Source organism: Acidovorax sp. 62 (assembly GCF_002754495.1).
GTDB lineage: Bacteria > Pseudomonadota > Gammaproteobacteria > Burkholderiales > Burkholderiaceae_C > Acidovorax.
Window position 1 is genome coordinate 734153 of record NZ_PEFJ01000001.1, and the last position, 57345, is coordinate 791497.

General features: G+C 64.2%; 48 protein-coding genes and 3 pseudogenes (2 of these 51 only partly in view). 22 read left to right on the forward strand and 29 right to left on the reverse strand.

What is annotated here, in order from left to right; translation table 11 throughout:
• Positions 1–810, forward strand: partial view of a DUF917 family protein gene (locus tag CLU86_RS03395; RefSeq protein WP_233194767.1) — the 3' portion only. It extends 363 nt beyond the left edge of the window; only the last 810 of its 1173 coding nucleotides appear in the window; its start codon lies off the left edge, out of view; it ends in the stop codon at positions 808–810.
• Positions 811–814: 4 nt separating this feature from the next.
• Positions 815–1951, forward strand: a complete 1137-nt coding sequence (locus tag CLU86_RS03400) for a diguanylate cyclase (RefSeq protein WP_099740625.1) — start codon at positions 815–817, stop codon at positions 1949–1951.
• A gap of 46 nt (positions 1952–1997) precedes the next feature.
• Here the strand turns inward: CLU86_RS03400 and CLU86_RS03405 are convergent, their stop codons facing one another.
• From CLU86_RS03405 to CLU86_RS03425, 5 genes are all read right to left on the reverse strand, one after another.
• Positions 1998–3545, reverse strand: coding sequence for a hypothetical protein (locus tag CLU86_RS03405; protein WP_143226652.1), 1548 nt, complete (start codon positions 3543–3545; stop codon positions 1998–2000).
• Positions 3532–3684: a hypothetical protein gene (locus tag CLU86_RS22785; protein WP_158236300.1), complete on the reverse strand. Its 153-nt coding sequence runs from the start codon at positions 3682–3684 to the stop codon at positions 3532–3534. Before CLU86_RS22785 ends, CLU86_RS03405 begins: the two co-directional genes overlap by 14 nt.
• An 88-nt stretch (positions 3685–3772) precedes the next feature.
• On the reverse strand, positions 3773–5371 hold the full coding sequence (locus CLU86_RS03415; RefSeq protein ID WP_099740628.1) for a hypothetical protein: 1599 nt from the start codon (positions 5369–5371) through the stop codon (positions 3773–3775).
• Positions 5356–5694: a hypothetical protein gene (locus CLU86_RS03420; protein ID WP_099740629.1), complete on the reverse strand. Its 339-nt coding sequence runs from the start codon at positions 5692–5694 to the stop codon at positions 5356–5358. Before CLU86_RS03420 ends, CLU86_RS03415 begins: the two co-directional genes overlap by 16 nt.
• A gap of 24 nt (positions 5695–5718) precedes the next feature.
• The gene (locus CLU86_RS03425) at positions 5719–6633 is read right to left on the reverse strand and encodes a hypothetical protein (protein WP_099740630.1); all 915 of its coding nucleotides are present in this window, start codon (positions 6631–6633) and stop codon (positions 5719–5721) included.
• Between the two features lie 286 nt (positions 6634–6919).
• On the opposite strand from CLU86_RS03425, the gene urtA reads away from it, so the two are divergent.
• The 5 genes from urtA (at position 6920) to urtE (ending at position 12722) form a co-directional block, all read left to right on the forward strand.
• Positions 6920–8182: an urea ABC transporter substrate-binding protein gene (gene urtA / locus CLU86_RS03430; protein ID WP_099654845.1), complete on the forward strand. Its 1263-nt coding sequence runs from the start codon at positions 6920–6922 to the stop codon at positions 8180–8182.
• A 159-nt stretch (positions 8183–8341) separates the two neighbouring features.
• Positions 8342–9922 (forward strand): urea ABC transporter permease subunit UrtB, encoded by a 1581-nt coding sequence (urtB, locus tag CLU86_RS03440; RefSeq protein WP_099740632.1) that lies wholly within the window; start codon positions 8342–8344, stop codon positions 9920–9922.
• 20 nt (positions 9923–9942) lie between these two features.
• The gene (gene urtC / locus CLU86_RS03445) at positions 9943–11079 is read left to right on the forward strand and encodes an urea ABC transporter permease subunit UrtC (RefSeq protein WP_099740633.1); all 1137 of its coding nucleotides are present in this window, start codon (positions 9943–9945) and stop codon (positions 11077–11079) included.
• Complete coding sequence (urtD, locus tag CLU86_RS03450; protein ID WP_099740634.1) at positions 11076–11951, forward strand: urea ABC transporter ATP-binding protein UrtD; 876 nt, start codon at positions 11076–11078, stop codon at positions 11949–11951. The genes urtC and urtD overlap by 4 nt, the downstream gene beginning before the upstream one ends.
• Before the next feature lie 78 nt (positions 11952–12029).
• A complete protein-coding gene (gene urtE / locus CLU86_RS03455; RefSeq protein WP_099654850.1) occupies positions 12030–12722 on the forward strand; it encodes an urea ABC transporter ATP-binding subunit UrtE in 693 nt (230 codons plus the stop codon).
• 91 nt (positions 12723–12813) lie between these two features.
• Here urtE and CLU86_RS03460 read toward each other — a convergent pair whose 3' ends face one another.
• Positions 12814–13644, reverse strand: coding sequence for a phosphatase PAP2 family protein (locus tag CLU86_RS03460; protein WP_099740635.1), 831 nt, complete (start codon positions 13642–13644; stop codon positions 12814–12816).
• 284 nt (positions 13645–13928) lie between these two features.
• Between CLU86_RS03460 and CLU86_RS03465 the strand changes: the two genes are divergently transcribed.
• The 3 genes from CLU86_RS03465 to CLU86_RS03475 all read left to right on the forward strand — a co-directional run bounded on the left by CLU86_RS03465 (position 13929) and on the right by CLU86_RS03475 (position 17179).
• Entirely contained in the window at positions 13929–14981 is a 1053-nt protein-coding gene (locus CLU86_RS03465) for a diacylglycerol kinase family protein (RefSeq protein ID WP_099740636.1), read from the forward strand.
• A gap of 92 nt (positions 14982–15073) precedes the next feature.
• The gene (locus CLU86_RS03470) at positions 15074–15904 is read left to right on the forward strand and encodes a metallophosphoesterase (protein WP_233194772.1); all 831 of its coding nucleotides are present in this window, start codon (positions 15074–15076) and stop codon (positions 15902–15904) included.
• Positions 15905–16063: 159 nt separating this feature from the next.
• Complete coding sequence (locus CLU86_RS03475) at positions 16064–17179, forward strand: adenylate/guanylate cyclase domain-containing protein (RefSeq protein WP_099740637.1); 1116 nt, start codon at positions 16064–16066, stop codon at positions 17177–17179.
• A 63-nt stretch (positions 17180–17242) separates the two neighbouring features.
• Here CLU86_RS03475 and CLU86_RS03480 read toward each other — a convergent pair whose 3' ends face one another.
• Positions 17243–17971 (reverse strand): haloacid dehalogenase type II, encoded by a 729-nt coding sequence (locus CLU86_RS03480; protein ID WP_099740638.1) that lies wholly within the window; start codon positions 17969–17971, stop codon positions 17243–17245.
• 260 nt (positions 17972–18231) lie between these two features.
• Here CLU86_RS03480 and CLU86_RS03485 point away from each other — a divergent pair, with 260 nt between their 5' ends.
• The 4 genes from CLU86_RS03485 to CLU86_RS03500 all read left to right on the forward strand — a co-directional run bounded on the left by CLU86_RS03485 (position 18232) and on the right by CLU86_RS03500 (position 22083).
• On the forward strand, positions 18232–19440 hold the full coding sequence (locus CLU86_RS03485) for an MFS transporter (protein WP_099740639.1): 1209 nt from the start codon (positions 18232–18234) through the stop codon (positions 19438–19440).
• Between the two features lie 62 nt (positions 19441–19502).
• The gene (locus CLU86_RS03490; protein ID WP_099740640.1) at positions 19503–20033 is read left to right on the forward strand and encodes a hypothetical protein; all 531 of its coding nucleotides are present in this window, start codon (positions 19503–19505) and stop codon (positions 20031–20033) included.
• A 186-nt stretch (positions 20034–20219) separates the two neighbouring features.
• Entirely contained in the window at positions 20220–21446 is a 1227-nt protein-coding gene (gene alaC / locus CLU86_RS03495) for an alanine transaminase (RefSeq protein ID WP_099740641.1), read from the forward strand.
• Between the two features lie 118 nt (positions 21447–21564).
• Positions 21565–22083 carry a GAF domain-containing protein gene (locus tag CLU86_RS03500; RefSeq protein ID WP_099740642.1) on the forward strand — a complete coding sequence of 173 codons (519 nt, stop codon included), beginning with the start codon at positions 21565–21567 and terminating at the stop codon, positions 22081–22083.
• A gap of 95 nt (positions 22084–22178) precedes the next feature.
• Here CLU86_RS03500 and CLU86_RS03505 read toward each other — a convergent pair whose 3' ends face one another.
• The 10 genes and pseudogenes from CLU86_RS03505 to CLU86_RS03550 all read right to left on the reverse strand — a co-directional run bounded on the left by CLU86_RS03505 (position 22179) and on the right by CLU86_RS03550 (position 33148).
• Positions 22179–23381: a porin gene (locus CLU86_RS03505; RefSeq protein ID WP_233194773.1), complete on the reverse strand. Its 1203-nt coding sequence runs from the start codon at positions 23379–23381 to the stop codon at positions 22179–22181.
• A 442-nt stretch (positions 23382–23823) separates the two neighbouring features.
• Positions 23824–24654: an urease accessory protein UreD gene (locus CLU86_RS03510; protein ID WP_099740644.1), complete on the reverse strand. Its 831-nt coding sequence runs from the start codon at positions 24652–24654 to the stop codon at positions 23824–23826.
• 118 nt (positions 24655–24772) lie between these two features.
• Positions 24773–25570: a 2-oxo-tetronate isomerase gene (gene otnI / locus CLU86_RS03515; protein ID WP_099740645.1), complete on the reverse strand. Its 798-nt coding sequence runs from the start codon at positions 25568–25570 to the stop codon at positions 24773–24775.
• 90 nt (positions 25571–25660) lie between these two features.
• Positions 25661–26662 (reverse strand): annotated as a pseudogene (locus tag CLU86_RS03520) (alpha/beta fold hydrolase); the annotation flags it as partial.
• Between the two features lie 70 nt (positions 26663–26732).
• Complete coding sequence (locus CLU86_RS03525) at positions 26733–27422, reverse strand: aldolase (protein WP_099743251.1); 690 nt, start codon at positions 27420–27422, stop codon at positions 26733–26735.
• A gap of 17 nt (positions 27423–27439) precedes the next feature.
• Positions 27440–28717, reverse strand: a complete 1278-nt coding sequence (gene otnK, locus CLU86_RS03530) for a 3-oxo-tetronate kinase (RefSeq protein WP_099740647.1) — start codon at positions 28715–28717, stop codon at positions 27440–27442.
• On the reverse strand, positions 28714–29625 hold the full coding sequence (gene ltnD / locus CLU86_RS03535) for an L-threonate dehydrogenase (RefSeq protein WP_099740648.1): 912 nt from the start codon (positions 29623–29625) through the stop codon (positions 28714–28716). Before ltnD ends, otnK begins: the two co-directional genes overlap by 4 nt.
• 31 nt (positions 29626–29656) lie before the next feature.
• Positions 29657–31024 carry a GntP family transporter gene (locus CLU86_RS03540; protein WP_099740649.1) on the reverse strand — a complete coding sequence of 456 codons (1368 nt, stop codon included), beginning with the start codon at positions 31022–31024 and terminating at the stop codon, positions 29657–29659.
• Positions 31025–31218: 194 nt separating this feature from the next.
• A complete protein-coding gene (locus tag CLU86_RS03545; protein ID WP_099740650.1) occupies positions 31219–32001 on the reverse strand; it encodes a FadR/GntR family transcriptional regulator in 783 nt (260 codons plus the stop codon).
• Positions 32002–32104: 103 nt separating this feature from the next.
• Complete coding sequence (locus CLU86_RS03550; protein WP_099740651.1) at positions 32105–33148, reverse strand: patatin-like phospholipase family protein; 1044 nt, start codon at positions 33146–33148, stop codon at positions 32105–32107.
• A gap of 290 nt (positions 33149–33438) precedes the next feature.
• Between CLU86_RS03550 and CLU86_RS03555 the strand changes: the two genes are divergently transcribed.
• On the forward strand, positions 33439–34074 hold the full coding sequence (locus CLU86_RS03555; protein ID WP_099740652.1) for a hypothetical protein: 636 nt from the start codon (positions 33439–33441) through the stop codon (positions 34072–34074).
• A 49-nt stretch (positions 34075–34123) separates the two neighbouring features.
• On the opposite strand, the gene CLU86_RS03560 is transcribed toward CLU86_RS03555, so the two are convergent.
• The 3 genes from CLU86_RS03560 to CLU86_RS03570 form a co-directional block, all read right to left on the reverse strand.
• The gene (locus tag CLU86_RS03560; protein ID WP_099740653.1) at positions 34124–34891 is read right to left on the reverse strand and encodes an ABC transporter permease; all 768 of its coding nucleotides are present in this window, start codon (positions 34889–34891) and stop codon (positions 34124–34126) included.
• A gap of 11 nt (positions 34892–34902) precedes the next feature.
• On the reverse strand, positions 34903–35727 hold the full coding sequence (locus CLU86_RS03565; protein ID WP_099740654.1) for an ABC transporter ATP-binding protein: 825 nt from the start codon (positions 35725–35727) through the stop codon (positions 34903–34905).
• Between the two features lie 79 nt (positions 35728–35806).
• Positions 35807–36835, reverse strand: coding sequence for an ABC transporter substrate-binding protein (locus tag CLU86_RS03570; RefSeq protein ID WP_099740655.1), 1029 nt, complete (start codon positions 36833–36835; stop codon positions 35807–35809).
• Between CLU86_RS03570 and CLU86_RS22530 the strand changes: the two genes are divergently transcribed.
• Both CLU86_RS22530 and CLU86_RS03575 read left to right on the forward strand, forming a co-directional pair.
• Positions 36812–37219: a hypothetical protein gene (locus CLU86_RS22530; protein WP_143226654.1), complete on the forward strand. Its 408-nt coding sequence runs from the start codon at positions 36812–36814 to the stop codon at positions 37217–37219. The two genes, CLU86_RS03570 and CLU86_RS22530, sit on opposite strands and share 24 nt — an antisense overlap.
• 22 nt (positions 37220–37241) lie before the next feature.
• On the forward strand, positions 37242–38060 hold the full coding sequence (locus CLU86_RS03575) for an HDOD domain-containing protein (RefSeq protein ID WP_099740656.1): 819 nt from the start codon (positions 37242–37244) through the stop codon (positions 38058–38060).
• Between the two features lie 86 nt (positions 38061–38146).
• Here the strand turns inward: CLU86_RS03575 and CLU86_RS03580 are convergent, their stop codons facing one another.
• The 6 genes from CLU86_RS03580 to CLU86_RS03605 all read right to left on the reverse strand — a co-directional run bounded on the left by CLU86_RS03580 (position 38147) and on the right by CLU86_RS03605 (position 46664).
• The gene (locus CLU86_RS03580; protein ID WP_099740657.1) at positions 38147–40459 is read right to left on the reverse strand and encodes an NADP-dependent malic enzyme; all 2313 of its coding nucleotides are present in this window, start codon (positions 40457–40459) and stop codon (positions 38147–38149) included.
• Positions 40460–40906: 447 nt separating this feature from the next.
• Positions 40907–42151, reverse strand: coding sequence for an ArgE/DapE family deacylase (locus CLU86_RS03585; RefSeq protein WP_099740658.1), 1245 nt, complete (start codon positions 42149–42151; stop codon positions 40907–40909).
• Positions 42148–43929, reverse strand: a complete 1782-nt coding sequence (gene uraD, locus CLU86_RS03590; RefSeq protein WP_099740659.1) for a 2-oxo-4-hydroxy-4-carboxy-5-ureidoimidazoline decarboxylase — start codon at positions 43927–43929, stop codon at positions 42148–42150. The genes CLU86_RS03585 and uraD overlap by 4 nt, the downstream gene beginning before the upstream one ends.
• 76 nt (positions 43930–44005) lie before the next feature.
• On the reverse strand, positions 44006–44956 hold the full coding sequence (gene puuE, locus CLU86_RS03595) for an allantoinase PuuE (protein WP_099740660.1): 951 nt from the start codon (positions 44954–44956) through the stop codon (positions 44006–44008).
• 50 nt (positions 44957–45006) lie between these two features.
• Positions 45007–45681 (reverse strand): GntR family transcriptional regulator, encoded by a 675-nt coding sequence (locus tag CLU86_RS03600; RefSeq protein WP_099740661.1) that lies wholly within the window; start codon positions 45679–45681, stop codon positions 45007–45009.
• 59 nt (positions 45682–45740) lie between these two features.
• Positions 45741–46664, reverse strand: a complete 924-nt coding sequence (locus CLU86_RS03605) for a LysR family transcriptional regulator (RefSeq protein WP_099654880.1) — start codon at positions 46662–46664, stop codon at positions 45741–45743.
• A 169-nt stretch (positions 46665–46833) separates the two neighbouring features.
• Between CLU86_RS03605 and CLU86_RS03610 the strand changes: the two genes are divergently transcribed.
• The 3 genes from CLU86_RS03610 (at position 46834) to CLU86_RS03620 (ending at position 50505) form a co-directional block, all read left to right on the forward strand.
• A complete protein-coding gene (locus CLU86_RS03610) occupies positions 46834–47916 on the forward strand; it encodes a tartrate dehydrogenase (RefSeq protein ID WP_099740662.1) in 1083 nt (360 codons plus the stop codon).
• Positions 47917–48022: 106 nt separating this feature from the next.
• Positions 48023–49018 (forward strand): tripartite tricarboxylate transporter substrate binding protein, encoded by a 996-nt coding sequence (locus CLU86_RS03615; RefSeq protein WP_099740663.1) that lies wholly within the window; start codon positions 48023–48025, stop codon positions 49016–49018.
• A gap of 170 nt (positions 49019–49188) precedes the next feature.
• A complete protein-coding gene (locus CLU86_RS03620; RefSeq protein WP_099740664.1) occupies positions 49189–50505 on the forward strand; it encodes a glycerate kinase in 1317 nt (438 codons plus the stop codon).
• Positions 50506–50568: 63 nt separating this feature from the next.
• Here CLU86_RS03620 and CLU86_RS03625 read toward each other — a convergent pair whose 3' ends face one another.
• Positions 50569–50802 carry a hypothetical protein gene (locus CLU86_RS03625; protein WP_099654884.1) on the reverse strand — a complete coding sequence of 78 codons (234 nt, stop codon included), beginning with the start codon at positions 50800–50802 and terminating at the stop codon, positions 50569–50571.
• A 392-nt stretch (positions 50803–51194) separates the two neighbouring features.
• On the opposite strand from CLU86_RS03625, the pseudogene CLU86_RS03630 reads away from it, so the two are divergent.
• Positions 51195–51747, forward strand: a pseudogene (locus CLU86_RS03630) (tyrosine-type recombinase/integrase).
• 22 nt (positions 51748–51769) lie between these two features.
• Here CLU86_RS03630 and CLU86_RS23265 read toward each other — a convergent pair.
• Positions 51770–52013 (reverse strand): annotated as a pseudogene (locus CLU86_RS23265) (IS3 family transposase); the annotation flags it as partial.
• A 483-nt stretch (positions 52014–52496) separates the two neighbouring features.
• Here CLU86_RS23265 and CLU86_RS03635 point away from each other — a divergent pair.
• Positions 52497–56576, forward strand: coding sequence for a DUF4347 domain-containing protein (locus CLU86_RS03635; protein WP_158236301.1), 4080 nt, complete (start codon positions 52497–52499; stop codon positions 56574–56576).
• Positions 56577–57033: 457 nt separating this feature from the next.
• Here the strand turns inward: CLU86_RS03635 and ggt are convergent, their stop codons facing one another.
• Positions 57034–57345, reverse strand: the end of a protein-coding gene (gene ggt, locus CLU86_RS03640; RefSeq protein ID WP_099740666.1) for a gamma-glutamyltransferase. It continues 1482 nt past the right edge of the window; 312 of the gene's 1794 nt are visible here — the last part of the coding sequence; the start codon falls outside the window, past its right edge; it ends in the stop codon at positions 57034–57036.

Below are 57345 nucleotides of genomic sequence, written 5' to 3' on the forward strand. Positions count from 1 at the left end.
GTGTGGGTGGTGGACGGCGATGGTGCTGGCCGCGCTGTGCCCCAGCTGCCCCAAACCACTTTTACCGGCAACCCCGCTCTTGCCCCTTGTCCAGCGGCCCTAGCCAGTGATGCTGCCACGCAGGCGGATGTGCAATCTGCCGTGCTCGGGGCTACGACGGCAGCGCAGGTAGAGTCTTTGGCGGGCGGTGTCGTCGGTGGTTTTGGTGGCTATTCGGGCATTGCCATGTGGCCGTCCGTGCAGGGCAACGGGTTTGCCCTGTCTGGCAGCTACATCCCCGGCACCCTGGGCCAGGCCCGTGCCTTGGGTGAATTTTTGCGCAACGCTGCTGTGCCGCCGCCCACCCAGGCGGTGGCCGATGCCATCCAGATGATCACCCAGCGTGCAAGCTGGCCGGTGGTGACCAATTTCTACATCACCAGCGTGACGCAAAGCACAACCGCTGCATCCCTGGATACGGGCATCGTGCGGCTGGACAACCACCCTGATCCCGCCCAGAGCACAGAGACGCACACCATCTACACGCTGAACGAGAGTCTCATCATGTACTCCTCGCTCTCGCAAAAGCCGGATGTGATTGCGCCGGATTCGATCTGCTACTACTCAGAGGGTACAGGGCAGGGCTTCTCCAACGCGAGCAGCGATCTGCAGCCTTACTACGATGCGGTGAAGGGCTGCAGCACCGGTGTGCCGGTGAGTGTGCTTGCCGTGCAGGCCGCGCCCCAGCTGTATGGAACGCCGGGTGTCGTAGCCTCGTTTGCAACGCTGTTGCGCAGCCTGGGCTACGCAGGGGCCATGCCGCAAATGTGACCGCATGGAGTTTGCCAAGCCGCCTGGCGGCCCCCTTCACCCGGACGCTGCCTCTCACCCAGAGGCCGCCTTCTCTGCCGAAAGCGCTGCTCCTGCTGATCCAGGTGCGTCCGCGTCGGCGCTACCCCATAACGATGAGGCTGAGCTCAACAAGGACCGGCTGGAGCTGGCCCTGGAGGCAGCCGGACTGGATTTGTGGGAGAACGATCTGGTAACAGGCGCAGTCACCCGCAAGGCCACCAAGACGTTTACCGAACTGGGCTTCACGCTCGAAGAGATGGTATCGGCGGTGCCCGATATCTACGATCTGTTCCACCCCGACGATGTGGAGGTGGTGCGCCAGGCGGTGCACGACCACCTCAGCGGGGTAACGCCACAGTACCGCTGCGAATTCCGCTTGCGCTCCAAGCAGGGCGAGTGGGTGTGGTTTGCCAACTATGGCCGCATCATGGACACGCACACCAGCACGCCTGGGCGGCGGTTGATTGGTGTGACCTTCAACATCCATGACCGCAAGCAGCGTGAGCAGGAAATTGCCCAGATCAATCAGCAACTGCGCGAGCAGAACGCGCTGCTGCAGCAGCTCAATGAGACACTGGAAGGTCTGGCTTCCAAAGACTCGTTGACGGGCCTTTGCAACCGGCGCACGCTGATGCAACTGGGGCAGGCCGAATGCCAGCGCGCCGAGCGCTTGGGCCACCCCTTGTCTGTTCTGGTGGTGGACATCGACTTCTTCAAATCCGTCAATGACGCCTGGGGGCACCTGGTGGGTGACCGCATGATTTGCGCTGTGGCCGAGGTTTTCCAAAAGCGCAAGCGCGCTGGAGGAGACATCGTGGCCCGGTTTGGCGGCGAAGAGTTCGTGATCGTGCTGCCCCACACGGATGGGCCAAGTGCCTTGCAGGCCGCAGAGTCATTTCGCAGTGAGGTGGCGGCCATGAGCGTGCCAGTCAACGAACAGGGTCATTGTCTGTCGGTCACGGTGAGTGTGGGCGTGGCGACCAGTCTGCCGGGAGAGCCCATGCATTTCGAGACCTTGGTCAATCGCGCTGACCATGCGCTCTACCAAGCCAAGGGCACCGGGCGCAATGCCGTATACAGCGCGGACGGCAACAACCTGTCCTTGTTTGCCGCTGAGTAGGCCGTTGTCAGCAGGGGAGGCCGCGTTCAGCAGTTTGTGCGCTCACCTATTGCGTTGATTCCATTGCTTCTGCGGCCGCCAATTCGGCCAGGCGGGCTTGTACGGTGGAGTGGTTGTGTGGCTGGATAACGCCCGGCTGTAGCAGCTCTTTCAGCAGTGCCACGCTGTTGCATCGCTGGATGGGCTCAAACCCGCCGAACCTCAGGTCAACGATGATTTTTCTGCTGACGGCCTCGCCCAGATGCCGGTTGGCCGATGCGGATGCGAGCAGCTCCCAGCGCGCTGAATGTGTCTCGGGGATGGCTTGCAGGTCTTTGACCAGCATCCGCTGGATCATGGGGTTGTTCGTGTGCTCGGCCACCAACATCGCCTGGGCAAAATTCTGTTTGTCTTGCACGCTGTATTTTTCATCGCTGTAAAAGCGGTGGCTGTGTTGTGCAACATGCGCAGCGATCTGCCGGTACGCCGCATCCACCGCCTCGGTGCTGAGCAAATCTTCGACAACGGCGTGCGGAGCTTCCTTGAAAATGCCCCTCAGCGCGTTGTTCGACGTCTCGGTGTCCGGGTCTTTGGCCAGCACCGTGAGTACGTCCAGATCGCAGTACCCCCGTTTTGCCACGGCCCTGCGCACTGCCTTGCTGCTGTCGGTGGACAGCAGGCGCAGCAGCGCTGCATCGGTGGTGGCGTCGGCCACCCGTTTGCGCTGGCCACTGTCCATTGCCAGAATCTCGTCGTGGCCGGCCTGGGCTGCCTTCCAGGGGTTGAATTCAGGCTTGGGGTTGGCTGGTTTGACGTAAGGCTTGGCGATGTGGGTGGCGATGGCCGCATCAATCGCTGCGTCGGTGGTTTGCAGCGCAGCAAAGCGCTGGGCCAGGTTCTTCTTCGCTGCGCGGCTGACCTCTTCATGCTTGTCGCGCAGCAGGCTCAACAACACGTCGCTGCTGGCATGGCGCGACATGGCGAGGTTCAGGCGCTCGGGCTTGCGCGGGCTATTGAGAAAGAAACGCGTGAGTTCCGCCGATGTGTTGGGGTGCATGGCAATGATCTTGCGCAGCCTTGCGTCGTCCATGGGCAAAACGGCTTCAAGTACGTCCGGCGGGCACCTGGGGTGTTTGGCCAGCAGGCGCACAGAGTCGGGAACCAGTTCCTTGGCGTAATGCGCCTTCCTGTTCAGCCAGACAAAGCGCAGCTGATCAGCGCTCAGTTGCTTGTTCAGCACCAGCGCCTTTTCCCAGGGAAAGAACCACGCACGGTTCAGGCCTGTGACCACTTTTTTCGATTGCAGCAGCGTAAAGATGAAGTCCAGCAGCACCAGGTCCTTGCTTTTTCGGACCGTGGTCTCCAGCTCCAGCAACGCGTTGGCAATGCGCAGCGGGCTGTGCGCCTGGGCTGCTCCCTCTCGGGCCGCTTCGCGGGTGAGCTTGCCTGCCAGCACGGCTTGCAAGAGTTGCAGGTCGCTGTCGATCAGCGCGTTGGCCGTGTGCATGAAGCGGCGGCGTTCACCGCTTTCACTGAAGTAACTGTCCATTCCTTGGAAAAGTGTCTCCAGGGCAGCAAGTTCTTCCAGGCTGGGTGGCGCGTCAGTGTTCGGCACAAAAATACTCCCGTGAAAAAAGCAGTGGCATCCATTGGCCCAGAGTGGCCAAGAAGAGGCTCGGAATGGCAATGCGACTGGGCATCAGGAATATACGTTCTGCAACGCCGGTGGCGGTGGACAAGTTGTCCAGCATCATGGGGCCGCGTTCCTGCTGGAATGGCAAGAGCGCCCAACGCATCCTGGTGCCCATCGGTGGGGTGCAAGTGCGCCGGTGCGGGTGGTGCTCAACGGCTGATACGCCGGCGCCAGCAGTACAGCATCAGCAGCATGGCAACGGCAGCGCAGCCTGACACGAAGGCGAGGGGCGCCTGCGTGGACAGCGTCAAGCCCCGGCGCGTTGTCACGGTGAACAGTCCATGCGTGGGTGCGCTGCTGCGCGGCAGCTGCTCCACGGTGCGACCCCAGGCATCGATGTGCTGGTGGTCGCCATCGGTGTTCACACGCACGATGTCCCGGCCCGTTTCTACCGCGCGCAAGCGCGCAAACTGGGCAAACTGGTAGGCGTAGTGTCCGGCCTGCGCATCTTCATCGTTGGTCTGCCAGATCACCAGTTGCGCACCTTGGCGCACGCGCTGTGCGAGTGTGGCGGGGAACAGAATTTCAAAGCACAGCAGTGGTGCGATGGTCGTGGGTTGTTGCGCATCGCCCCTCCGTCTTACCTGCGGCAGTTGCAGGGGATCTTCACGGCTGGCCGTGAACCAGTGCGCCCGCCCGTGCTGGGCCAGTGGGTGCAAGGCTGCGGCCAGCGAGGGAGCCACTTCGGTGGCAGGCAGTCCCTCCTGAAAGGGCACCAGGTGTTGCTTGGGCACGAACAGGGCAGGGTCCGACGCTGTTTGCGCAGGCGTTAACCAGACGCTGCCGGTGCGTGCCTCGTAGGGCGCCGCAATGGCTTGTGAGAAGGCCGTGTGCGCCAGTTCCGGGCCATAGATGCGGAACTGCGTGCCCACCAGAAGCAGCGGGGTTTGCCATTGCGCCACGCTCTGCTGCAAAGGGTTGCGCATGCTAGGGGTGTTGGGCATGCCGGGCACGTTGACGCCCTCAGGCCACACGAGCAGGTCGGGTGATTGGTGCACTGCGGCCTCGCTGGCGCGGAGCGCCCGTGGGATGCGGTCGGTGCCAGGTTCCGGCAGTCCAGAGCCGACCACGCCCACCCTAAGTATGTCGGATGGAGCTGCAGGCGCCCGCTCTGCCTGCGCCATGCGCCAATGCCCGTAGGCCCAGGGCGCGGCCAACGCCGATGCCGCCAACAGCCAACAAGGGAAGGCGTGGCACGAGCGCTGGGTGCCACGCCAGGCCCCATAAATCAGTGCATTGACCAGCAGCAGCCAACCTGTCAGCCCCCACATGCCCGTCACGTGGATGAACTGAACCTCCGGCACCAGGCGTGCCTGCGATGCGCCCAGCACCCACCAGGGTGCGTTGGTGACCAGCAGGGTGGTTTGTGCCCACTCCAGCACCACTCCCAGCGGCACCCAGGCCGCCAGGGCCCAGCCCAGTGGAAAAGCCCGGCGCAGCAACTCGTAGCTGGCGGGCAGCAGCCATACGCCAATGGCATTGACCAGCAGCACCCCCACCCACGGGCCCAGCAGCACCATGAGGGGCCCCACCTGCGTGGTTTGGTATGTGAGTGCGAATGCTGCGCAGCACCACCAGGGGTGCTGGCGCCGCTCCAGCGCTATCAGCAGTGGTACCAAACCGAACCAGGCCAAGGGCTCCAGGGGGACGTTCTGCCAGCGCGGAAAGGCCAGCGCGCACAGCAGGCCAGCGCCCGCAGCCAGTCCCCAGGCCGGAGGATGCCGCCGCTTGATTAGCGGCCCATGCACTGGTTAAAAAGTGCGCTGTGTTCGCTGCCCGATAGTCCGAACATGGACGCGTAGGTGTTGCAACACAAGCCGTTGTTGCTGCCGCAGGTCGAGCGCATGCAGTTCAGGCTGACGCTGAGTGCATTGGAGTAGCTGGGAAATTTCGATTGGCCAGCAGCCAGCCAGGCATTGATGTTGCGCATGGATTCAGTGGGGCGGCTGGTCTCAAAGCAGCCTTGCAATTGGGATTTGTAGGCGGGCTCAGAGGGGCTGGATGCCAGTGCAGCAGGGGCCCAAAGTGAGGCGCTCAGTGCCAGCAGGATGCACAGAATTCGGTTCAGCATGGTGGGTCTCGCGGTGATTGAAGGTCAGGGGTTGGCCACGGCCGTGGTGTACGTGTTGGCACCGGTATAGGTCAGGCGCAAGGCCGATGCGTCGCCCGCTGTGATGAGCACGCGGCCTGCGGCAACGTCGCTGAAACCGTCGGTGCTGGCAAACAGCAGTGGGCTCTCGGTGGTGAACTGAAATCGGGTCAGCGGTAGCTTGAGATCGCCCATGGTGCCTTCGGCCCGAACGGTGCCGTTCAGCTGCATGCCCGTCTTTAGGTCAATCGTGGCCTTGAAGCCCTCGCCAGCCAGCACATAGTCCCGGTTGTCGCCTTGGTAGCGCACCTGGTAGTTCATGTCTTTGAAGTGGTAGCCCTGCGCGTTGGAGCCAAACCAGAAGGCGCTGGCGATGGTTTCGCGGTTGGTCTCTGCGCCCTCTGTGGTGAGGTAGCGGGTGACGGTGTTTTCCTCCGTCCTGTACGCCAGGTCCATCGAGGCGTCTTCCACAAAGGTGTAACGCACGGTGCCGCTCAAGCTGGTGATAAGGCGCACGCCGGGCATCAATTCTTCACCATCGTCAAAGCGGCAGTCGCTGAATTCGATGATGTCTTGGCCGTCCAGTTCTCGATAGCGGTAGCTGCCACCCGCATCGCAAGCGGTCTCGGTCACGGTTTCCTTGGTGGCAAGGCCGCCTGATTTGAGCTGCTGGTGCTTTTGCACCAGCGCGTACGCCACAGCCTGGGCGCGCTTGCTTTTGGCTATGGGCAACTCGTCCACATTGATGGCGATGTCCAGGGCCATGTAAGGCGTTTGCACGGCGGTTTGTTCGGCCAGTGAGTAATCCTTGGTCGAGATTTGCGGGGCTGAGGAGGCTCCGCCGCCGCAGCCCGCAAGGGCCAGGGCGAGCGCGGTGGGCGTCAGCAGGTACGCAAAGCGGAGGGTGCTGGGCTTTTTCATCGTATGTCGGGTGTGTGGGTCTGATATGCCGCCGATGGAGTCCCTCCCCCGGTAGCGGCGCGCAATTTACGACAGGCTTTTGCGATCGTCCAGAGAAATTTGGCATTGCAGATACGGGAGATTTCGACCGCGTTTCAGGGGCAAGCAGGGGCTCGGTGTACGCCACCCGGCGTATTTCCCGAAAGCCAGGGGCTCTCCAGAATCCACTCCATCGCACCACACGGTCCACCGGCAACCCCGGCGGGCAGGGCGAAGCGGTTTGACCCCCTTACCTACCGGAGATCACATGCAACGTCGTTATTCCCTCAAAGCCCTCGCGGCCGTCGCTACGCTCGCTGGCCTGTCTGCACTCCCAGCCCATGCGGCAGACACCATCAAGGTGGGTGTGCTGCACAGCCTGTCGGGCACCATGGCCATTTCTGAAACGGTGTTGAAAGACACGGTGCTGATGGCGATTGATGAGATCAACGCCAAGGGCGGTGTGCTGGGCAAGAAGCTCGAGCCCGTGATCGTGGACCCGGCCTCCAACTGGCCGCTGTTCGCTGAAAAGACCAAGCAGCTGCTGGGCCAGGACAAGGTGTCGGTCATCTTCGGCTGCTGGACTTCGGTGAGCCGCAAGTCGGTGCTGCCCGTGGTCGAAGAAATGAACGGCCTGCTGTTCTACCCCGTGCAGTACGAGGGTGAAGAACTGTCCAAAAACGTGTTCTACACCGGCGCCGCGCCCAACCAGCAAGCCATCCCTGCGGTGGACTACCTGATGAGCAAGGACGGCGGCAGTGCCAAGCGCTGGGTGCTGCTGGGCACCGACTATGTGTACCCCCGCACCACCAACAAGATCCTGCGCGCCTACCTCAAGTCCAAGGGCGTGAAGGATTCCGACATCGACGAGAAGTACACCCCGTTTGGCCACTCTGATTACCAGACCATCGTGGCCGACATCAAGAAGTTCAGCCAGGGCGGCAAGACGGCAGTGGTGTCCACCATCAACGGTGACTCCAACGTGCCGTTCTACAAAGAGCTGGGCAATGCAGGCCTGAAGGCCAAGGACGTTCCTGTCGTCGCCTTCAGCGTGGGTGAAGAAGAACTGCGCGGCGTGGACACCAAGCCGCTGGTGGGCCACCTGGCCGCCTGGAACTACTTCCAGTCCATCAAGAACCCTGAAAACACCGCCTTCATCAAGAAGTGGAGCGACTACGCCAAGGCCAAGGGCATCGCTGGCCACAAGGACAAGCCGCTCACCAACGACCCGATGGAAGCCACCTACATCGGCGTGAACATGTGGGCCCAGGCCGTGACCAAGGCCAAGAGCACGGACACCGACAAGGTGATCGCAGCGATGGCCGGCCAGACCTTCAAGGCTCCCTCGGGCATCGTCAGCAAGATGGACGAGAAGAACCACCACCTGCACAAGAGCGTGTTCATCGGCGAGATCAAGGCTGACGGCCAGTTCAACGTGGTGTGGAAGACCCCTGGCCCTGTGAAGGCCAAGCCATGGAGCCCGTACATCGAAGGCAATGACAAGAAGGCTGACGAACCTGAGAAGAAGTAATCACCCCCCTGAGGCGCTAGCGCGCCTTCACCCCCTCTCTCACGCTGGCGCGTGGGAGGGGGGACGCCGCCAGCGCGGCGGGGCGGCCCTTGCGCGGCGGCTCTCGCCTTCGCATCGCGCCTGCGCGGCGGCCCACTGCGACTTCATAGAGCCTCCGTCATGCATTCCTCCATTTTTTCTCGTCTGATCGCTTGCGTTCTGCTGTGTGCAACTGCGCAGGCGTACGCACTCACCACCGAGCAGGCCCTGGCGATGGCCGCTGGCGAGACCGACGACCGCGTGGCTGCCGTGCAGCAAGCGGTGGTGGAGCCCAGCGAACGCACCGCCGCTTTCTTGCAGGCGCTGGCCGATGACGCGGTGAAGGTTGCCGCAGGCAAGGCCCTGATCGTGCGTGACGACAAAGGCATTGACCCGGTGAGCGGCGCCGAGGTGCCTGTGCCCGCCGATGCCGAAGACATCATCAACAACAACCGCATGCGCGGTGAGATCGATACGGCCCTGGCGGGCCTGGCGCTGTTTGGCAAGGATGAGGCCAAGCGCATGGCCGCTGCCAAGGCGCTGGCCAAAGAGCCGGATGCAGGTCGCCTGCCATTGCTCGACAAGGCGCTGGCGCAGGAGACCAACGACAAGATCAAGACCCAGCTGGAGCTGGCGCGCGCCGCCACGCTGCTGGGCAGCGACGACGCCGCGCAGCGCATCGCTGCGGCGCAGGCACTGTCGCTCAGCGCCACGCCCGAAACGCGGCTGCTGCTCAACGAGCGCGTCACGGTCGAAGAAGACGCCAAGGTCAAGGCCGCGCTGCAGGCCGCACTGCGCGCCATGGAAGGCCAGCTCGCCTGGGGTGAGCGCCTCGGCGCTGCGTTCTCTGGCATCAGCCTGGGCTCCATCCTGCTGCTCGTCGCCTTGGGCCTGGCCATCACCTACGGCCTGATGGGCGTGATCAACATGGCCCACGGCGAGCTGATGATGATCGGCGCCTATGCCACCTATGTGGTGCAGGGCATCTTCCAAAAGTATTTTCCGGGCGCGTTCGACTGGTACCTGGTCGCTGCGCTGCCGCTGGCGTTTGGCGCCTCGGCCGCCGTGGGTGCGGTGCTGGAGCGCGGCGTGCTGCGTTTTCTGTACGGCCGCCCGCTGGAGACGCTGCTGGCCACCTGGGGCATCAGCCTGGTGCTGATGCAACTGGTGCGCACGATTTTTGGCGCGCAGAACGTGGGGGTGGAAAACCCCTCGTGGATGAGTGGTGGCGTGCAGGTGCTCTCCAACCTCACGCTGCCCTACAACCGGCTTGTCATCATCGGCTTTGCGGTGGCCGTGCTGCTCGGCATGGGCTACCTGATTGCCCGCACACGCCTGGGACTGTTCGTGCGCGGCGTGACGCAGAACCGCCCCATTGCCTCGTGCATGGGCGTCAACACCGCACGCATCGACACCATGGCCTTTGCGCTGGGCTCGGGCATTGCGGGTTTGGCGGGCTGCGCGCTGAGCCAGGTGGGCAATGTGGGGCCGGACCTGGGCCAGAGCTACATCGTCGATGCCTTCATGGTGGTGGTGCTGGGCGGCGTGGGCCAGCTGGCCGGCACGGTGTATGCCGCGCTGGGCCTGGGCATCCTGAACAAGTTCCTCGAAGGCTGGGCGGGCGCGGTGCTGGCCAAGATTGCGGTGCTGGTGTTCATCATCATCTTCATCCAGAAGCGGCCCCAAGGGATCTTCGCGGTCAAAGGGCGTACGGCCGACTGAAGCACCAGAGACGACTGATCATGACTACGCCAACCTCTACCAACATCCAACTGCCCGCACCCGCGCCGCTACTCACACGCGGCGGCTGGTCTGCCTTTATCGTGGCGCTCATCGTGGTGTGCGCCGTGGCCCCCGTGCTCAACCTGTGGGTGCCTGCAGGCAGTCTGTTCCACCTGTCGGACTACGCAGTGGCGCTGCTCGGCAAGATCATGTGCTACGCCATCTGCGCTCTGGCCATGGACCTGATCTGGGGCTACACCGGCATTCTGAGCCTGGGACACGGCCTGTTCTTTGCGCTGGGCGGCTACGTGATGGGCATGTACCTCATGCGCCAGATTGGGCGCGACGGCAACTACAAGAGCGACCTGCCGGACTTCATGGTGTTCCTGGACTGGAAGGAACTGCCCTGGCACTGGGCGCTGTCTGACAGCTTCATCGCCACGCTGATCCTCATCGTGGCCGTGCCGGGCGTGATTGCGTTCGTGTTCGGTTACTTCGCCTTCCGCTCGCGCATCAAGGGTGTGTATTTTTCCATCATCACGCAGGCCATGACGTACGCGGCCATGCTGCTGTTCTTCCGCAACGAAACGGGCTTCGGCGGCAACAACGGGTTCACTGATTTCAAGCGCATTTTGGGCACGCCCATTGCCACGCAGAACATGCGCATGACCTTGTTTGTGCTGACGGGGTTGTCGCTGCTGGGCTTCTTCCTGCTGGCGCGCTGGCTGGTGCGCAGCAAGTTTGGCCGCGTGCTGCAGGCCGTGCGCGATGCCGAGAGCCGCGTCATGTTCTCGGGCTATTCGCCGCTGCCCTACAAGCTCACCATCTGGACCATCAGCGCCATGATGTGCGGCGTGGCGGGGGCGTTGTATGTGCCCCAGGTCGGCATCATCAACCCCGGCGAGATGAGCGCCGCCAACTCCATCGAGATCGCTGTGTGGGCGGCTGTGGGTGGCCGTGCCACGCTGATCGGACCCATCGTGGGCGCCTTCATAGTCAACGGAGCCAAGAGCTGGCTCACGGTGACGGCGCCGGAGTTCTGGCTGTACTTCCTGGGCGCGCTGTTCATTGCCGTCACGCTGTTTCTGCCCAATGGCGTGGTCGGTCTGGTCAAGAAAATCAAAGACAAGACAAGTAAGAAAGGAGTTGCGCAATGACGCCCGATTTGATGGAAGAGGGCGCAAGGCGCATCGAGGCCAGGCTTGCGCCTGCGCCCGTGGGCCAAACCGAGTCCGGCGGCCGTGCCGCAGGCTTTTCGCGCATTGCTACGCCGGGTGAAGTGGATGTGACCCACGGCCGTATCTTGTATCTCGAAGACGTGCATGTGAGCTTTGACGGCTTCAAGGCCATCAACGGCCTGAGCCTGGACATCGCCCCCGGTGAGCTGCGCTGCATCATCGGCCCCAATGGTGCGGGCAAGACCACGATGATGGACATCATCACGGGCAAGACGCGGCCACAAAAGGGCACGGTGTTCTTCGGCTCCACCATCGACCTGCTGCGCCACAACGAGCCCGAGATTGCCAGCTTGGGGATCGGCCGCAAGTTTCAAAAACCCACGGTGTTCGAGCAGCTCACGGTGTTTGAAAACCTGGAGCTGGCTTTGAAGACCCACAAGGGCGTGAAGTCCAGCATGTTCTTCAAGCTCGACTCCGCGCAGTCGGACCGGCTGGCCGACGTGCTGCGCACGATTCACCTGGCCGACAGCGTGACGCGGCAGTCGGGCAACCTGAGCCACGGGCAAAAGCAGTGGCTGGAGATTGGCATGCTGCTCATGCAGGACCCCAAGCTGCTGCTGCTGGACGAGCCGGTGGCGGGCATGACGGATGAAGAAACCGCCCGCACTGCGGAGCTGTTCCTCACGCTCAAGGGAAAACATTCGCTCATGGTGGTGGAGCACGACATGGGCTTCATCCGCACCATCTCAGAGAAGGTGACGGTGCTGTGCGATGGCTCGGTGCTGGCCGAGGGCACGCTCGATCAGGTGCAGGCGGATGAGCGGGTGATCGAGGTGTACCTGGGGCGCTGATTTCTTTTGCTATCAAAAACGTAGTTGATTGCGCTTGATGGATAAGCGCTAGATGCCAAAAACACCCGTAAAACCACCATGCTCACCGTCCAAAACATCAACCAGTACTACGGCGGCTCCCACATCCTGCGCGACGTGAGCCTCACCGCCACCCCCGGCAAAGTCACCGTCCTGCTCGGCCGCAACGGCGTGGGTAAGACGACCCTGCTCAAAAGCCTCATGGGCCTGGTGCCCATCAAAAGCGGCTCCATTGCCTTCGACGGCCAACCCATCGACAAGGCCACCCCCTACGACCGTGCCCGCGCAGGCATCGGCTTCGTCCCCCAGGGCCGCGAAATCTTCGGGCGTCTGACGGTGGAAGAAAACCTGCGCATGGGCCTGGCCTACAAAAGTGGCTCCACCCCCGTGCCCCCGCACCTGTATGAACTCTTCCCCGTGCTCAAGCAGATGCTCAAGCGCCGAGGCGGCGACCTGTCGGGTGGGCAACAGCAGCAACTGGCCATTGCCCGCGCACTGGCTCCCGGCCCGCGTTTGCTCATCTTGGATGAGCCCACCGAAGGCATCCAGCCCAGCATCATCAAAGACATTGGCCGGGTGATCCGCATGCTGGCGGACCAGGGGGAGATGGCGATCTTGCTGTGCGAGCAGTACTACGATTTTGCGCAGGAGCTGGCCGACGACTACCTAGTGATGGAGCGCGGCGAAGTCATTGCACGCGGTCCTGGCAGCGAGATGGAGGCCAAGGGCATCCGCAACCTCGTGGCCATTTGAAGCCGGCCCTCGCTTTTACAGTGGCCAACAAAACTCCCCTGGCTACGCAGCGCCTGGCCAGAACCGCTTCGCTGAGTGTTGTTGGCCGCTCTTATTGGTGGGCCAGCGTGGGCGGCGCGCCGCGCCAGCGGGCCATGCTGTCCATGATGAGCACGGTGCACACCATCCAGGTGCCGCCCAGCAGCCAGCCGGCCAGCACATCGCTGGCGTAGTGCACGTGCAGCACCACGCGGCTGAAACCGGTGGTGAAGACTAGCGCGCCTGCTGTACAGGCCGCAGGCAGGTGCCAGCGCCGGGGCAGCAGCCGCACCGCCAGATACGCCAGCATGGCGTAGGCCACAATCGATGCGCTGCTGTGCCCACTCGGAAAGCTGAAGCCATCGGCCTGGGCTGCGCCGTGCACATGCTCGGGCCGCACGCGGGCAAACACGTCCTTGAGGATCTTGGTCAACAGCCCGTTGCCGGCCATGGCCACGAACCAGCCCACGGCCAGCAGGCGGTGCTTGCTCCACCACAGCGCTGCTGTCACCGCCACGGTCAATGCCGCCAGCACCCAGCTGTCGCCCAGGTGGGTAACGGTGGCGAACCACCGCAGGTCCCCCATGCTGGCCTGGGTGCGCAGCTGGTGGGCAATGGCCTCGTCCACCCGCCCCCAGGTGCCTGTGGCCTGCCCGCTCTCGGCCAGGGCGGCCAGCACCGCGCCGCCTGCCAGCAGCGCGCAGGCGGCAGCAGCCATGGCCATCACCAGCAACGCGGTGGCGCTGGCGGGGTGCAGCCAGCGGCGCAGGGGCGATTGCTGGTGGCGAAGTGCCCGCAGGCCTTGCAGTGCCAGGCCGCCCAGCAGGGCGCACAGGGCCATGCCGCACAGCCACAGCGGTAGGGGGTGTTGGGCGATCCAGGGGGCCAGGGTGTCCAGGGTCATCAGGGGCTTCTTCTTTGGGTTGCGGCAAAGGTGAGTAGGGGCAGCGCTGCAGCGCTGGCAAGGGCCGTGTTTTTACACGAAGTGCCCGGCTGCGGCAGGCTATTCCCCGCCGCTGGCACGGTATGGGCGGGTGGGCGGTGCGCCTTTGTAGGTGCCTGCTGACATGCAGCAGCGCAGCGCGCTGGCTGCCAAGGGGCGAGGGGCTGGGCACCATCCATGGGTATGCGCCCGGCGGCGCTTGTCTCTCACCGAACCCTCCGCAGGCCCCACGCCTGCCCGCTGCCATGACCGATTTTCAAAGCCCCTTGCTGCTCCATGCCCAAAGCCCCGTTCACCTGGTGGTGCCTCTGCGCCCGGGGGCGGATCTGGACCTGGCGCGCTCGCAACTGAGTGGGGCCTTTGCCCAGTGCGACCACCCCGTGGTGTGGCACGTGCCGCGCGAGCGGGGCGACATCGTGCAACTGGCCGACCATGCCGCAGCCGCTGCGCGCGACAGCGCGGGGCTGCTGGTGGCCGCCGGGGGGGATGGCACCATCAACGCTGTGGCCGCTGCGGCCCTGCGCGCCGGGGTGCCTATGGGGGTGGTGCCCATGGGCACCTTCAATTACTTCAGCCGCGAGCAGGGCCTTGCGATGGATGCCGAGGCGGCCGTGCTGCAGCTGCTGCAGGCCCTGCACGCAGGCGAGCTGCGGCCGGTGCAGGTGGGCTTTGTGAACGACCGCGTGTTTCTGGTGAACGCCAGCGTGGGCTTGTACCCGCGCTTGCTGGCAGAGCGTGAGCAGGCCACGCGCCGGTTTGGCCGCTCGCGCTGGGTGGCCATGGGCGCGGCGGTGTGGAGCATGCTGCGGCCATCGTCAGGGCGGCGCTGGCGGGTGCTGGTGCGCACCCACCAGGGCGCGCAGGTGTACGAGCAAGAGCACCAGGTAACCACTTTGTTTGTGGGCAACAACCCGCTGCAGCTGGAGCAGGTGGGGCTGCCCCAGGCGCAGTCGGTGGCGCAGGGGGGGCAACTGGCGGTGGTGCTGCTCAAGCCCCAGGGCCGCTGGGCCATGGCGCGCACTGTGTGGCGGGCGGCACTGGGGCAGTTGGAGCAAGACTCCGCCGTGCTGAGCCTGGCCTGCGCTGAGCTGACCGTGAGCCCCAGCGGCTGGCGCAAGGGCCGGGTCAAAGTGGCGTTTGATGGCGAGCGTGAGCGCATGGATGCACCGCTGTGCTTCAAATTGCACCCACGGCCTTTGTGGCTGGTGGCGCCCACCAGGCTGGAGCGCACGCCCGCATCGCCGGTGGAGCCTTTGCCTGCCGCCACGGGCGTTGCGCCATCGCTGGTCACCGCTTAATGTGAAGCAACCCTCATGGTCCAAGGCGGCTCTGCCGCCGAAGCCATGAAACTCAGTGCACGCAATCGCTTTTGTCAGAGGAATCTTTGGCGATGGATTTACCCGCTATGCAGCCGCAGCGGCTGATGCATTTGTCCGACCTGCACTTTGGTGCGCACGACCCGCAGGTGTGCGCTGCCGTGCAGCGCCTGGCCCATGCGTTGCAGATCCGTGTGGTGGTGGTGTCGGGCGACCTGACCCAACGCGCCACCCGCACACAATTTGCGCAGGCACATGATTTCATCCAGGGGCTGGGCGTGCCCGAGCGTGTGGTGCTGGCAGGCAACCACGACTTGCCTCTGTTTGCCTGGTGGCTGCGCTGGGGGCGTGCCTACGACCGCTTTGCCGCACAGTTTGGTGCGCAGTTGGAGCCGCAGCGCCAGGTCGGTCCGTTTTGTGTGGTGGGGGTGAACACCACCCGGCCTTGGCGGCATGAGCGGGGCAGCCTGTCGGCGCGCCAGGTGGACCGGGTGGCTGCAGATTTGCTGGCTGCGCCCAATGACGCCTGGTGCATCGTGGCCAGCCACCACCCTCTGGTGGGCCGCTGCGCGCAGGACCGATCCCACCGCCCCCTGGGGGCCGATGCCGCGGTGGCGCGGTGGCGCGAGGCGGGGGCGGATATGCTGCTCTCGGGCCACGTGCACCAGCCAGGCCTTTCACAGCCCTTGCCCGGGCTGTGGTCCATGCAGGCGGGCACGGCGGTGTCGCACCGTTTGCGCTGGGGGCAGCCGAATAGTTTGGTGGTGCTGCAGGTGCAGTCCGTCGTGCCCGTCGTGGGCCTGGAGCACGTTGGGACCGCACCGCTTCAGCGCCATGCCCAGCGCTGGGACTTTGATGCGAAAGCAGGCGACTTTGTCTGCGTGGAGGCGAGACCGCTGGGGTGAGGGACCTGTTGCCAGGAGCGAACAGGCACGTAGAAACACGATATTGACCATCCTGCAAGTCGGGCCTATTCTGCGGCGATGGGCTGCGCCACCGTTTTGTGGCCAGCCATCGCTTGATTGCAAGTTTGCAGTGCCAACAGATGGGCTTTCAGTACAACCATGGACAAAGACACCACAGCCTCGACCCCCGGTCCATCTGCCTTTGACCCCGATGAGGTTCTCCAGCACCTCGATGGCCTGGTCTCCCGTGACAAAGGGAGCCCGCTCAGCGCTGCGGCCCGGGCGGAGATGTCGGCCACGCTGCGCTTGGCTGCGCAGACCAGCATGGCCCCCTATGCGTTTTCATTGGTCTCGCGCGACGTCACCGTCCTTTGGGCCAAGTTGCGTGGTGGGCCTGTGACGGACAGCCAAAACCCTGATGCAGCCGATCTGGAGCCTTTGAACCGCTGCCTGGCCAAGCTCATTGAAGTCATCACCCGGTACCAAGGCACCATCGACCAGCTCTCGGGCGACGCGATCAAGGTGTTTTTTGGCGCAGAAAACCCCCGAAGCGACGATGTGCAGCGGGCTGTGATGTGCGCGGTAGAGATGCAAATGGCGATGCGCGACCTGAACATGGAGCATATGCGCGACCGCGTACCGCAGGTGTTCATGGGCATTGGCTTGAGCACGGGCAAGGCGCTGGCCGGGCGCATCGGGTCGGATGCGTTCTCGCATTTCACCGTGATGGGGGATTTGGTCAACCTGGCTTTCAGGTTGCAGGCCTTCAGTTTGCGCGGGCAGGTGCTGATCAGCGAAGAAACCTATGAGCGCTGCTGGGGACTGGTGTCTGCCACGGCGCCCATGCAGGTGTTCGTCAAGGGCTATAGCCAGCCCATCAGCATGCGTGAGTTGGTGGCCATTCCCACCCGCAGGCTCAAGGTGCCTCGCCAGGAGTTCCGACGCAGCCACCGGGTGGAGGTGCGGATTCCCTGCACTTACCAGATCGTGCAGGACGGCGTTGTCCTGCCCCACGTGGCCCAAGCCGTGATCCGCGACATGGGCTACCACGGGGCCATGCTGGAGCTGGTCGAGCCGCTGGATTTGCAAGGCGAGGTGCGCCTGTCTTTCGACCTGACCTTGGTGCAGTACCAGGCCCGGGACCTCTATGCCCGGGTCGTGACCCTCAAAACCGACACACCCCATCCTATGGCGGGTGTCGAGTTCACCTCGACCAGCGCGGAGTTTGAGGCCCGTGCGCAGATGTTTGTGCAGATGATGGTGGCTGCCGGGTAAGCCCGGGGCGGCAGTGCCTCAGGTTGCAGATGCACGCGGCGCCGTGATGCGATCAGAGAGGCCCTAGCAGCCCAGCGCCTGTGCCAAGGCAACCAGATTGGCGCAATGCAGGTCGTTGCCGGGCTGCGGTGTCACGTCTTTGATGTGCTGGGCACCAAACTCCAGGGGCCGCTCGATGTAGACCGTGCGCAGGCCGCAAGCGCGCGCTGCGGCCAAGTCGTCATGGTGGGCCGCCACCAGCGCCACCTGCTGCGGGGCAAGGTCAAACACCTTGGCCACCCCCAGGTAGGTGGCAGGCGCGGGCTTGTAGGCTTTGAAGACCTCCGCACTCAACACGCAATCCCACGGCAGGCCAGCGCGCTTGGCCATGTTGGTCAGCAGGCCGATATTGCCGTTGGAGAGTGTGGTGATGGTGAACCGGGTCTTGAGCCGCTGCAGGCCTTCCACACTGTCGGCCCAGGCATCCAGGCGGTGCCACACCCGGTTGAGGTGGTGCCGTTCGGCTTCGGACAGGTGCGCCAGACCAAAGCGCGGAAGAATCTCTTCCAGGATGCCCCGGTGCAAGTCGTCGATCAGCGTCCAGCCTTGCTCACCCGCCATCACCCGGGCCATGGCCGGCTGGTAGCCAGCGCGCCAGGCCCGTGCAAAGGCATCGCCGTCCACGCTCGGGTGCCGTGTCTGCATCTCGCGCACGATGCTGCCGTGCCAGTCCACCACCGTGCCAAAGATGTCGAAAGCCAGCACCTGGACGGTGTCGGCCAGGGTGTCGGCTGTGCAGGGGGCTTTCGTCATTCGCAGTCCTTCCAAAAAGGGGCTGGGCTTTGGGGCTGCCATGGTGACATGGACGGACCGTGTTGCCCGGCCTGCCCGTCACCCATGCGACGCATTCCCCTGTCCCAGCAAGTCTGTGGATGGCGTGCTATGGTTACAAAAAACGGGTTTACCCCCGTAACTCTGTTTCTTTTCGCGCTCTTTCCCGCTCCCAACCCCGTCTGTTGCCCATGTTGCCCCGCTGTCTTTCGGGGCCACCTTCCTTTGCTGTTGCCCTTGCCATGACCGCGCCTTTGCCCTCAACGTCTCTCGCATCCACCCCGACCGATGACCGCACCCTGGTGCGTGCCGTGCTGGCCCTGGGGGTGGGGGGCTTCTCCATTGGCACGGGTGAGTTCGTCATCATGGGTCTGCTGCCTGAGGTGGCGCGCGACATCGGTGTCAGCATCCCGCAGGCGGGCCACGTGATCAGCGCTTACGCGCTGGGTGTGGTGGTGGGCGCACCAGTGCTGGCGGTGCTGTGTGCCCACTGGGGGCGGCGGGCGTTGCTGATGGCATTGATGGCGGTGTACGCCTTGGGCAACTTCGCATCGGCCCTGGCGCCCGGTTACGCATCGCTCAGCGCCATGCGCTTGTTCACCGGCCTGCCCCATGGCACCTATTTTGGCGTGGCCGCGTTGGTGGCCGCGGCCCTGGCGCCCCCAGGGCGCCGTGCGCGGGCCGTGGGCTGGGTCATGCTGGGGCTCACCACCGCCACGCTGGTGGGCGTGCCCATCGCTGCGGCGCTGGGTGAGGTGTTTGGCTGGCGCGCCGCGTTTGTCTTCGTTGGTTTGATTGCGTTGGCCGCCGTCGCCATGGTGCGCCTGTGGGTGCCCAACATGCCCGCATCGCACGGCGCCAGCCCGCTGCGCGAGTTGGGCGCGCTGGCGCGCAAGCAGGTGTGGTTCACGCTGGGCATTGGCGCCATTGGCTTTGGTGGCATGTTTGCGGTGTTCAGCTACATCAAGCCCACGCTGCTGGAAGTGGCAGGCATGCCACCGGCGTTGATGCCCTTCGTGCTCTCGCTGTTCGGCCTGGGCATGGTGGCGGGCAACATCGTCGGCTCGCGCATGGCCGACAAGGCGTTGATGCCCGCCATCGGCAAGGTGCTGCTGTGGTCCATCGTGGTCATGGCGCTCTTCGTGCCTGCCGCGCACCACCCCATCAGCGCGGCGCTGGCCACCTTCTTCCTGGGCACGGTGGTCGCTATTGGCCCTGCATTGCAGATCCGCCTGATGGATGTGGCTGGCGACGCGCAGACCTTGGCCGCTGCGCTCAACCACTCGGCCTTCAATGCGGCCAATGCGCTGGGTGCCTGGCTTGGCGGCGTGTCCATCGCGGCGGGCCTGGGCTGGACGTCCACCGGCTGGGTGGGCGTGGTGCTGGGCCTGGGCGGCGTCGGGATCTTTGCGTGGTCGCTGAGCAGCGAGCGGGCCACGAAGCGTCACTGATTCCTGCCGCCTGCTTGGTACACTGATTTTTCACAGTCATTCTGTCCCAACCCAGGTACCACATGGATCATCACGCTCTGTCCCGTTTGTTGTTGCGCATTGCAGGCGTGGTCGTAATCGTGGCGACCTTGACTGCCGTGCCCAAATCCATCGTGACCCTGGTGGTGGCTGCGGGCCAGGAGGCCAATGCTTCCCCTCTGATTACGGCGATCATCGCTTCCCTTGTTCCGCTGATGATAGGGATGGCCATGGTCTGGCTTCCCGGGACGGTGGCGAATCGCTTGGTTGACAGCACTTCCACTGGCAATAGCCAGGTCGACGCGGCGGCCAGTCTGCAGGCAGTTGCGTTGTCCGTTATTGGCTTCTATTTCTTCGCGTCTTCGCTGTTCGACGCCGTTTTCTGGGTGGCGCGCCTCAAGCTCTATTCAGCAGTGATGGAGACCAGCGAAGCGTTTGCAGGCGCGCCTGCAGTCATGCCCGATGACTTTGCCGGTATGGTGGCCACTGGCGTTCAGGCGCTTGCGGGAGTTCTTCTTTTACTTGGCAGCAAAGGTGTTGGTCGCCTGCTCGTCAAGGCACGTGGACACGCCTGATCAATGCCACCCATTCCCGTGAAGGCAGCGTGCGGTTGACGGGGCACCTGTGGGGGTTTGCGCTACAGGGCGTAGCGGACGTACTTGTGAAAGGCTCTGAAGCTGCGTTACAGTGAACACGGGCCAACCCCATTGTTGGCCACGTCGCTCGGACGGTTCCGGGCGCTTACGTGAAAGTTCACCAGCATGTCTGCTTCTCAAGGCAAACGCCGCTTTGCGCGCATCGATCGCCTCCCTCCTTACGTCTTCAACATCACGGCAGAGCTCAAACTCGCCGCTCGCCGCCGGGGCGAAGACATCATTGACATGAGCATGGGCAACCCCGATGGGGCCACGCCGCCGCACATCGTCGCCAAGCTCACTGAAGTGGCCCAGCGGCCCGACACCCACGGCTACAGCGCCAGCAAAGGCATACCCCGCCTGCGCCGCGCCATCAGCCACTGGTACAAAGACCGCTACGCGGTGGACATCAACCCAGACACCGAGGCCATCGTCACCATCGGCTCCAAGGAGGGCTTGGCCCACCTGATGCTGGCCACGTTGGACCGGGGCGACACCGTGCTGGTGCCCGACCCGAGCTACCCCATCCACATCTACGGCGCGGTGATTGCCGGGGCCGACATCCGCAGCGTGCCTGTGGCACCGGATGTGGACTTTTTTGCCGAGTTGGAAAAGGCCATTCGCGGCAGCTACCCCAAGCCCAAGATGATGATCTTTGGCTTCCCGAGCAACCCCACCGCGCAGTGCGTGGAGCTGTCTTTCTTCGAGCGCGTGATCGCCCTGGCCAAGAAACACGACATCCTGGTGGTGCACGACCTGGCCTACGCGGACATCGTGTACGACGGCTACCGCGCCCCCAGCATCATGGAAGTGCCCGGAGCCAAGGACGTGGCGGTGGAGTTCTTCACCCTGTCCAAGAGCTACAACATGGCCGGCTGGCGCGTGGGCTTCATGGTCGGCAACCCTGACCTGGTGGCCGCGCTCGCCCGCATCAAGAGCTACCACGACTACGGCACCTTCACGCCACTGCAGGTGGCCGCCATCGCCGCGCTGGAGGGCGACCAGCAGTGCGTGAAAGAGATTGCCGCCCAGTACCAGCGCCGCCGTGACGTGCTCTACAAGGGCCTGACTGAATCGGGCTGGGCCGTGGACTGCCCCAAGGCCAGCATGTACATCTGGGCCCGCATCCCCGAGCCCTACCGTGCGCTGGGCTCGCTGGAGTTTGCGCGCCAACTGCTCGACAAGGCCAAGGTGTGCGTCTCGCCCGGCATCGGCTTTGGCGACCAGGGCGATGAATACGTGCGCTTCGCCCTCATCGAGAACGAGGCACGCATCCGCCAGGCCGTGCGTGGCATACGAGCCATGTTCAAAGCCGATGGACTGTTGAAGGTCCCCGCAGCGACTGCAGCCTGAAGCAGCCCTGTTCGGTGGGGCGGGCTATGCACTTGGTGTCCGCCTTCTCCCCCGCCTATGTACGGTTTCGGCGATGGCTTACGGCCCTCAGCCGAGGCCTTCGCTTAGACTGTTTTGCATGTTTCTGGACTACAACCCCGACGACCTCGACGTCACCATTTCTGAACTGCTGGTGGCCACCAGCGACTCTGCGGACCCGGACCTCCCGGCCGCAGTGCCGCAGGTGTTGCAGTTGCTGCGCACCCGCTTGGGCATGGATGTGGCGTTCGTCTCGCAGATCACCGACGGTCGCCGCATCATCAAGGCCGTGGACAGTGCCCCCGACTGCTCACTGCTGGAGCCGGGCATGTCTGACCCTGTGGAGGAAAGCTGGTGCCAGCGGGTGGTGGAAGGGCGATTGCCGGAGGTGATGCAGGATGCGAAGCCCTATGTGGCATCCGGCAAAGCCCCGGATCCCGGATTTCCCATCGGCACCCACTTGAGCACGCCAGTGCGCCTTGCCGGTGGCGCGGTGTATGGCACGTTGTGCTGCTTCAGCCGGGGTGTGCACGCCGGGGCGGACATTGACCGGCTGCGCTACACGGCCAGCTTGCTGGCCACCAAGTTGGCGCCTGCCTCGGCTGTGGCCAACCGTTGACGGCCTCAGGATAAAAAAAGGGGCGCCCGCAGACGCCCCAACCTTGGATCACTTGCAAGTCAGGCAGGCACCGCCCACCAGCGGTGCCGCCGCACTCAGAACGCGTGCCGCATGCCTACCGCAAAGCTGGTGCCACTGGCGTTGAGCAAGCCGCTGCCCACGGTGTTGGTGCGGGTGCTGTCGCGCATGACCATGGCGTACAGGTCAGTGCGCTTGGACAGCCAGTAGTCATAGCCCACGGTAAACACCTTGCGCTGCACATTGCCGCCCGCTGCGGTGGCGGGCACGGGGCCCACGGCGTCGCTGGTGCGGCGTGATGCGTAGCCAGCCAGGATGTTGCCTGCGCCCACAGGCACCGTGGCGCTCAGGTCCCACACTTTGTAGGACACATCCAGAGGGGTGGCTTCGGTGCCCTTGTTTTCAATGCGGCCCAGGTGCGCCCACAGCTTGACGGCCTTGAAGTCGTAAGACCCCGCCCATTGCCACGAGCGGGTGTTGTTGGGCGACGTGCCGTCGGCAAACGTCAGCGGGTTTTTCTTCACGCTTTGCCAGGCCAGCGAGGTGGCCAGGGGGCCGCTGGCATAAGCCACCCGCAGGGCCCGGTTGCCGCCGCCCTGGGCTTCTGATGCAGCGTAGGCCGCAGCGCCGGTAAAGCCTGCGATGTTGGGGCTGTCGTACACCACCGAGTTGGTCCAGGCCGTGCCGCCGGTGAGGGGGCTGCCCACAAAAGTCACCAGGTTCAGCGGGCCAAAGATGGTGCCGTCGCCAAAGGCGTTCGAGCCGATGCTGTTGGCGAACATCAGCGTGGTGACGTTGCCCAGGCGCAGGCGCCCCAGGTCCTTGTGGGCCAACGCCACCCAGGCCATGCGCGAGAAGAAGGGGTCTGCCGCCACATTGACGGGGGCGCCAATGGCATCGTTGCGGCCCACGGCGCCAGTGTCGTTGCGCACAAAAGACGACATCTCGAAGCTCGCCGACAAGCCGCCACCCAGGTCCTCATTGCCCCGCAGGCCCCAGCGGCTGGTGGACATGCTGCCGCTCTCCACTTTGCTCACGGCGGTGTTTTGCGCATTGATGCCAGCCGCTGAGCCGTTGAATCGACCCACCGAGGCGTCCACGATCCCGTAGAGGGTGACGCTGGAGGTGCCGGTGCTTTGGGCTTGCGCGGCCAACGAAGCCGTGGCCAAAGTGGCCATGCCAACAGCACGCGCCCACGATGCGCGGGAGCGCAGCGCCTGGCGTCGGGCTTGACGGGCGTCGGTGGTGTGACGGGGAAGGAATGAGGTTTGTCTCTGCATGGTGATGTTCTTTCTGAATGGACGCTGGGGATGGAGCCCATGCTGCGCGCCGTCTTGTGGGCGTTGCGCTGCAGGGGTGTGCGCACCAGCCGCCGCAGGGGGCGGGCAGTGGCGTGGGTGGGGCATTTCGCCCTGAGGGTGGTGCTTGCTGTGCATCAAGAAATAGTTATATTTACTAACTAAATTCTTGAATACACGTAGAAACCCGAGTCACCCCGTGAGAGGAGGGGGCAGGCGTTGTCGATCGCGGGCAGGGCTGCCGTCGGGCGAAGCAGGGTGCGGGGCGCTCATAGCGCGTTGCCTTGGCCCCTTGTTGGTGCACCATCTGAGGCCGTTCAGGGGCTGCATTCGGTGTACTGTTTTGCTATTTATTTGATAGCTGCTTGCGCTTTGTATGAAGGCGCTAGAGGCCTATTTGGGGCTGATGAATGTAGCCAACCGGCTACATCGCCCAGATGCGGGGTGGCACGGCATCAAGCTGCCACAGGGCTTTGCGCCAGGCGCTGCGCACTTGCTTGAGCAACTGCATGGCAGGCTCCACCTGGGGCGCCAGCACGCGCAACACCACCACCTGCGGGTTGGGGCTGGTGGCTCCCGCCGTGGCCTTGAGCGAGTGCGTATCCACCACAGCCCGGGCGGCATCCAGCGCGGCATCGCGCCGGGCTCTGTCCAGGGGCGTGCCCGTGACAAAGAACAAACTGCCCAGACAGCGCTGCCCGGCCAGGCCCAGGGGGCTGTGCAGCAGCTGGTGGTCTGCTGCGTTGATGGTGCCGCGCTCCAGCCACACACCGGGCACTTCGATGTGCTGTTCAAAATCGCCCGTTTCAAAGGGCTGGTTGGCGTGGGGCAGGCCCAGGGCGGTGACGTCCCAGCCCATGCATTCGGCGCCTGCCGCCAGTGACAGTGTCAGGTGGTTGCGGGCGTGGCAGGCGTTGTAGCAAAGCGCCTCCAGCGGCAGCCATTCCAGGCGCGCGTTCTCAGCCAGGGTGAGGTGGGTGCGCTGCAGCGCCAGCTCGCCAGCCGATCGGTAAAACCGCGTGGCCCCCGGTGTGGTGACCAGCCCGTGCGCCCCTGTGCCCACGGTGGCGGCAATCTCCAGCGTGTCACCGCCCACCAAACCGCCCGGCGGGTGCACCAGCACGTTGTGGCAGATGGCGTCGCCCTCGGGGTACAGGCTTTGCAGAATGCGCAGCGGCCCGTTGTGCTCAAACCGCGCTAGGGTGCGGGCGTTTTCGAGGGTGTAGTTCAGTTGCAGGCGCGCGTGCCAGGGCATGTTGGATGTCTGTTTACTATCAAAAATATAGCTGCTTGCGCTTGATAGACAAGCGCAGCAGCCCGTTTTTTCTAGTAAGCATATTCCATACCCTGCAAGCCTGCGGGTATTTCAGGCCTTACAGCCAGGGCTGGAGCCAGCCCAGCCCGTCGGACGTGGCATGGGCTGCCGTGCCGCGCGCGGGGCGGTATTCGCAGCCAATCCAGCCGTCGTAGCCCAGGCTGTCCAGCAGCTTGAACAGGTAGGTGTAGTCGATCTCGCCCACATCGGGTTCGTGGCGCTCGGGCACACCGGCAATCTGGAAGTGGCCGACGTTGCCTGTGGGCAGGTACTGGCGCACCTTCATGGCCAGGTCGCCTTCCACGATCTGGCAGTGGTACAGGTCCATCTGCACCTTCACGTTGGCGGCGCCGATGTCTGCGATCAGCGCATGGGCCTGGTCCTGGCGGCTGAGGAAGAAGCCGGGCATGTCGCGGCCGTTGATGGGCTCCAGCAGGATCTGTATGCCATGGGGTGCAGCCTGCGCGGCGGCGTAGCGCACGTTGGCGATGTAGGTGGAGCGCACGGTGGCTGCGTCCGCGCCCTGGGGCACCAGCCCTGCCATCAGGTGGATGCGGGGGCACTGCAGCGCCTGGGCGTATTCAACCGCCTTGGCAATGCCTTCGCGGAACTCGGCCTCGCGCCCGGGCAGGCAGGCCAGCCCGCGTTCGCCCGCGTCCCAGTTGCCGGGCGGGGCGTTGAACAGCACCTGCTGCAGGCCGTTGGCTTGCAGCCGTGTGGCCAGTTCTTGCGCCGGGTAGGCGTAGGGAAACAGGTACTCCACCGCCTGGAAGCCATCGCGTGCGGCGGCGGCAAAACGGTCGAGAAAGTCCACGTCGTTGTAGAGCATGGACAGATTGGCGGCGAAGCGGGGCATGAAAGTTTCCTGAGAAAAAAGCGGTCAGCGGCGCGGTGCGTGGGTGAGCACCTGCGCCAGCCGGTCTTGGTACAAGCGCGCCAGGCCCACCGTGCTGTGGCCGAGGGTGTCGGCGCTGGCTGGGATTACGTAGGCCTGTGCGTGCGGGATGCGGGCGATGGCTTTGTCCAGCACGCCCAGCTCGGGTGGGTTGCGCTCATCGTCTGCCGAGTTGATGGCCAGCACGCGCGCGGTGATGCGTTCCAGCCCGGGCTCGGGGTCGTAGTCGCGTGATGCCTCCCACTGGTAGATGTGGTCGTTGGCATCGCCACGGAATGGGGCTTTGAGGCGTTGCTCCACCAGTGCATCGGCCGCAGCGCGGTTGGGGGCCAGCTTTTGCAGGCCCTGGTTGCCTCCGTTGGTGCCGGTGCCAAAGAACACCGACGCAAACTGCAGGCTGCGGGGCTGGCGGGTGTAGTTGCCGCCCTGCCATTCGGGGTCGTTGCGGATGGCATCCACCAGCAGGCGGCGCATCATCCAGTTGCGGCCTGACATGGCGGCGGGCAGCGAGGCCATGGGCACGGCAATGTCCATGAAGTCGGGGTAGCGCTGGGCCCACACCCAGGTGTGCATGCCGCCCATGGAGTTGCCGACGATGGCGCGCACATGGCGCACGCCCAGGTGCTCGGTCAACAGGCGGTACTGGGCCTGCACCATGTCGTCGTAGTTGTAGGCCGGAAAGGCGGCGCGCAGGCCGTCAGACGGCTTGCTGGAGCGGCCGGTGCCGATGGCGTCCGGCAGGATGATGAAGTACTTGCGCGCATCCAGAGGCTGGCCGGGGCCAAACAGCGTGCCTGCAAAGCCGGGCGTGAGCATGCTTTCTGCCGATCCATTGGTGCCATGCAGCACCAGCACGGGCTCTCCAGTGGGCTCGCCCACGGTGGAGTAGGCCAACTTGAGTTCGGGCAGGGTCTGGCCGGTGTGGAAGCGGAAATCCTTGACGACCCACTCGCCGTGCTTGGGGGCGGGGTAGTCCGCAGCCGATGCACCGCCCGTGGCCAGCACGCCCAGCAGCATGGGAGCAAAGGCTTTGCGCCAGAAAGAAAGGGTCATGGTTTGTCTCCTTGTGTTTGTTCTTTCGTCCCCGCGCCATGTGCGCAGCCAGCCCGATACCAGTTACCAATTACCAATGGGCACCAAAGCTCTGGCGCAGCTCCTCGATCTGGGGTTCGGTCAGCGATGTGGGGCGAGGCTGGCACAGCATCCACAGGCGTGCGGTTTCTTCCAGCTCCTCCAGCACGGCCATGGCGGCGGCGGGCGTGTCGTGCCACACGTTGGGCCCCAGGCGCGCCAGCATCACGGCACGCACAGGGCTGCCCTGTGCGGCATAGCGGGTGATGGTCTGCGCCACCAGTGCTGCTGCGGCGGCATCGCCGGGGCGGTGGTAGGGGATGTGCGGCACGCGACCCACCTTCATCACAAAGTAGGGCGTGATGGGGGGCAGCAATTGCGCATCAGGCATCAGCTGGCCGCCTGCGGCGGTGTCGGCCTGCAGCGAGCAGGCCACCAGGTGCGTGCTGTGGGTGTGGATCACGCAGCGTGCGGGGGCTGCGGTCGATGCCGAGGCCTCGTAAATCTGCCGATGTAAGGCAATGGTCTTGCTGGCCCGGTCGCCTGCCACCTGCTGGCCTTGTGCGTCCAGGTGCGCCAGCCGCTCGGGCTGCAGCGTGCCCAGGCAGGCATCGGTGGGGGTGATGAGGTAGCCATCGGCCAGGCGCGCGCTGATGTTGCCGGCGGTGGCGTGCACATAGCCCCGCTCAAACAGGCTGCGGCCTACGCGGCAGATCTCGTCGCGGGCTTGGGGCTCATCCATGAAGGCGGGGGTAGAGGTCATGCCAACAATTGTGCAAAAGCCTTGGTGAAGAAGTCAGTGCTACCGAAATTGCCCGACTTCAGCGTGATGTGCAGCCCGTCCTTGGCGTCGGGGGCCACGGCATGGCACCATGGCACGCCGGGGTCAATCTGCGCGCCAATGCGCATTTGCGTGATGCCCAGGGCCTGCACGCAGGCACCGGAGGTTTCGCCGCCCGCCACGATGAGTTGGCGCACACCGCGCTGCACCAGGCCGCGTGCAATGGCGGCAATGGTGTCTTCCACCATGGCACCGGCCTTTTCAGAGCCCAGCTTGCCCTGAATGGCGCGCACGGCCGAGGGCTCGGCGGTGGAATACACCAGCACCGGGCCCTGGCCGATGTGGCCTTCGGCCCAGGCCAGCGCTTCGGCGGCCACGTCCACGCCTGCGGCAATACGCAGCGGGTCGATGGCCAGTGCTGGCTTGCCTGCCTTGATGAAATCCATCACTTGCTGGTTGGTGGCTACCGAGCAGCTGCCCGACACGATGGCCTGCAGCCCTTGCGCGGCGGGCAGGCGGGCGGCCTCGTTGCTGGGGGCCACGCCAAAGTTGCCCGGCAGGCCAATCGCCACGCCGGAGCCCGCTGTGACCAGCGGCATGCCCTTGAGCGCGGGGCCCAGGCGCAGCAGGTCGGCGTTCGACACCGCATCCACCACGGCCATGCGCACGCCCTCGGCCTTCAGTTGATCGATGCGTGCGCGGATAGCTGCCTCGCCCTGTGCGACCACGCTGTGGTCGATCAGGCCCACGCGGCTGGCCGTCTGCGCTTGCAGCACGCGCACCAGGTTGGGGTCGGTCATGGGCGTGAGCGGGTGGTTCTGCATGCCGCTCTCGTTCAGCAGCACATCGCCCACAAACAGGTAGCCCTTGAACACGGTGCGCTTGTTGTCGGGGAAGGCGGGCGTGGCGATGGTGAAGTCGGTGCCCAGCGCCTGCATCAGCGCATCGGTCACGGGGCCGATGTTGCCCTCTGCCGTGCTGTCAAAGGTGGAGCAGTACTTGAAATAGATTTGCTCGGCGCCCTGCGCCTTCAGCCACTGCAGCGCGGCCAGCGATTGGGCGATGGCCTCGTCTTTGGGAACGGTGCGCGACTTGAGCGCGACCACGATGGCATCGGCCTCCGCATCCAACGGGGCCGTGGGCACGCCCATGGCCTGCACCACGCGCATGCCTGCGCGCACCAGGTTGTTGGCCAGGTCGGTCGCGCCGGTGAAGTCGTCGGCAATGCAGCCCAGCAGTGCACGTGCGCGGGTCATGCCTTGTCCTTGCCTTTGGGGAGCGTGATGCCAGGGAAGATCTTGATCACGGCGCTGTCGTCTTCTTTGGCAAAGCCTGCGGTGGATGCTTGCATGAACATCTGGTGCGCCGTGGCGGCCAGCGGCAGAGGGAATTTGCTGGCGCGAGCGGTGTCCAGCACCAGGCCCAGGTCCTTCACAAAGATATCGACAGCCGACAGCGGCGTGTAGTCGCCCGCCAGCACATGGGCCATGCGGTTTTCAAACATCCAGCTGTTGCCCGCGCTGTTCGTGATCACTTCATACAAGGCGCTGGCTTCCACGCCCTCGCGCAGGCCCAGGGCCATCGCTTCGGCGGCCACGGCGATGTGCACACCGGCCAGCAGCTGGTTGATGATCTTGACCTTGCTGCCCGCGCCCGCCTTGTCACCCAGGCGGTACACCTTGCCGGCCATGCTGTCGAGCACGGCGCCCGCTGCGGCATAGGCCTCAGGCTTGGCCGAGGTCATCATCGTCATCTGGCCCGATGCGGCCTTGGCTGCGCCGCCGGAGATGGGGGCGTCCACATAGTGCAGGCCCAGCGCGTTCAGGCGCGCTTCCAGCGCCACCGACCAGTTGGGGTCCACCGTAGAGCACATCACAAAGGTGCTGCCGGGGCGCATGGCCGCTGCTGCGCCGCCTTGGCCATCGTCGCCGAACAGCACGCTCTCGGTCTGCGCCGCGTTGACCACCACCGACACCACCACATCACTCACCGCTGCCAGCGACGCGGTGGTGGCGTGGGCGGTGCCGCCGTCCGCCACAAAGGCATCGGCCACGCCGGGGCGCACGTCACACACGTGGATGGTGAAACCGTTGTTGCGCAGGGTCTTGGCAATGCCAGCGCCCATGGCGCCCAGGCCGATGATGCCGACGGTGGGTTGGGTCATAGTGGTGTCTTTCTAGAGCAAAGAGAAAAAATCAGGCAACGGCCACCCACAGCAGGGCAGTCAGGGCAAAGCCCGCCAGGCCCAGCACAGTGGTCAGTACGGTCCAGGTGCGCAGGCCATCGCCCACGCTCAGGCCCAGGTAGCGGGTCACGATCCAGAAGCCCGAATCGTTGACGTGCGAAAGCCCGAGGCTTCCAAAGCCGATGGCAACCGTGAGCAGCGCCACTTGCAAGGGGGAATACCCGCCACCTGCAATGGCGTCGGCCAGCAGGCCGCAGGTGGTGATGATGGCCACGGTGGCCGAACCCTGGGCAGCGCGCAGCGCCAGCGAGATGATGAAAGCCAGCAGGATGAGCGGCAGGTGCGTGGCCGTGAGGCTTTGCGACAGCGCCGTGCCAATGCCGCTGGCGGTGAGCACCTTGGCAAACACGCCGCCTGCGCCCGTCACCAAGATCACCGTGGCGGCAGGGGGCAGGGCGGATTCCATGATGGCGTTGGTCCGCCCACGGTTCCAGCCCTGGTTGCGGCCCAGCAGGAACATCGCCAGGCCCACGGCCACCATCAGCGCAAAGATGGGCGAGCCGATGAAGCCCAGCACGTTGCGCAGGTTGTCGCCCTTGGGCAGCAGCGTGGCGCCGGTGGTGCCCGCCATGATGAGGGCCAGGGGGATCACGATCAGCGCCATGATGGTGCCCACGCCAGGGGTTTTGCCCGCCTGGGTGGTCTTGCTGTCTTCGCTGTTGCCAAAGGCTGCAAACTGCTCGGCCGTGGTGGGCAACAAGGGGTAGCCCTTGCGGTTGAGCCAGCCCGACACATACTGCGACAGCGCCGCCAGCGGGATGCAGATGGCCAGGCCAATGATGGTGATCCAGCCAATGTCGCCCTTGACGATGGCAGCCCCGCCCACGATGCCGGGGTGCGGTGGCACCACCACGTGTGCGGCCAGCATGATGCCCGCTACGGGCAGGCCGAACTTGATGGGGTTGACGCCCGCTGCCTTGCAAAAGCCGTAGACGATGGGCACCAGGATGATGAAGCCCACGTCAAAAAACACCGGGATGGCCAGCACCAGCGCTGCGGTCGTGAGGGCCATGGGCACCCGTGTGGGGCCCAGAAGCTGCGTGAAGCGGTTTGCCAGGCTGGCCGCACCGCCCGAGACCTCGATCATGCGCCCCAGCATGGAGCCCAGCGCCACCAGGATGGCGACCGAACCCAGCGTGCCGCCCATGCCCGCAATCAGCGTGCTGATGATGTCGCCAATGGGCATCTGCGTGGCAAACGCCACCAGAAAGCTCACCAGCATCATCGCCACGAAGGCGTGGACTTGCCAGCGGATGATGAGCAACAGGAGCAGGGCAATGCTGCCGGCGCCGATGCCGAGAAGTGCGAGGGTGGACATGAACGAGATATCTCCTGGATGGCTGAGCGAGCACACGCGGCGCTGCTCAAGTTGGTGTGTTTATATGGTTATCATACAAATTTAGCGTGGCAGTTTGCTGCGGGTTAACCCTGAAGGTGCACTGATTTCGGTGGGTGCGGTGCGCCTACGTTGACGCAACGGCTTGTAGTTGCACGCGCTCGGCGTGGGGTCCTTCAGCCGCGCTGCGAGGGGGCTGTGTCCACCACCAGGGGTTGTGCCAGGCGTGCACCGTCCTGCGCCCAGAAGGTGGGGTCGGCTTGCTCAATGCGGCGCAGCGCGTTGCGCATGTGGTCGGTGGCGGCATGCCGGGCTGCGGCGGCGTCACCAGCTTCAATCGCGCGCACGATCTGCTCATGCTCCTGCGTCACGGCCTGGGCAAAGTCGCTGCGCCGGGCCTCATTGGCGCGGGTGACGCGTGTGGCCCCTTGAAGAAAGCGGGCCAGGTAGTCCAGCGTGCTAATGAGAAACGGGTTGCCCGCCGCCCGCGCAATCGCCCGGTGAAACTCCACATCCTCCTCGGCCCCGTCACGCCCGGCCTGCACGGCATCGCTGATGCGTTGCATGGCGGTGCGAATGGCCTGCACATCGGCATCGCTGCGGCGCTGGGCGGCCAGCTCGGCCACTTCGGATTCCAGGGCGCGGCGCACCTCCACGATTTGCATGACCGCCTCGCGCGATGCGGCATGGGGCAACTCAAAGTGCAGGGGCTCGATGCCCGGGGCCTGCACATACACGCCACTGCCCTGGCGTGAGTCCACCAGCCCCAGCGATTTGAGCCGCGAGATGGCCTCGCGCACCACGGTGCGGCTGACCTGGAACTGCTGCGCTAGCGCAGCCTCGGTGGGCAGCTTCTCAGACGCCTGGATGCGGCCCGCGCGGATTTCGGTCTCCAGCGTGCTGGCGACTTGGTCGGCCAGTTTGAGGCTGGGTTTGACGGCGGAGAAGGGGGACGACATGGGGAAGCGGGCGGGTGAGATGAGGCGAGAGGCGCTGCGGTGGCGTGCCGTGGACTGTACCGCAGGGGCGCGTGTTAGAGGCGTCTCTTGGGTGCCAGTTTGCTTACTTCGGCGCCGAGCAGGAGTCGTCCAGCCGGGCCATGCCTGCCAGCTTTTGCAGGCTGCTGCGTTTTTCGAGGCAGGCTTGGTACTGGGCTTCGGCTGCTTTTTGCTGGGCGGTGCGCGCAGCGTTGGCACGGTCGGTTTGCAGTTGGGCGATGCGTTCGCGGATTTGGGGCATCACGGCCAGGGCGGCCTTTTCACCTTCCAGGATGGCATTGGCGCGTTGGCTGAAATCGGCCGAGCCAATGTCCAGCACCTGGGGGCGGATGATGACGTCGGCGCGGGCCAGTTCGGCCTGGCCGAGCTTTTGGCCCATGATGGCGATGGACTGGCCCAGCGTGCCCAGCATGTCGCCGGGCGACTGGCCCCGGGCCTTGTTGGAGATGTCCACGGCGATCACGATATCGGCGCCCAGCTGGCGCGCTGCATCCACCGGCACGGGGCTTACGATGCCGCCGTCCACGAAGTGGTACTTGCCGATGGTGACGGGCTGGAACACGCCCGGCACGCTGCTTGATGCACGCACGGCCTGGCCCGTGTTGCCGCGTGCAAACACGGTGCGTTCGCCGTCTTCGAGCCGCGTGGCCACGGCCACGAAGGGCTTGGTCATTTGCTCCAGAGGTTTGCGGCGCACTTGTTCGTTCACATAGTCTTCCAGCTTCTGGCCTTGCAGCAGGCCGCCGGACGACCACTGCAGGTCGCGGATTTTGGCCTCGTCCAGTGCCACGGCTTTTTCCTGCATCTCAAAAGCGTTCATGCCGCTGGCATACAGCGCACCGACCACGCTGCCTGCGCTGGTGCCTGAGACCACAGCGGGCGCGAAGCCGTTGGCCTCCAGCATCTTGATCACGCCGATGTGTGCAAAGCCTTTGGCTGCGCCGCCACCCAAAGCGATGCCGACCTTGATGGGGGCCACTGTGGGCGCTGCCGTGGTGGCTGCGGCCTGTGCGGCCGCCACAGGCTGGGTGGGCTGTGTGCCGCCGCATGCAGCAAGGCCCGCGCAAAACAGCAGCGCCAGCGGGCGCAAGAAAACGTCCAACCGCATGTGCAGGATCCTGTTGTCATTCGAGGCGGGGAGTGTAGCGGCTGGGGTTTGGCCCAGGTGTTGGCAATGTCAAGCGCATGGGGGCGTGTGGCGGGCCATGGCGTGCGCGATGGGTGGGTTCGCGTTCGCGGGCAGACGCCAAAGTCTTTCTTGTTTGGCAGCCCTGGCGCCTGTGTCCCAGCTTCTGGTGCAGTGCGGCTGCCTACAATGCCGCTTCATTTTGACTTGCACCTGCCTGCGATCGCGCCGGTTCTGGGTGTTGTTTCTTCCGGTATCGAGGTGCCCCGATCATGACGTTGAAGTCCCCTTGGCTGGCGCTTGCGCTGGTCGCCGCCCATTCTTTGGCGTATGCCGGGGATCGGCTGGCTGTGGGCTGCCAGACAGTGGCGCTGGTACTTGATGACGGGCTGACACCCCATGCGCTGGACCGCCTGTGGGCCAGTGGCGACCCAGCCCCTGGCGCCCCCGCCGTTTTGCAGCTGCGGGGTTGCGACGGAGCCTTGCTGGACAGCATCACGCTGGAGGCCCCCCTGGCCCGGCTGGACCACACTTTGTTGCGCGGTGCGCGCGTTCCCACAGTGCTGGTGACGGTGGACTTGACGGCGCCTGCAGGCAGCTACAGCGGCTTGCTGACCCGGCCGATCCAGGTCATGGCCAAGCGGCTGGAGCCTGCACAGGCCCGCGCTGCAGGGGGGCAGTGGCAGCCCATCGTGCTGGCCCACACCGGCAAGGCCGCATGGAAGAGGGTGCGCGTGGGCGCTGCGGAGCAATTGCTGTCGGTCCGCAGCGAGCCGCAGGAGGGGCACTTCACGACCCGCTATCGCCGCTACATGCAAACAAAGCAGGGTTGGGCCGTGCGTGTGCGCACGCAGCCTGGGCTGTGGGAGTCGGACGGAGACTTTCCTTCGCGCCGGTCTTTTCCCTGAGCGGGGGCATGCGGGGAAGGGCCGACCGGACGGCCCCCCCGCGCCTGGCTCATTCGCCCTGGGAACCTCGGTGCGCCCACCCTGTGGTGCGCTTTTCGACCCAGCTGAACAGCTCGTACATGGCCATCGCCATGGCGCCCACCACCATCAGCCCGGCAAAGGCCAGGCCCATTTGCATGGACGAGCCCGCGCTGATGAGCAGGTAGCCAATGCCTTCGTTGGCGGCCGTCATCTCGCTCACCGTGGTGCCCACAAAGGCCAGGGTGATGGCGACTTTGAGCGAGCCATAGAAGTAGGGCAGCGAGCGGGGCAGGCCCACCTTGGTCAGCACATCCCAGCGCTTGGCGCCCAGCACGCGCAGCACGTCTTCGAGCTCGGGCTCCAGCGTGGCCAAGCCCGTGGCGATGTTGACCATGATGGGGAAGAAGCTGATGAGAAAGGCCGTGAGGATGGCGGGACCCACCCCAATGCCGAACCACACCACGAGGATGGGCACGAACGCCGCTTTGGGCAGGGCGTTGAAGGCGGTCATCAGCGGGTACACGGCGGCATAGGCCAGGCGCGAGCTGCCAATCACAAAGCCCAGCAGCACCCCCACGACGATGGCGAGACCAAACCCCGCCATGGTGACCCAGAAGGTGCGCCAGGCATGGCCTGCGATGACGCCGCCAAACTCCACCAGCTGCGTGCCAATGGCCCAGGGGCTGGGGAAGATGAACTCGGACACATTGAAGGCCGAGCAGATGATTTGCCACAGCAGGATGGTGGCCGCGAGCAGCAGCCAGGGGGACCAGCGTTCTACGGTTTTTTTGTGCATGGGGTCCGGCCTTATTGCTGGATGGGCGCGCCAGCTTTTCGCATGGCACCAATGTGGCCGCGCAGCTCGTGCACGATGTCGGTGAACTCTTTGGTGTAGGTCACTTCCAGGTCCCGGGGGCGGGGCAGGTCAATCTCACGCTTGACCACAAAGCGGCCGGGGCTCTTGCTCATCACGTACACCGTGTCGGCCAGAAAGGCACTTTCGCGCAGGTCGTGCGTGACCAGGATGACGTTGAACTTCTGCTCGGCCTGCAGGTCGCGCAGGATGCACCACAGCTCCTCGCGCGTGAAGGCATCCAGCGCACCGAAGGGCTCGTCCAGCAGCAGCATCTTGGGCTCGTGGATGAGGGCGCGGCAGATGCTGGCGCGCTGCTGCATGCCGCCCGACAGCTGCCAGGGGAACTTGTCCTCATACCCCGCCAGCCCCACCTTTTGCAGTAGCTTGCGGGCACGCTCTTCGTATTCCTTGCGCTTTTGCTTGAAGTGGCTGCGGTAGGGCTCCACGATCTCTAGCGGCAGCAGCACGTTGTTGACCGTGGTGCGCCAGGGCAGCAGCGACGGCGCCTGGAAGGCCATGCCTGAGACTTTCAGCGGCCCGGTCACGGGCTGGCCGTCGATGAGGATCTTGCCCATCGATGGCATCTTCAGCCCCGTGGCCAGCTTCATGAAGGTGGACTTGCCACAGCCCGACGGACCGACGATGGCAATGAACTCGCCCTGGCGGATTTGCAGGTCGATGGCTTCGACCGCAAAGTGGTTCTGCGCGCGCAGCTCGTCGTTGTAGGCGAGCCAGACATCGCGAAAATCCACGAAATAGGATTCGGCAGCCTGCATGGTTTTAAGTAAAAAATGCCTCTAGCGCTTATTGGGTAAGCGCTAGCAGCTATTGAATTGATAGTGGCTCAGGTGGGGCTTATTTCTTCGGAAGAATGTTCAGCTCGGCAGCGCTGGGCAAGAAGCTCCCGTTCCACACATCGTCTGCGTTCACGCGGGTCTTGGTGTTGAAAGCGTCGGACACCTGCGACGCCATCAGCGACAGGCGGCCCGGCTTGGCTTGGCCGAAGCCTTCGGCGCGTGCATCGGCGCTGTTGACCACGGTGTCGATGGCCAGTTGCAGGCGGCGCGTCTCCAGCGCCACGTTCACGATGCCATCGCGTGCGCGCACATGCTCGATGGCGGCAGCGGGGTTGGCGATGACTTCCTTGGCCCCTTTGGTGAAGGCCGACAGGAAGGCCTTGACGGCGGCCGGGTTCTCCTTGATGAGCTTGGGCGACGCAATGATCACGTTGCCGTACAGCTTCACGCCAAAGTCGGCATAAGGCAGCACGACCACGTCGGCAGTCTTCACGCCCCGGGCTTCCAGGTTCAGCAGCGAGGTGAAGGTGAAGCCGGTGATGGCGTCCACATCGCCGCGCACCAGCATGGTCTCGCGCAGCGGGGGGTCCATGGCCGTCCATTGCACGTTGCCGACCTTGTTGGCCTTTTGGAAGATGGGGAAGGCACGGCGGCCTGCGTCAAACACCGGGGCGCCCAGCTTTTTGCCAGCCAGATCTGCAGGCGTGTTGATGCCGCTTTTCTTGAGCGCCATCACCGAAGCGGGCGTGTTGTTGTAGACCATCATCACTGCCACGGGCTTGTTCTGCGCGTCGGGGTTATTGGCATGGAACTCCATCACAGCGGCCAGGTCCGCAAAGCCCATGTCGTAGGTGCCCGATGCCACGCGCTGCACTGCGCCGCCCGACCCGTTGCCTGCGTCCACCGTCACGTCCAGCCCTGCGGCCTTGAAGTAGCCCTTGGCGGCGGGCTGCAAAAACAGCGCAGCCGGGCCTTCAAAGCGCCAGTCCAGCTGGAACTTGATGGGCGTGCTTTGCGCATGCGCCGCAGGCAATGCACTGGCCAGCGCCAGTGCTGCTGCGGTGTGCATGAACGTTCTTTTTTTCATGGGATAGCTCCTGGCGGTTGCCAAATAAAAACGGAAGGAAAAGGCAGCAATGCCTTGGCTGTGCAAGCTATTCAGCAAAAACGATGCCCGCTTTCAAGCGCACTGTCGGGTTTTAGCAAGGGCGGCGCGGCACGGCAAATCATTCTTCACCGAAGTGGTGCGCTCGGGCATGGAGGGTTTCCCGAAATGGTGCGTGCACTGTTGCAACGGATTGGGACAAACACGCAGACGGGGGCGCGGCCGCAGTGGTACAACGAAGTCGCAGCATCCAAAAAACAGGGCATTGCCTCGCAGACCAAAGGCGCTGTTGGACAGGGTTCCCTGGGTATGGGTGCGCAGCCCGTTGCACCGCAGCACGAAGGCTTGCGTCTTCGGGTTTTTTAAAGACCCACGAGAGGGCTCACCTATGCCACACCTGACCGAGTTTTTTGACAACGTGCAACTGCCCACCATGCCCGACGTGGCGCGGGATCTGGTGGCAACGATGCAGGACGACGACATTCCGTTTGAGAAGGTGCGCAGTGCCATTGCGCGTGACCCGGCCTTGACGGCCAAGCTCATCCGCCTGGCCAATAGCGCCCGCTTTGGGCTGGCGCGGCAGGTTGCCACGCTGGACGATGCGCTGACCCTGGTGGGGCTGAACCAGGTGCGCACCCTGGCCTTGGCCGCCTGCATGAGTGGCATGTTCAAAGACACGCCGGGTGTGGAGGCTGATGCCTTCTGGAAGGAGAGCATGGCCACTGCAGGGTATGCGCAGTGGCTGGCGCGCACGCTGGGCTCGGATGTGCAGCAGTCCTGGCTGGCCGGGTTCTTGGTGCGCATTGGCGAGTTGATCATTGCGCAAAAGGCGCCCGAGCAAATGGCCGCCATTGAGCAACTGCCCCACCAGGCGGGCGGCCGCTGGGAGCGCGAAAAGCGCCTGCTAGGCTTTACCGAGGCGCAGGTGACGGCCGAGCTGGCCAAACGCTGGCGCTTCCCCGATTCGATCGTGCGGGCCCTGGAAACTGCCGAAGACCCCGTGGCCGCGACCCCGTTCTGCCGCCTGGGCGGCATCGTGCATGTGGCCATGCTGCTGGCCGAGATCGGGCTGGAAGAGCCCAAGTCCCCCGCCGACACGATTGCCAGCCTGCCTGAGGAGATCAAGCAGGCGCTGCAGCTGGACTCGGACTGGCTGGCGGAGCACCTGCCGCCGGTGGCGGACTTTGTGGATGTGGCCGTGCACTGACGCGACCGTGTTCAAGTCTGCGGTTCAATCCCTCCAAAAAAAAGAAAGGCCCCGAAGGGCCTTTCTTTTTGGGGAGCGCGAATCGATCAGGCCACGCGCGCTGCAGCGCTGGCCACTGCCAGGGCTGTCATATTGAACACGCGGCGCACGGTGGCCGCAGGCGTCAGGATGTAGGCCGTGGCGGCCGAGCCCATCAGGATCGGGCCCACCGTCACGCCACCGCTGGTGGTGGTCTTGAGCACGTTGTAGAGGATGTTGGCAGCGTCGATGTTCGGGCAGACCAGCAGGTTGGCCGAGCCGCTCAGGGTCGAATCGCCTTCGGCCATGTAGCTCTTGCGGATGCCGGGTTCCAGCGCGGCATCGCCGTGCAGTTCGCCATCGCACTCGATCTCGGGGTGGCGCGCCACGAAGATGTCGCGTGCTTCGCGCATCTTGCGGGCCGAGGGGCGCTTGGACGAGCCGTAGCTCGAGTGCGACAAAAACGCTACCTTGGCCGGAATGCCAAAGCGCTGCACTTCCTGCACCGACATCCAGGCGATGTCGGCCAGTTGCTCGGCCGTGGGGTTCTCGTTCACATAGGTGTCGGTGATGAACAGTGAGCCCTGGTTGGTCATCAGCGCATTCAGGGCGGCGTAGTCGTTGGCACCCGCCTGGCGGCCGATGATGCTGTGGATGCGCTCCAGGTGCGTTTCGTACAGGCCCACCAGGCCGCAGATCATGGCGTCGGCGTCGCCGAGCTTGACCATCAGCGAGGCGATGATGGTGTTGGAGCGGCGCACGGCGGCCTTGGCCACTTCGGGTGTGGCACCGTTGCGCTTCATCAGCGCGTGGTAGTGCTCCCAGTATTGGCGGAAACGTGGGTCGTCTTCAGGGTTGCACACCTCCACGTCCTTGCCAATCTGCATGCGCAGGCCGGCCTTTTCAATGCGGGCGGCAATCACGGCGGGGCGGCCGATCAGGATGGGGTGGGCAATCTTGTCGTCGATGGCCATCTGCGCGGCACGCAGTGCGCGCTCGTCTTCGCCATCGGCGTAGGCCACGCGCTTTTGGGCATCGGGCAGGGCCTTGGCGGCTGTGACCACGGGGCGCATGAGCATGCCGGTTTGGTAGACAAAGCGCGACAGGCTCTCCTTGTAAGCCTCCATGTCTTCGATGGGGCGCGTGGCCACACCGGATTCGGCTGCGGCCTTGGCCACGGCTGGCGCGATCTTGAGGATCAGGCGCGAGTCGAACGGCGTGGGGATCAGGTAGTCGGGGCCAAAGGTCAGCTCCTTGCCTGCGTAGGCGTTGGCCACTTCCTCGCTGATGTCGGCCTTGGCCAGGTCGGCAATCTGGCGCACGCAGGCCAGCTTCATGGCCTCGGTGATCTTGGTGGCACCGCAGTCCAGTGCGCCCCGGAAGATGTACGGGAAGCACAGAACGTTGTTGACCTGGTTGGGGTAGTCCGAGCGGCCGGTGGCAATGATGCAATCGGGGCGCACGGCCTTGGCCAGCTCGGGGCGGATTTCGGGCTCGGGGTTGGCCAGCGCCAGGATGATGGGCTTGGCCGCCATCGTCTTGACCATTTCGGCCGTCAGTACGCCGGGGGCCGAGCAGCCCAGGAACACGTCAGCGCCGTTCACGGCATCGGCCAGGGTGCGCGCGTCGGTCTTTTGCGCGTACTGCGCTTTGGATTCATCGTAGCCACCAGGGCGGCCTTCGTAGATCACGCCCTTGGAGTCGCACACGAAGATGTTCTCGCGCTTGACGCCCAGGCCCACCATCACGTTCAGGCAGGCAATGGCGGCGGCACCGGCGCCCGACACAGCCAGCTTCACGCTGCCAATGTCCTTGCCCACCAGCTCCAGCCCGTTGAGCAGTGCGGCGCTGCTGATGATGGCAGTGCCGTGCTGGTCGTCATGGAACACCGGGATGTTCATGCGCTTGGACAGCTCTTGCTCGATGTAGAAGCACTCGGGTGCCTTGATGTCTTCGAGGTTGATGCCGCCCAGCGTGGGCTCCAGGCTGGCGATGATCTCGATGAGTTTGTCTGGGTCGCGTTCGGCCAATTCGATGTCGAACACATCGACGCCCGCAAACTTCTTGAACAGGCAGCCTTTGCCTTCCATCACGGGCTTGCTGGCCAGCGGGCCAATGTCGCCCAGGCCCAGCACGGCCGTGCCGTTGGTGATGACGGCCACCAGGTTGCCGCGCGAGGTGTAGTCAAACGCCTTCGATGGGTCCGCCGCAATGTCGAGGCACGGATAGGCCACGCCGGGCGAGTAGGCCAACGACAGATCGCGCTGGTTGGACAGGGGCTTGGTGGGCGTGACGGAGATCTTGCCCCGGCTGGGGTTGCGGTGGTATTCGCGCGCTGCGTCGCGCAAGGCCTGTTCGGCGGCAGAAATGTTCTGTGTCATACGGATTTCAGAGAGTCCAGGACGGAGATTGGCGGCAAGCGTACCTGACGCTGTGCCAGCGGGCGGTATCGGTTTATGCGTATGCTGCATGGCGCCCCCTCATTGCGCGCAAGGCTCGCGCCGCAGGGGCCGCAGCGTTCTCATCAGTCGCCCCCGGCCAGACGGGGCCGCCGATGTGCGGCAAGGCTGGCAAGGTACCCCGCAACGCACAGGTAGGGCGGCGGGCAGTTGCCCTGCGGTTGGCTGCAGGGCAGGGCTGAGGACTGAGATTGGCCACAGGATAACCCGATTGTTGGGCAACCTGAATGAAGTCTGACTAACCCATTGGTATCAGATGCCGGGGTTTTCAAAGGCTTCGCGGGGGGCTTTTGGGGCTGTGCGGCATGCCAGCCAGGTGTGCTGGCCGGCATGTGTGCGGTGGGCATGTGTGCATGCCCACCGCACCGCTCAGCTAAGCAGATCGCTCAGCGCCCGTGCGATCACCTTGGTGGCACGGCGCAGGTCTTCGAGCTGAAGGCGCTCGTCAGCGCGTTTGGCGTGCGATTCGAGCACGGTGCGCGGCCCCGCGCCATAGATCACGCCAGGAATGCCGCGCTCTACGTACAGGCGCACATCGGTGTACAGCGGGGTGCCTACGGCGGGCACGGGCTCGCCCAGCACCGCCTGTGCGTGTTTCTGGATCGCATCGACCAACGGCTGGTTGCCCGCCAATGGCGTCATGGCGTTGGCCAGCAGCAGGCGTTTGATCTCGACGCTGAGACCGGCGCGCTCGGCCGTGGCCTGCGTGATGGTGTGGCGGATGGCGGCCTCCACTTCCACCGGGTTTTCCTCGGGGATCATGCGGCGGTCGAGTTTGAAGGTGACCTTGCCCGGCACCACGTTGGTGTTGGTGCCGCCTTCGATGCGGCCCACGTTCAGGTAGGGGTGCTTGATGCCCGCGACGTTGGACGTGACCTTCTTGTACTCGTCGTTTTGCGCGTACAGCGCGTTCAGGATGTGCACCGCGCCCTGCAGCGCATCCACGCCGGTGTGGGGCACGGCGGCGTGGGCCATCTTGCCGTGCACAGTCACTTCCATTTGCAGGCAGCCGTTGTGGGCGGTCACCACCTCGTAGCTGAAGCCAGCGGCAATCATCAGGTCGGGCTTTGTGAGGCCGTTCTTCAGCAACCAGCCAGGGCCCAGTTCACCGCCAAATTCTTCGTCGTAGGTGAAGTGCAGTTCCACAGCGCCCTTCGTGGGCTTGGCGACGGCTTCCAGCGCCCGCACGGCAAAGGTGAAGCTGGCAAAGTCGCTCTTGCTCACGGCGGTGGCGCGGCCATACATCTTGCCGTCTGCAATTTCTGCGCCGTAGGGGTCGTGGGTCCAGCCTTCGCCGGGTGGCACCACGTCACCATGGGCGTTCAGGGCAATGGTCTTGCCGCCATCGCCCGGCGCTCCGTAGGGGCGGCGCACGATCAGGTTGGTGATGGACTCCATGCCGTAGGCCTGCACATCGGCAGCGGGCACAGCGTGCTTCTCGGCCTCGTAGCCAAAGTCTTTGAGTAGCTCTGCCGTGCGTTCGGCATGGGGCGCGTTGTTGCCGGGCGGCGTGTCGGTGGGCACGCGCACCAGGGCCTGCAAAAAGTGCACTTCCTCGTCAAAGTGCTGGTCAATCCAGGCGTCCAGGGCGGCGTAGTTGTTGTTCGTAGTCATGGTTGTGGTTCCTCGGCAAGCTGGCGCAGCACCTGGGTGAAGGCGTCCACGGCCAGTTGCATGTCATTGTTGGTGGTGGATTCGAGCGGGTTGTGGCTGATGCCCGAGTTTTGGCCGCGCACGAACAGCATCGCCTGCGGCATGATGGAGTGCAGTTTCATGGCATCGTGCCCCGCGCCGCTGGGCATGCGGAACACCGGTACACCCAGGGCATCCACAGCACGCTCCCAGTGGTGCTGCAGCGCGGGTGCGCTGGGTGCGGCGGCGGCGCGCATGGATTCTTCCAGGGTGTAGCGCAGGCCGCGCCGCTGGGCAATGCGGGCGAGTTCGTCCAGCACATCGCGCACCAGTGCGTCTCGCTGCGCGTCGGTGGGGGCGCGCAGGTCCAGGCTGAATTGGCAGCGCCCCGGCACCACATTGATGGAGCCGCCGGGCACGTTGAGCAGACCGATGGTACCCACCGAGTCTCCGTCCCGCGCGGCGCGTTGTTCTATGAAAAGCGCCAGCTCGGCCACGGCGACGGCGGCATCGCGGCGGCGGTCCATGGGGGTGGTGCCTGCGTGGCTGGCGGTGCCAATCATCTCGGCCACAAAACGCACGCCGCCGTTGATGGAGGTGACCACGCCCAGGGGCAGGTCCAGTTCGTTGAGCACCGGGCCCTGTTCAATATGCACTTCGATAAAGCCCAGGTACTGCGCCGGATCGCGCTGCAGCTTGGCAATGTCGTCAATGCACAGGCCCGCGTGCTGCATGGCTTCGCGCATGGTCACGCCGTCGGCATCTTTTTGCTCCAGCCAGGCGGGGTTGAAGTGGCCGATGAGCGCGCCCGAGCCCAGGAAGGTGGCCTTGTAGCGCTGGCCTTCTTCTTCCGCAAATGCCACCACTTCGATGCCGAAGGGCAGGCGCTTGCCAGCGCGGTGCAGCTCACGTACGCAGGCCATGGGCACCAAGATGCCCAGGCGGCCGTCGTACTTTCCGCCGTTGCGCACGGTGTCGTAGTGCGATCCGGTCATGAGGTATTTGGCGGTGGGTTCTTTGCCGTGGTAGCGGCCCACCACGTTGCCGACGGCGTCGATATTCACTTCGTCAAAGCCGCACGATGCTTCCATCCATAAGCGGATTCGCTCAGCGCACTCGCGGTGAGCCTCGGTGAGGTAGGTGACGGTGAGCTGGCCTTTCTCGGCAAATCCGGGGTCGCTGTATCGGGCGAGTTCCTCATGGGCATCCCACGTTAGGTTTCCAAGCTCTGGAACGTAGTCAAACTTGTCGCCCAGGCGAATCTCGGCAATGCGGTGGATGTTGCGCAGTGCCTCGGCCAATTCAAACTCGGGGTGGTTGTCCAGCCGCCGGGCGAAAGTGTCGATGATCTCCTGCTTGGGCAGGCCCGTGCCGCGCGGCCCGCGCACCGCCAGGATGAACGGAAAGCCAAAGCGCTCGTTGTACGCCACGTTGAGCTGCTGGATGCGCTCAAACTCTTCAGGGGTGCACTGCGTCAGGCCCGCCTTGCTTTGCTCGTGGGTGGATTCAGCGGTGAGGCTCTTGGCCAACATGGCTTTGCCCGCCAGCTCGGGGTGGGCGCGGATCAGGCCGAGTTGCGCCTCGGTGCCCGCCGTGCGCACCACTTGGGCCAGCGCATGCTGCAGGTGTGCCATGCTGCGAAAGGGCCGTTGCGCCAGGGCTTGCTCGGCAATCCAGGGCGAGTGTTCGTATAGCCCGTCCAGCAGCGCCAGCGTTTCGGTGGGGCTCGCGGCGTTGAGTTGTTTCAGGGTCAGTGGCATGGTGGGTGCTTCAAAAAAGTGAGCTGCTCGCGCTTGATTGATAAGCGCTAGAGGCCAATTTGATTCATGGATGGGCTCACACGGCGGGCGCCGGGTGGTGCTGCGCCCAGTGGCGGGCAATGTCGATGCGCCTTGCCACCCACACCTTGTCGTGCTGCGCAATGTGGTCCAGAAACCGCTGCAGCGCCGTGATGCGGCCCGGGCGGCCCAGCAGGCGGCAGTGCATGCCGATGCTCATCATCTTGGGGGCGTTGTCACCGGCGGGGTCCCCCTCGGCGTACAGCGCGTCGAACGTGTCTTTCAGGTACTGAAAGAACGGGTCGGCATGCGAATAGCCCTGGGGCAGGGCAAAGCGCATGTCGTTGCAGTCCAGCGTGTAGGGCACGATGAGCTGACTCACCGCCGTGCCGTCGGTGCGCTGCACCTTCATCCAAAAGGGCAGGTCGTCGCCGTAGTAGTCGCTGTCGTAGGCAAAGCCGCCAAAGTCGGCCACCAGGCGGTGGGTGTTGGGGCTGTCGCGGCCGGTGTACCAGCCCAGCGCTCTTTCGCCGGTCATGCGCTCAATGATGTCCATCGCCTCCTGCATGTGGGCGCGCTCCACCGCTTCGGGGATGTGCTGGTAATGGATCCACTTGAGCCCGTGGCAGGCGATCTCGTGGCCCAGCTCCACAAAGGCAGCCGTCAGCTCGGGGTGGCGCTGCAGAGCCGTGGACACGCCAAACACCGTGAGCGGCAGGCCGCGCTTTTCAAATTCGCGCAGGATGCGCCACACACCCGCCCGCGAGCCGTACTCGTAGATGCCTTCCATGCTCATGTGCCGCTCGGGGTAGCTGGCGGGGTTGAACATTTCCGACAGAAACTGCTCGCTGCCCGCATCGCCATGCAGCGTGGCGTTCTCGCCGCCTTCTTCGTAGTTCAGCACAAACTGCACCGCAATGCGGGCGCCGCCAGGCCACTGGGCGTGGGGCGGGTTTTTGCCGTAGCCGATCAGGTCACGGGGGTAGGGGGCGGTGGCGTCGTAGATCATGGTGGGTGGGCTTGAAAGGGGCGGGTCAGGCTGCACGGCCAAGACAGGGCTCAAGACAGCGCCAGAGACAGGTCGTTGATGGGCGCTGGGCGGTCAAAGATCAGGCTTTCTTCCACATGCAGCAAATGTGCCTGCATGAGCTGCACGGCCCGCTCTTCGTCCTTGGCCCCCAGGGCCTTGACGATGTCGGCGTGCTCTTCGTGCGAGTGTTCGGCAGCGCTGGCGCTTTGGTACATCAGCGTGATGAGCGAGCAGCGCGAGATCAAATCGCCCAGCATCTGCGCCAGCACCTGGTTGCCCATCAGCTCGGCCATGCGCACATGGAAGTCGCCCAGCAGCTCGGTGCGCTCGGGCGCATCGCCTTGGGCCACGGCCTGCTTCTCGCGGGCCACGTGCTCGCGCAGGGCGCGCAGCTTGGTGGGTGTGACCTGGCGCATGAAGGCACGCACCATCTCGGCTTCGAGCATGCGGCGCACGGCAAACACCTGGCGCGCCTCGTCGGCCGAGGGGGCGGCCACAAAGGCGCCCCGCGCGGGCTCCAGCCGCACCAGGCGGTTTTGCGCCAGCTGAAACAGCGCCTGCCGCACCAGCGTGCGCGACACCCCAAAGTGGTCGGCCAGCTTTTGTTCGGCCAGCTTGGTGCCCGGCTGCAGGCGGTGCTCGACGATGGCGCGGGTCAGGCGCGAAACGATGAGGCTGGTGGTCGAGTTGTCCATGCGCTGCATGATAGCCGCAAGCGGTGTTTTGTATACACTTTTGGTGGACTGTTTAAGGTGAAAAGGGCTCAATCCCCCGGCGTGCTGCTGGCAAACCGCCCCACCAAAAAGTCCACAAACGCCCGCACCCGCGCCGCCGCCTGGTGGCGCTGGGGGTAGATGGCGTAGATATCGGCCGGGGGCGTGTGGTGGTCTGCCAGCACCTGCACCAGGCGGCCGCTGCGCAGGTAGCGGGCCACGTCCCACTCGGCGCGCATCACGATGCCGTGGCCCTCCAGTGCCCAGTTCACGGCGATTTCGCCGTCGTTGGTGCTCAGGCCGCCACGCACCTTCACTACCTCCACCGCGCTGCTCTTGCGGGCGGGGCTCAGCCGCCACTGGCCGTAGGCGTCGTCGCCCTGGCGTATGCCAATGCAATCGTGGCGGGCCAGGTCGCTCGGTATTTTGGGGGTGCCGCGCTGCGCCAGGTAGGCGGGCGATGCGCACAGCAGGCGCCGGTTGGGGGCAATGCGCCGTGCAATCACGCGTGCGTCGGGCGGCTCGCCAAAGCGGATGCACACGTCAAACGCGTCCGATGCCAGCGGCGGTGGGTCTACCGACAACTGCAGTTGCACCTGCACCTGCGGGTGGCTGCGCACAAAGTCCGAGATCAGCGGCGCAATGTGGCTGCGCCCAAAGCCCAGCGTGGCATTCACCCGCAGCAGCCCCTGCGGGGTGGATTGCGTGCGCGAGACCAGCTGCTCCATGTCGGCAATGTCGGCCAGGATGCGCCGCGCGTGCGCCAGATAGGTCTCGCCCTCGGGCGTGAGGCTGACGCGCCGCGTGGTGCGGTTGAGCAGCTGCACGCCCAGCCGCGCCTCCATCTGCGCCAGGCGCTTGCTGACGGCGGGCGTGCTTACGTTCAACTCGCGCGCCGTGGCCGAAAAACTGCCGCAGCGCGCCAGCAGGCTGAAGAACGCCATCTCGGAAGGGGCAGAAAGCGGTGTGCTCATTGTTTCTTTCAAGTTAACAACAGGATAACTTGAAGGGTGTCTTTTTGAATCCGATGCTCGTTAGATTTGGCCCATGGCGGCTTTGTGAACCGGTTCTCAGGCCAAGACCCCATGGATGCCGAGAACACCCCGCCACCGCAGACCCCCCTTCAGATCAGGAGACCATGACATGACCCAAGCCACCCCCAAAACCCACCGCATCGCCTGCATCCCTGGCGACGGCATTGGCAAGGAAGTGATTCCCGCCGGGCAAGAAGTGCTGCAGGCCCTGGCCGCATCCCAGCCCGGCCTGGCGTTTGAGTTCACCAGCTATGGCTGGGGCGGCGACTGGTACCGCGCCCACGGCGAGATGATGCCCACCGATGGCCTGGCGCAACTGCGCGGCCAGGACGCCATCCTGTTCGGCTCGGCGGGCGACCCACACATCCCCGACCACATCACGCTGTGGGGCCTGCGGCTGAAGATTTGCCAGGGGTTCGATCAGTACGCCAACGTGCGGCCCACGCGCATCCTGCCGGGCATTGATGCCCCCCTCAAGCGCTGCGCGCCGCAAGACCTGGACTGGGTCATCGTGCGCGAAAACTCCGAGGGCGAATATGCCGGTGTGGGCGGTCGCGCCCACCAGGGCCACCCCATCGAGGTGGCTACCGACCTGAGCGTGATGACCCGCGCCGGGGTGGAACGCATCATGCGCTACGCCTTCCGCCTGGCCCAGTCGCGCCCCCGCAAGCTGCTCACCGTCATCACCAAGAGCAACGCCCAGCGCCACGCCATGGTGATGTGGGACGAGATTGCGCAGCAAATCAGCCAGGAGTTTCCCGATGTGAAGTGGGACAAGGAGCTGGTGGACGCGGCCACCGCCCGCATGGTCAACCGCCCGGCCACGCTCGACACCATCGTTGCAACCAACCTGCATGCCGACATCCTCTCTGACCTGGCCGCCGCGCTGGCGGGCAGCCTGGGCATTGCGCCCACCGGCAACATCGACCCCGAGCGCCGCTACCCCAGCATGTTCGAGCCCATCCACGGCTCGGCCTTCGACATCATGGGCAAAGGCCTGGCCAACCCCGTGGGCACGTTCTGGAGCTGCGTGATGCTGCTCGAACACCTGGGCGAGCACGCCGCCGCCCAGCGCCTGATGGCCGCCATCGAGCAAGTCACTGCCGACACGGCCCTGCACACCGGCGACCTGGGTGGCAAAGCCACCACCGCGCAGGTCACCCGCGCTGTGTGCGAGCGGCTGGCAGCCTGAGTCCGCAAAGCGCAAGTCCAGCGCAATTCCCCAGGCCACGCACGCAGCCCAGCAAGAGGCGCGGCGGCCGGGGGCTCAACCCACCGAACGACATTGGAGACAAGCCATGACGACGTTTCACTTCACCAAGCGCCACACCCTGCGCCACCTGGCCGGTGCGGCCCTGCTGTGCGCCCTGGCCAGCACGGCAGCCGCCCAGGCCTGGCCCGCCAAAACCATCAGCCTGATCGTGCCCTTTCCTGCAGGGGGCACTACCGACGTGCTGGCCCGCGCGCTGGGGCAAGAGCTGTCAAAAAGCCTGGGCCAGCCCGTCATCGTGGAGAACAAGCCCGGCGCTGGCTCCACGCTGGGCGCTGACTTTGTGGCCAAGGCCAAGCCCGATGGCTACACCCTGCTGATGGGCGCGGTGCACCACACCATTGCCACCAGCGTGTACCGCAAGCTGGCCTACGACTTTCAAAAAGACCTCGCCCCCATCACCACCGTGGCCATGGTGCCCAACGTGCTGGTGGTACAGGCCGATGCTGCTACGCCCATCCGCACCGTGCCCGAGCTGATCGCCCAGGCCAAGCGCGCTCCGGGCAAGCTCACCTTTGGCTCCAACGGCAACGGCACGGGCCAGCACCTGATTGGCGCGCAGTTTGAATCCATGGCCGGGGTGCAACTGCTGCATGTGCCCTACAAGGGCAGCGGCCCCATGACGACCGACCTGCTGGGCGGACAGATCACCATGTCGTTCGACACCATCACGCCCGTGCTGCAACACATCAAGGGTGGCAAACTGCGTGCGCTGGCGGTGACCACGGCCAAGCGTTCTGCCGCGTTGCCCGATGTGCCCACGCTGGACGAAGCCGGGCTCAAAGGCTTTGACCTGGGCACCTGGTTTGGCGTGCTGGCCCCCGCAGGCACCCCCAAAGACGTGGTCACGCGGCTGAACACCGAGATGGTCAAGATCATCCAGTCGGCCGACTTCCGCAAAAAGATGGACGACATTGGCGCCGACCCCATTGGCAACACGCCCGAGCAAATGGCCCGCCAGATCAAGGACGACACCGAGCGCTTTGCGCGCCTGGTGAAAGAGGCGAAGGTGGTGCTGGAGTAGGGCGGGGAATCGGTCTGTGGACGGCTTTCAATGGGGCATCCTGATGCTTCCAACACCCGATCGGACTGCGCTGGTCGAAGCCTCACACGCCGATTCGATACGCTCCGCGTGAACGGCTCAAGCAGGTTCGTGCCGGATCAATCACCCAGCCTGCACCACAATCCCAAGCCATGACCTTGCCTGACCCCCACCAGTACCCCACCGCCTTCTTGCGCCACCTGTACGACGTGGCCGTGCAGCGCGCCCAGCCCCTGCAGGGCCTCACAAAACATCTGCCCGTCCCGCCCAAAGGCCGCACCCTGGTGCTGGGCGCAGGCAAGGCCGGGGGCTCCATGGCGCAGGCGCTGGAGGCGCTGTGGCCTGCGGACGCGCCGCTCAGCGGCCTGGTCGTCACCCGCTACGACCACATCCCGCCCCGGCCGACCGGGTTGGCACAGCGCATTGAGGTGGTGGAAGCCGCGCACCCCGTGCCCGACGCCGCAGGCCTGCAGGCGGCCGAGCGCATGCTAGCGCTGACCCAGGGCCTCACGGCCGATGACCTGGTCATCTGCCTCATCTCTGGCGGCGGCTCGGCCCTGCTCACGCTGCCGGCCGACGGCCTCACGCTGGCCGAAAAGCAACGCATCAACAAGGAACTGCTGGCCAGCGGTGCCGCCATTGGCGAGATGAACTGCGTGCGCAAGCACCTCTCGCGTATCAAAGGCGGGCGGCTGGCCGCATCTTGCGCCCCGGCGCGTGTGGTCACCCTCACCATCAGCGATGTGCCGGGCGACGACCCCTCCATCATCGCCAGCGGCCCCACCGTGCCCGATGCCAGCACCTGCGCCGATGCGCTGGCCATCCTTGCCCGCTACCGCATCACCGTGCCCCCCGCCGTGCGCGCAGCGCTGGAGGCGGGCCTGCTCGAAACCCCCAAGCCCGGCGACGCCGTGTTTGCAGGCCACGCGGTGCACCTCATCGCCACCCCCCAGCAGTCGCTCGAAGCGGCAGCCCAAGCCGCCCGTGCCGCAGGCTGGGCCGCGCACATCCTGTCGGATGAAATCGAAGGCGAATCGCGCGAAGTGGGCAAGGTGCACGCCGCCCTGGCCCGCGCCGTGGCCCAGCGCGGCGCCCCCTTTGCGCGCCCCTGCGTGCTGCTGTCGGGTGGCGAAACCACCGTCACGGTGCGCCCCCGCCCCGAAGGCGCCCCCAAAGGCAGGGGCGGCCGTGCGGGTGAGTTCTGCATGGGCCTGGCCCAGGCCCTACAGGGCCAAAGCGGCGTGTGGGCCCTGGCGGCCGACACCGACGGCATCGACGGCGTGGAAGACAACGCAGGCGCCATCGTCACCCCCGACACCCTGGCCCGTGGCCGCGCCCAAGGCCTGCGCCTGGACGACCACCTGGACCGCAACGATGCCTATGGCTACTTCAGCGCACTGGGCGATTTGGTGGTGACCGGCCCCACGCACACCAATGTGAATGACTTCAGGGTGCTATTGGTTTTGTAGCTGCTCGCGCTTATCCATCAAACGCTAGAGGCCTGAAAGGCTTGGGGTTTGAAGGAGGAGGCCTCACACGGAAAGCGCCTGCTCCACGGCCGCCTTGGCTTCGTCCAGGCTGCCGAAAAACCGCATGGGCTGCGGCGTGGCCTTGGGTAAATGCGCTGGTGGCGGCCACAGCCGCTCTCCGGCCCAGGTGGCATTCCAGCCGCCAATGTCTTTGCCTTTGAGGGTACAGATGGCTTGCCCATCGACCATTGCGACCCAGCTGGTGGGTGGCTGTTGAGTCCAGCTGACGTGTGCCATAGCGCCTTTGCGTGGTGGATTGGACTCAGTGTAGGGAGTGTGGCGGACTCGCGGGCACTCTGGACAACCCTGAGGGGTGGGGTGCGTGCAACAGGTGAGGGACCGCGTTTTGCTGCGTTTGGAACCGGCCAGGCTTTTTCTTTCTGGAGTAAGCGCTGCATTTGGGCAGGTGCAATCGGTCGCAACACGCGCTTGGCCGACTGCTACAGGCTGGTTGCTGTCACTCAACACGCAGTCGTTGAACGACTGCTGTGATCGAGAGCAGACAGTGAAGAACATCATCAGGCCGTTCTTCTGAACCGCAAGAACTGACACAGCTAGCGTGGTCACTTGTGGACAACGTCATCTAGAAGGCGCATGGTTTCGCCCCGCCCACTCGATGGGAGACCATCATGGAATCCGTTGCAACTGTCGTTCATCGCGAGCCCTGGAATAAGGGAAAGATCGTTGGTCAGAAGGCGCCCTTCAAGCCCAAAGACATTTGTGCGCTGCGCGTGCGTCTTCAGATGGAGAACCGGGTGCGCGAGCTTGCGCTCTTCAACCTGGGAATAGACAGCAAGCTGCGCGGATGCGACTTGGTCGCCCTTAAGGTCCGCGATGTTTGCCATGGCGACCACTCGTGAAGCGCTTCAGCAATGGATCAAGACCGCTAGGCTGCAATCGGAAAACTATCTCTTTCCGAGCCGAATTCACAAGTCACCGCATCTCGGGACGCGTCAGTACGCCCGGATTCTTGAGCGCTGGGTGTTGCAGCTCGGTTTGGATCCAGCAGAGTATGGAACGCACTCCATGCGGCGCACCAAGGCTACGCTCATTTACCGCAGAACGAAGAACTTACGTGCGGTCCAGCTACTCCTTGGCCACCCAAAAATCGAGTCAACTGTCCGATACCTTGGCATTGAGGTCGACGATGCTCTTGAGCTATCTGAACAGACCGAGATTTGAGTTGAGAAAGCGAAAATGAATCGCCCAATGCCCTCATAGTGGCAGCAATGTATCGACCTTGGGTGAGGCAGTGCGCTCGATGGCAGCTGCTTTCTGCGCCAGCGAGAACTTGGGCTCCCTGCCTGCGTAGCCCATCGGCAAACCGAGACGTTGCTAGCACTCACGAAAACACACCCCGTCAAGGAATTCTTGGTTGAGTAACCCAACTGACGGGAGGTTGGCCTGACGCATTTGCCCAGCTTGATGGGGCGCTCAACGGGGCGGATTTTGTCTTCTTAGGAATATATGAATACCTGCTGGTAGTCCAATTTTTTCCGTATGCTAATTGTGAAGATTAAAAATTCTCAGCCTGTATCGCAAGTGCCAGCGATGAATTGTTGCTCGAAGCACGGAGAATGCTCCGCGGACAATGGCAAAAGCCACATTTTTCGACCGAAAGATCGCCATATTTTATTGTCGAGCGATTGAGTTTGAGCTATCTTTCTCTGCTGCGCCAAATAAAAAATGTAGACGATTTTTTATTGGCAAAATATAAAAAATAAGCTATTTATATTTTATAAATTGACGCTAGGGGAGATTTAAAAATGGTACAGAAAAAACCACATGCTGGTCTTCAGCCTGGCCTACATACATCAGCATTCCCGCGCTGGCACAGTCGGGTCTTCTCAATTCTGCTGGTGTTGGGTGCTTTGTTGAGTGCTCCTGCGCACGCATCACCAGCAGTCTCCGCGTCTATTGCGGCCACAGGGGTGGCGGAAGCCCATGCGGTGCAACCCGTTCTGGGTGCGGATGAAGTGCTGTTTGTTGAAGACAATGTCAGCGAATGGCAATTGCTGGCCTTCGGGGTGCGGCCGCACATTGAAGTGGTCCGCCTCAATAGCCAGGGCAATGGTCTGCGTGAAATGTCGGCCTATCTCCAGGGCCGCAGCGGCCTGAGCGCCATCCACCTCATTTCTCACGGAAGCATGGCCCAGTTGGATCTGGGCAGTTTTTCGTTGAACGCAGCCAACCTGTCCGCACAGGAAGGCATGCTCCAGCAGATCGGGCAAAGCCTGCGAGAAGGCGGCGAGCTGTTGCTATACGGATGTGAGGTTGCTAAAGGCGAAGATGGAAAACGCTTCGTACAGGAATTGTCTGCATTGACACGGGCCAATGTTGCCGCGTCTGACAACCTCACTGGCGCAAAGGCATTGGGTGGCGATTGGCTTCTGGAATCCACCACCGGTAAGACTCGTGCGGAATCGGTGCTGACAGCGGAAACCCGGGCGCTGTATAGCCATGTATTGCCGACTACGCTGACCACACCGACCACGATCACATTCACAGGTGCAGTACAAGGCAATACGACGAGCAGTTATGACTTTGATGGCATCACCTTCACGGTCAATGGCGCAGGCCAGGTGGACATCAACGGCGGGGCTGGCCCAGATGTAGCGTCGTTCCTGGCTACTACCCTCAGCGGCTTCACTGGCAACGGCATCATTGGCGACTACAACTGGACCGGTAGTACCGCGAACAGCGTCACCAGCTTTACATTGGCAGGCAATGCCCAAACCAAGTTCAAGCTGACGTCTATGGACATCGCAACGGGTAATGGTGGGCCCGCACAGATTTTCACGGTCACCGGGTACACCGGCGGTCCTGGCGGAACCCAGGTCGCCCAAATTACGGGTTTTGACATATCGGTGCTGACGACGCAAAACTACAGCCCTGGTGTGAATGCCATGACAGCCACACGCATCGGGCCCAGCGATGGCAGCGGATGGGGATTGCACCTTGACTTCACCGGCAGCAAGTGGCAATACATTGACACCATCGTTTTCAGTGCTAATGCCGCGCAAAACGATGTCTTGCTCGCGTTTGACAATATCGTTTTGGACAACCCCGTTGCACCGAGCCCTACCGCGACCACAGGCGCCGCCACCAGCATCACCACCACTGGCGCGACCCTGAACGGTACCGTCAACGACAACGGCGCATCCACCACCGTCACCTTCGAATACGGCCTGACCAACGCTTACGGCAACTCTGCAGCCGCCACCACCGGCGGCACCGTGGGCGCAGGTGCTGGTGTCACCGCTGCCTCCGTGGCCATCTCCAGCCTGAGTTGCAACACCACCTACCACTTCCGCGTCAACGGCGTCAGCAGCGCAGGCACCACCAACGGCAATGACGCTACGTTCACTACCAGCAAGTGCCCGCAGACCATCACCTTCAACAACCCCGGCACCCAGTCGTTCGGCACCACGCCCACGCTGCCTGCCACCGCCACATCGGGCCTGGCACCCACCTTCACGACCACCACCTCCGGTGTCTGCACCATCACCTCCGGCGGTGTATTGACCACCGTGACCACCGGTACCTGCACCATCAATGCCAACCAGGCCGGTGACGCAACCTACGCCGTGGCGCCCCAGGTCCAGCAATCCTTCACGATTGCTGCAGTCGCATCCGGCGCGCCCACCATCGGCACGGCGACAGCGGGTGATGCCCAGGCCTCGGTCACCTTCACCGCCCCGGCCTCCAACGGCGGGTCTGCCATTAATACCTACACGGCAACGGCTAACTCCGGGGGGGCGTTTGGCACCTGCGCAGGGCCTGCTGCCTGCACCATCACCGTCATGGGGCTTACCAACGGCACGGCCTACACGTTCACCGTGACCGCAACCAATGGTGCCGGCACCAGCACTGCATCGGCGGCATCCAACAGCGTCACCCCCAAAGGCGCACAGACCATCACCTTCAACAACCCCGGGGCGCAAAACTTCGGCACCTCGCCCACAGTGACGGCCACTGCCACATCGACCCTGGCACCCACCTTCACGACCGCCACTGCCGGTGTCTGCACGATCACGCCCGGCGGCACATTGACCTTCGTGACAGCCGGTAGCTGCACCATCAACGCAAATCAGGCGGGCAATGGCAGCTTTAATGCCGCTCCACAGGTCCAGCAAACCTTCACCGTCAACGCCATCGCCCCCGGGGCCCCGACGATCGGAACGGCTACAGCGGGTAGTACCCAGGCAACGGTCACCTTCACCGCGCCAGCGTCCAACGGTGGCGCACCCATTACCATCTATACGGCAACGGCAAATCCTGGCGGCGCGACCGGCACATGTGCTGGTCCTGCTGCCTGCACCATCACCGTGACAGGGCTCAACAATGGCGTGCCCTACACCTTCACCGTCACCGCGACCAACGGTACAAGCACTAGTTCGGCGTCTGCGGCATCGAATGCCGTCACACCCAAGGCGGTGCAGGCGATCACCTTCGGTAACCCCGGCACGCAGAACTTTGGCACGACCCCGACGCTAACCGCTACGGCAACATCTGGCTTGGCCGTGACCTTCACGTCAGCGACAACAGGCATCTGTACCATCAGCACCGGCGGTGCACTGACCTTCGTCACTAGCGGTACCTGCACCATCAATGCAGACCAGGCCGGTGATGGCAGTTACTTGGCGGCCCCGCAGGTTGCGCAAAACTTCACTGTCGCCGCAGTTGTGCCAGGTGCACCCTCGATCGGCACGGCTGTTGCCGGCGTTACCCAGGCAACGGTCACCTTCACTGCCCCCGCATTCACGGGTGGTTCCGGCATCACCAGCTACACCGTCACATCAAACCCGGCTGGCCTGACCAATATTGGCGCTGCAAGCCCCATCACTGTGACGGGTCTGACCAATGGGGTTTCCTATACGTTTACAGTCACTGCAACCAACACTGTGGGTACGGGCTCGGCTTCTGCGGCATCCAATGCGGTCACGCCCAAGGCGGCGCAAATCATTACATTTACCCAGCCACCCGCACAGAACTTTGGAACGACCCCGACGCTTACCGCGACTTCCAACTCCGGACTGACCCCGACGTTCACGTCTTCGACAACGGGCGTTTGCACCATCACCGCCGGTGGCTCGCTGATCTTTGTCACTGCCGGCACCTGCACGATCAATGCAGACGAGGTCGGTAATGGCAGTTATCTGGCTGCCCCACAGGTGTCGCGCAGCTTTGCAGTCAACGCAGTGATTTCGGGTGCACCCACCATCGGTGTGGCCACAGCGGGGAATGCCCTGGCCAGCGTGTCATTCACGGCCCCGGCCTTCAGTGGTGGCGCACCAATCACCAGTTTTACGGTGACATCCGCGCCTAGCGGTATCACAGCTACCGGCGCCTCTAGCCCCATCGTCGTACTTGGTCTGACCAACGGCACGTCGTACACCTTCACGGTGACCGCCAACAACTCCGCAGGCGCTAGCGCTGCATCGGCGGCATCTTCCGCCGTAACACCCCAGTTGCTTACTGTGTCGGGCTCGGTGCCTGGCATGGTCGGTACGGCTACGGCGACCCTGTCGGGAGGCGGCTCATCCTGCACGCTGAATCCCACCAGCGGTTTTGCGAGTTTGTCCAACCCGGCTCCTGCGGGCAAAACCATGCCTTATGGGGAATACGCATTCCAGTCCACCAGCTGCGTCGGGACGGTGACGATGGCGATTACATACCCTGAAGCCCTCCCGGCCGGCATTCAGTTCTGGAAGTACGGCCCTGCTACAGCGGCGGCGGGCGGGGTGGTGGCTGCGTCCAGTTGGTTCCAGTTCAGCGGCGCATCACTCAGCGGCGACCGCAAGACGGTGACCTACAGCATCACGGATAACGGCGTGGGTGACTCGGATGGAGCGGTCGGCAGCATCAGCGATCCGTTCGCCCCGTTGGTAGGGCCTGTGGCGAGCGACGCAGTGGGGATTCCTGTGGATGCACCGTGGGCGTTAGCGCTGCTGTCGGCGATGCTCGGACTGATGGTTTGGCACAAGCAGCGCCAGCGTGCCCGCGAGTAGCTGGCACGAAGATAGCTTGACGTCCTGATGGTGAGTGGCAACGTGTCCGGATCTACGGGCACGTTTTATCTAGGTGGAAAATGCCGGACACATCACCACCGCGAGTGTCAGCTGTGAGTGTTTTATGTTGGGGTGAGGTCTAACAGGGGCGCTTCATCATGTACCCGCAAAGCTGTGATCGGCGCGGACATGAACTTCGAAGGGCGTGCGTACAGTGTTCCCACCAACGACTGCTTGGCGTCAGAAACTAGCCGTGCACATGGGAAGCTCAACAGACAGCAATCGCTGCAATGCGGTCATTCACGGTAACTGACGCAAGGCCAGCTTTGGGTCCAGATCTGCCCCCCGCGTGCTCACGGAAACGCGAGTACCCATCACAAAAAAGGGCCGCACATCGTGCGGCCCTTTTGCTTATCCCAGCGCACCCACCTCCCAGCAGGCGCGCCTTCATCAGTCTTCAATACCCCAGCGTCTGCCCATCCGGATTGCGCGGATCAGAGTACCCATACAGCAGCCCGTTGCGGATCTGAATGGTCTGCGTGCGTCCCATCGATGCCTTCACGGCGATGTTGTGGCCGCGTTGCTTGAGCAGGGCCAGGGTGTCGGGCGAGAGGCCCTTTTCCACGCGCAGTTCGTCGGGCGTCCACTGGTGGTGGATGCGCGGCGTGGCGGCGGCTTCGGCGGGGTTGTTGGCAAAGTCGATGGTGTTCACCACGGTTTGCAGCACGGTGGTGATGATGCGGGCGCCGCCAGGGCTGCCGGTCACCAG

Coding starts and splice junctions, on each gene's coding strand:
- urtA (WP_099654845.1), top strand. CDS start 6,920: ATGCAACGTCGTTATTCCCTCAAAGCCCTCGCGGCCGTCGCTACGCTC.
- CLU86_RS03545 (WP_099740650.1), bottom strand. CDS start 32,001: ATGTCGTCCCCCTTCTCCGCCGTCAAACCCAGCCTCAAACTGGCCGAC.
- CLU86_RS03625 (WP_099654884.1), bottom strand. CDS start 50,802: ATGGCACACGTCAGCTGGACTCAACAGCCACCCACCAGCTGGGTCGCA.
- CLU86_RS03620 (WP_099740664.1), top strand. CDS start 49,189: ATGACCTTGCCTGACCCCCACCAGTACCCCACCGCCTTCTTGCGCCAC.
- CLU86_RS03500 (WP_099740642.1), top strand. CDS start 21,565: ATGTTTCTGGACTACAACCCCGACGACCTCGACGTCACCATTTCTGAA.
- CLU86_RS03510 (WP_099740644.1), bottom strand. CDS start 24,654: ATGCCCTGGCACGCGCGCCTGCAACTGAACTACACCCTCGAAAACGCC.
- CLU86_RS03480 (WP_099740638.1), bottom strand. CDS start 17,971: ATGACGAAAGCCCCCTGCACAGCCGACACCCTGGCCGACACCGTCCAG.
- CLU86_RS03475 (WP_099740637.1), top strand. CDS start 16,064: ATGGACAAAGACACCACAGCCTCGACCCCCGGTCCATCTGCCTTTGAC.
- CLU86_RS03400 (WP_099740625.1), top strand. CDS start 815: ATGGAGTTTGCCAAGCCGCCTGGCGGCCCCCTTCACCCGGACGCTGCC.
- urtC (WP_099740633.1), top strand. CDS start 9,943: ATGACTACGCCAACCTCTACCAACATCCAACTGCCCGCACCCGCGCCG.
- CLU86_RS03615 (WP_099740663.1), top strand. CDS start 48,023: ATGACGACGTTTCACTTCACCAAGCGCCACACCCTGCGCCACCTGGCC.
- CLU86_RS03490 (WP_099740640.1), top strand. CDS start 19,503: ATGGATCATCACGCTCTGTCCCGTTTGTTGTTGCGCATTGCAGGCGTG.
- CLU86_RS03420 (WP_099740629.1), bottom strand. CDS start 5,694: ATGCTGAACCGAATTCTGTGCATCCTGCTGGCACTGAGCGCCTCACTT.
- CLU86_RS03470 (WP_233194772.1), top strand. CDS start 15,074: ATGGATTTACCCGCTATGCAGCCGCAGCGGCTGATGCATTTGTCCGAC.
- alaC (WP_099740641.1), top strand. CDS start 20,220: ATGTCTGCTTCTCAAGGCAAACGCCGCTTTGCGCGCATCGATCGCCTC.
- CLU86_RS03575 (WP_099740656.1), top strand. CDS start 37,242: ATGCCACACCTGACCGAGTTTTTTGACAACGTGCAACTGCCCACCATG.
- CLU86_RS03460 (WP_099740635.1), bottom strand. CDS start 13,644: ATGACCCTGGACACCCTGGCCCCCTGGATCGCCCAACACCCCCTACCG.
- urtB (WP_099740632.1), top strand. CDS start 8,342: ATGCATTCCTCCATTTTTTCTCGTCTGATCGCTTGCGTTCTGCTGTGT.
- puuE (WP_099740660.1), bottom strand. CDS start 44,956: ATGATCTACGACGCCACCGCCCCCTACCCCCGTGACCTGATCGGCTAC.
- otnK (WP_099740647.1), bottom strand. CDS start 28,717: ATGACCCGCGCACGTGCACTGCTGGGCTGCATTGCCGACGACTTCACC.
- CLU86_RS03605 (WP_099654880.1), bottom strand. CDS start 46,664: ATGAGCACACCGCTTTCTGCCCCTTCCGAGATGGCGTTCTTCAGCCTG.
- CLU86_RS22785 (WP_158236300.1), bottom strand. CDS start 3,684: ATGATGCTGGACAACTTGTCCACCGCCACCGGCGTTGCAGAACGTATA.
- CLU86_RS03565 (WP_099740654.1), bottom strand. CDS start 35,727: ATGCAGGCTGCCGAATCCTATTTCGTGGATTTTCGCGATGTCTGGCTC.
- uraD (WP_099740659.1), bottom strand. CDS start 43,929: ATGCCACTGACCCTGAAACAACTCAACGCCGCGAGCCCCACCGAAACG.
- otnI (WP_099740645.1), bottom strand. CDS start 25,570: ATGCCCCGCTTCGCCGCCAATCTGTCCATGCTCTACAACGACGTGGAC.
- CLU86_RS03555 (WP_099740652.1), top strand. CDS start 33,439: ATGACGTTGAAGTCCCCTTGGCTGGCGCTTGCGCTGGTCGCCGCCCAT.
- CLU86_RS03600 (WP_099740661.1), bottom strand. CDS start 45,681: ATGCAGCGCATGGACAACTCGACCACCAGCCTCATCGTTTCGCGCCTG.
- CLU86_RS03485 (WP_099740639.1), top strand. CDS start 18,232: ATGACCGCGCCTTTGCCCTCAACGTCTCTCGCATCCACCCCGACCGAT.
- urtD (WP_099740634.1), top strand. CDS start 11,076: ATGACGCCCGATTTGATGGAAGAGGGCGCAAGGCGCATCGAGGCCAGG.
- CLU86_RS03525 (WP_099743251.1), bottom strand. CDS start 27,422: ATGGATGAGCCCCAAGCCCGCGACGAGATCTGCCGCGTAGGCCGCAGC.
- CLU86_RS03560 (WP_099740653.1), bottom strand. CDS start 34,891: ATGCACAAAAAAACCGTAGAACGCTGGTCCCCCTGGCTGCTGCTCGCG.
- CLU86_RS03465 (WP_099740636.1), top strand. CDS start 13,929: ATGACCGATTTTCAAAGCCCCTTGCTGCTCCATGCCCAAAGCCCCGTT.
- CLU86_RS03570 (WP_099740655.1), bottom strand. CDS start 36,835: ATGAAAAAAAGAACGTTCATGCACACCGCAGCAGCACTGGCGCTGGCC.
- CLU86_RS03585 (WP_099740658.1), bottom strand. CDS start 42,151: ATGACTACGAACAACAACTACGCCGCCCTGGACGCCTGGATTGACCAG.
- CLU86_RS03580 (WP_099740657.1), bottom strand. CDS start 40,459: ATGACACAGAACATTTCTGCCGCCGAACAGGCCTTGCGCGACGCAGCG.
- CLU86_RS03540 (WP_099740649.1), bottom strand. CDS start 31,024: ATGTCCACCCTCGCACTTCTCGGCATCGGCGCCGGCAGCATTGCCCTG.
- urtE (WP_099654850.1), top strand. CDS start 12,030: ATGCTCACCGTCCAAAACATCAACCAGTACTACGGCGGCTCCCACATC.
- CLU86_RS03610 (WP_099740662.1), top strand. CDS start 46,834: ATGACCCAAGCCACCCCCAAAACCCACCGCATCGCCTGCATCCCTGGC.
- ltnD (WP_099740648.1), bottom strand. CDS start 29,625: ATGACCCAACCCACCGTCGGCATCATCGGCCTGGGCGCCATGGGCGCT.
- CLU86_RS03425 (WP_099740630.1), bottom strand. CDS start 6,633: ATGAAAAAGCCCAGCACCCTCCGCTTTGCGTACCTGCTGACGCCCACC.
- CLU86_RS03505 (WP_233194773.1), bottom strand. CDS start 23,381: ATGCAGAGACAAACCTCATTCCTTCCCCGTCACACCACCGACGCCCGT.
- CLU86_RS03550 (WP_099740651.1), bottom strand. CDS start 33,148: ATGCGGTTGGACGTTTTCTTGCGCCCGCTGGCGCTGCTGTTTTGCGCG.